The 57,671-nt window shown below is 70.7% G+C and carries 46 protein-coding genes, 1 tRNA gene, 1 pseudogene and 1 CRISPR repeat array (1 of these 49 running past the window's edge); of the genes and pseudogenes, 25 read left to right on the plus strand and 23 right to left on the minus strand.

All coding sequences use genetic code 11. The features are described 5' to 3' along the window. Window positions 1–480 precede the first annotated feature (480 nt). From AB0E67_RS18600 to AB0E67_RS18655, 12 genes are all read right to left on the minus strand, one after another. Window positions 481–1,014, minus strand: a complete 534-nt coding sequence (locus AB0E67_RS18600) for a phage tail protein (protein WP_362027720.1) — start codon at window positions 1,012–1,014, stop codon at window positions 481–483. 5 nt (window positions 1,015–1,019) lie between these two features. Further along, the gene (locus AB0E67_RS18605; protein ID WP_362027723.1) at window positions 1,020–2,978 is read right to left on the minus strand and encodes a putative baseplate assembly protein; all 1,959 of its coding nucleotides are present in this window, start codon (window positions 2,976–2,978) and stop codon (window positions 1,020–1,022) included. 37 nt (window positions 2,979–3,015) lie between these two features. Then, window positions 3,016–3,429 carry a GPW/gp25 family protein gene (locus AB0E67_RS18610; RefSeq protein WP_073786585.1) on the minus strand — a complete coding sequence of 138 codons (414 nt, stop codon included), beginning with the start codon at window positions 3,427–3,429 and terminating at the stop codon, window positions 3,016–3,018. Window positions 3,430–3,435: 6 nt separating this feature from the next. Beyond that, entirely contained in the window at window positions 3,436–3,729 is a 294-nt protein-coding gene (locus tag AB0E67_RS18615; RefSeq protein WP_362027725.1) for a PAAR domain-containing protein, read from the minus strand. A 195-nt stretch (window positions 3,730–3,924) separates the two neighbouring features. Beyond that, on the minus strand, window positions 3,925–5,958 hold the full coding sequence (locus tag AB0E67_RS18620; protein ID WP_362027727.1) for a VgrG-related protein: 2,034 nt from the start codon (window positions 5,956–5,958) through the stop codon (window positions 3,925–3,927). Beyond that, entirely contained in the window at window positions 5,958–6,755 is a 798-nt protein-coding gene (locus tag AB0E67_RS18625) for a peptidase M23 (protein ID WP_362027957.1), read from the minus strand. Before AB0E67_RS18625 ends, AB0E67_RS18620 begins: the two co-directional genes overlap by 1 nt. A 23-nt stretch (window positions 6,756–6,778) precedes the next feature. Further along, complete coding sequence (locus AB0E67_RS18630; RefSeq protein ID WP_073786578.1) at window positions 6,779–7,216, minus strand: phage tail protein; 438 nt, start codon at window positions 7,214–7,216, stop codon at window positions 6,779–6,781. Between the two features lie 139 nt (window positions 7,217–7,355). Further along, window positions 7,356–9,344: a hypothetical protein gene (locus AB0E67_RS18635; RefSeq protein WP_362027730.1), complete on the minus strand. Its 1,989-nt coding sequence runs from the start codon at window positions 9,342–9,344 to the stop codon at window positions 7,356–7,358. A 51-nt stretch (window positions 9,345–9,395) separates the two neighbouring features. Next, window positions 9,396–9,539, minus strand: coding sequence for a DUF6760 family protein (locus AB0E67_RS18640; RefSeq protein WP_093549683.1), 144 nt, complete (start codon window positions 9,537–9,539; stop codon window positions 9,396–9,398). Then, window positions 9,536–10,039 (minus strand): hypothetical protein, encoded by a 504-nt coding sequence (locus tag AB0E67_RS18645; RefSeq protein ID WP_362027732.1) that lies wholly within the window; start codon window positions 10,037–10,039, stop codon window positions 9,536–9,538. Before AB0E67_RS18645 ends, AB0E67_RS18640 begins: the two co-directional genes overlap by 4 nt. Next, complete coding sequence (locus tag AB0E67_RS18650; RefSeq protein ID WP_351517909.1) at window positions 10,039–10,482, minus strand: phage tail protein; 444 nt, start codon at window positions 10,480–10,482, stop codon at window positions 10,039–10,041. The genes AB0E67_RS18645 and AB0E67_RS18650 overlap by 1 nt, the downstream gene beginning before the upstream one ends. A 92-nt stretch (window positions 10,483–10,574) precedes the next feature. Beyond that, window positions 10,575–12,128, minus strand: a complete 1,554-nt coding sequence (locus AB0E67_RS18655) for a phage tail sheath family protein (protein WP_362027735.1) — start codon at window positions 12,126–12,128, stop codon at window positions 10,575–10,577. A 262-nt stretch (window positions 12,129–12,390) separates the two neighbouring features. Between AB0E67_RS18655 and AB0E67_RS18660 the strand changes: the two genes are divergently transcribed. Both AB0E67_RS18660 and AB0E67_RS18665 read left to right on the plus strand, forming a co-directional pair. Further along, on the plus strand, window positions 12,391–16,368 hold the full coding sequence (locus AB0E67_RS18660) for a hypothetical protein (RefSeq protein ID WP_362027738.1): 3,978 nt from the start codon (window positions 12,391–12,393) through the stop codon (window positions 16,366–16,368). After that, window positions 16,365–16,925, plus strand: coding sequence for a hypothetical protein (locus AB0E67_RS18665; RefSeq protein ID WP_362027740.1), 561 nt, complete (start codon window positions 16,365–16,367; stop codon window positions 16,923–16,925). Before AB0E67_RS18660 ends, AB0E67_RS18665 begins: the two co-directional genes overlap by 4 nt. A 9-nt stretch (window positions 16,926–16,934) precedes the next feature. Here the strand turns inward: AB0E67_RS18665 and AB0E67_RS18670 are convergent, their stop codons facing one another. The 6 genes and pseudogenes from AB0E67_RS18670 to AB0E67_RS18695 form a co-directional block, all read right to left on the minus strand. Next, window positions 16,935–18,317 carry a cytochrome P450 gene (locus AB0E67_RS18670; RefSeq protein WP_362027743.1) on the minus strand — a complete coding sequence of 461 codons (1,383 nt, stop codon included), beginning with the start codon at window positions 18,315–18,317 and terminating at the stop codon, window positions 16,935–16,937. Next, complete coding sequence (locus AB0E67_RS18675) at window positions 18,314–19,132, minus strand: alpha/beta hydrolase (protein WP_362027745.1); 819 nt, start codon at window positions 19,130–19,132, stop codon at window positions 18,314–18,316. Before AB0E67_RS18675 ends, AB0E67_RS18670 begins: the two co-directional genes overlap by 4 nt. Before the next feature lie 156 nt (window positions 19,133–19,288). Beyond that, the gene (locus AB0E67_RS18680; RefSeq protein WP_362027748.1) at window positions 19,289–21,388 is read right to left on the minus strand and encodes an ATP-binding protein; all 2,100 of its coding nucleotides are present in this window, start codon (window positions 21,386–21,388) and stop codon (window positions 19,289–19,291) included. 395 nt (window positions 21,389–21,783) lie between these two features. Continuing rightward, window positions 21,784–22,443 (minus strand): annotated as a pseudogene (locus AB0E67_RS18685) (DUF4255 domain-containing protein); the annotation flags it as partial. Between the two features lie 228 nt (window positions 22,444–22,671). Then, on the minus strand, window positions 22,672–24,666 hold the full coding sequence (locus AB0E67_RS18690) for a VWA domain-containing protein (protein WP_362027751.1): 1,995 nt from the start codon (window positions 24,664–24,666) through the stop codon (window positions 22,672–22,674). 474 nt (window positions 24,667–25,140) lie between these two features. Then, on the minus strand, window positions 25,141–25,767 hold the full coding sequence (locus tag AB0E67_RS18695) for a response regulator transcription factor (protein ID WP_362027754.1): 627 nt from the start codon (window positions 25,765–25,767) through the stop codon (window positions 25,141–25,143). A gap of 348 nt (window positions 25,768–26,115) precedes the next feature. On the opposite strand from AB0E67_RS18695, the gene AB0E67_RS18700 reads away from it, so the two are divergent. After that, window positions 26,116–27,471, plus strand: a complete 1,356-nt coding sequence (locus tag AB0E67_RS18700; protein WP_362027757.1) for a hypothetical protein — start codon at window positions 26,116–26,118, stop codon at window positions 27,469–27,471. A 99-nt stretch (window positions 27,472–27,570) separates the two neighbouring features. Here the strand turns inward: AB0E67_RS18700 and AB0E67_RS18705 are convergent, their stop codons facing one another. Beyond that, window positions 27,571–28,476 (minus strand): DUF4157 domain-containing protein, encoded by a 906-nt coding sequence (locus AB0E67_RS18705; RefSeq protein ID WP_362027760.1) that lies wholly within the window; start codon window positions 28,474–28,476, stop codon window positions 27,571–27,573. A 294-nt stretch (window positions 28,477–28,770) separates the two neighbouring features. Between AB0E67_RS18705 and AB0E67_RS18710 the strand changes: the two genes are divergently transcribed. The 3 genes from AB0E67_RS18710 (at window position 28,771) to AB0E67_RS18720 (ending at window position 31,043) form a co-directional block, all read left to right on the plus strand. Then, complete coding sequence (locus tag AB0E67_RS18710; protein WP_362027762.1) at window positions 28,771–29,397, plus strand: HhH-GPD-type base excision DNA repair protein; 627 nt, start codon at window positions 28,771–28,773, stop codon at window positions 29,395–29,397. 347 nt (window positions 29,398–29,744) lie between these two features. Then, window positions 29,745–30,041: a type II toxin-antitoxin system VapB family antitoxin gene (locus AB0E67_RS18715; protein ID WP_072488263.1), complete on the plus strand. Its 297-nt coding sequence runs from the start codon at window positions 29,745–29,747 to the stop codon at window positions 30,039–30,041. 408 nt (window positions 30,042–30,449) lie between these two features. Then, a complete protein-coding gene (locus AB0E67_RS18720; protein WP_362027960.1) occupies window positions 30,450–31,043 on the plus strand; it encodes a LytR C-terminal domain-containing protein in 594 nt (197 codons plus the stop codon). A gap of 220 nt (window positions 31,044–31,263) precedes the next feature. Here AB0E67_RS18720 and upp read toward each other — a convergent pair whose 3' ends face one another. After that, the gene (gene upp, locus AB0E67_RS18725) at window positions 31,264–31,899 is read right to left on the minus strand and encodes a uracil phosphoribosyltransferase (RefSeq protein ID WP_362027765.1); all 636 of its coding nucleotides are present in this window, start codon (window positions 31,897–31,899) and stop codon (window positions 31,264–31,266) included. A 481-nt stretch (window positions 31,900–32,380) separates the two neighbouring features. On the opposite strand from upp, the gene AB0E67_RS18730 reads away from it, so the two are divergent. The 16 genes from AB0E67_RS18730 to AB0E67_RS18805 all read left to right on the plus strand — a co-directional run bounded on the left by AB0E67_RS18730 (window position 32,381) and on the right by AB0E67_RS18805 (window position 50,105). Beyond that, window positions 32,381–32,656: a hypothetical protein gene (locus AB0E67_RS18730; protein ID WP_362027768.1), complete on the plus strand. Its 276-nt coding sequence runs from the start codon at window positions 32,381–32,383 to the stop codon at window positions 32,654–32,656. A 187-nt stretch (window positions 32,657–32,843) separates the two neighbouring features. Next, window positions 32,844–33,404, plus strand: coding sequence for a hypothetical protein (locus AB0E67_RS18735; RefSeq protein WP_362027963.1), 561 nt, complete (start codon window positions 32,844–32,846; stop codon window positions 33,402–33,404). A gap of 102 nt (window positions 33,405–33,506) precedes the next feature. Then, window positions 33,507–33,935, plus strand: a complete 429-nt coding sequence (tadA, locus tag AB0E67_RS18740; RefSeq protein ID WP_351517192.1) for a tRNA adenosine(34) deaminase TadA — start codon at window positions 33,507–33,509, stop codon at window positions 33,933–33,935. 45 nt (window positions 33,936–33,980) lie between these two features. Further along, window positions 33,981–34,068: transfer RNA gene (locus AB0E67_RS18745), tRNA-Ser, on the plus strand. Window positions 34,069–34,264: 196 nt separating this feature from the next. Continuing rightward, window positions 34,265–35,998: a CRISPR direct-repeat array (repeat unit 29 nt; unit sequence GTGGTCCCCGCGCACGCGGGGGTGGTCCC). A 154-nt stretch (window positions 35,999–36,152) separates the two neighbouring features. Next, window positions 36,153–40,898, plus strand: coding sequence for a type I-E CRISPR-associated protein Cse1/CasA (casA, locus tag AB0E67_RS18750; protein WP_362027771.1), 4,746 nt, complete (start codon window positions 36,153–36,155; stop codon window positions 40,896–40,898). After that, window positions 40,895–41,722 (plus strand): type I-E CRISPR-associated protein Cse2/CasB, encoded by an 828-nt coding sequence (gene casB, locus AB0E67_RS18755; RefSeq protein ID WP_362027773.1) that lies wholly within the window; start codon window positions 40,895–40,897, stop codon window positions 41,720–41,722. Before casA ends, casB begins: the two co-directional genes overlap by 4 nt. Before the next feature lie 109 nt (window positions 41,723–41,831). Further along, window positions 41,832–43,070: a type I-E CRISPR-associated protein Cas7/Cse4/CasC gene (gene cas7e, locus AB0E67_RS18760; protein ID WP_362027776.1), complete on the plus strand. Its 1,239-nt coding sequence runs from the start codon at window positions 41,832–41,834 to the stop codon at window positions 43,068–43,070. Continuing rightward, complete coding sequence (gene cas5e, locus AB0E67_RS18765; protein WP_362027779.1) at window positions 43,067–43,843, plus strand: type I-E CRISPR-associated protein Cas5/CasD; 777 nt, start codon at window positions 43,067–43,069, stop codon at window positions 43,841–43,843. Before cas7e ends, cas5e begins: the two co-directional genes overlap by 4 nt. Continuing rightward, on the plus strand, window positions 43,843–44,568 hold the full coding sequence (gene cas6e, locus AB0E67_RS18770) for a type I-E CRISPR-associated protein Cas6/Cse3/CasE (protein ID WP_362027782.1): 726 nt from the start codon (window positions 43,843–43,845) through the stop codon (window positions 44,566–44,568). Before cas5e ends, cas6e begins: the two co-directional genes overlap by 1 nt. Then, entirely contained in the window at window positions 44,565–45,524 is a 960-nt protein-coding gene (cas1e, locus tag AB0E67_RS18775) for a type I-E CRISPR-associated endonuclease Cas1e (protein WP_362027785.1), read from the plus strand. The genes cas6e and cas1e overlap by 4 nt, the downstream gene beginning before the upstream one ends. Beyond that, entirely contained in the window at window positions 45,521–45,883 is a 363-nt protein-coding gene (gene cas2e / locus AB0E67_RS18780; protein ID WP_362027788.1) for a type I-E CRISPR-associated endoribonuclease Cas2e, read from the plus strand. Before cas1e ends, cas2e begins: the two co-directional genes overlap by 4 nt. Before the next feature lie 503 nt (window positions 45,884–46,386). Then, a complete protein-coding gene (locus AB0E67_RS18785) occupies window positions 46,387–46,551 on the plus strand; it encodes a hypothetical protein (RefSeq protein WP_362027791.1) in 165 nt (54 codons plus the stop codon). Window positions 46,552–46,563: 12 nt separating this feature from the next. Continuing rightward, window positions 46,564–46,857 carry a Dabb family protein gene (locus tag AB0E67_RS18790; RefSeq protein ID WP_073786552.1) on the plus strand — a complete coding sequence of 98 codons (294 nt, stop codon included), beginning with the start codon at window positions 46,564–46,566 and terminating at the stop codon, window positions 46,855–46,857. A gap of 397 nt (window positions 46,858–47,254) precedes the next feature. Further along, on the plus strand, window positions 47,255–48,067 hold the full coding sequence (locus AB0E67_RS18795) for an RNA polymerase sigma factor SigF (protein WP_362027966.1): 813 nt from the start codon (window positions 47,255–47,257) through the stop codon (window positions 48,065–48,067). 235 nt (window positions 48,068–48,302) lie between these two features. Then, the gene (locus AB0E67_RS18800; RefSeq protein ID WP_362027794.1) at window positions 48,303–49,163 is read left to right on the plus strand and encodes an RNA polymerase sigma factor SigF; all 861 of its coding nucleotides are present in this window, start codon (window positions 48,303–48,305) and stop codon (window positions 49,161–49,163) included. Window positions 49,164–49,232: 69 nt separating this feature from the next. Beyond that, on the plus strand, window positions 49,233–50,105 hold the full coding sequence (locus AB0E67_RS18805; protein WP_362027797.1) for a hypothetical protein: 873 nt from the start codon (window positions 49,233–49,235) through the stop codon (window positions 50,103–50,105). A 140-nt stretch (window positions 50,106–50,245) separates the two neighbouring features. Here the strand turns inward: AB0E67_RS18805 and AB0E67_RS18810 are convergent, their stop codons facing one another. Beyond that, window positions 50,246–50,455 (minus strand): hypothetical protein, encoded by a 210-nt coding sequence (locus tag AB0E67_RS18810; protein WP_360106013.1) that lies wholly within the window; start codon window positions 50,453–50,455, stop codon window positions 50,246–50,248. Window positions 50,456–51,144: 689 nt separating this feature from the next. On the opposite strand from AB0E67_RS18810, the gene AB0E67_RS18815 reads away from it, so the two are divergent. The 3 genes from AB0E67_RS18815 (at window position 51,145) to AB0E67_RS18825 (ending at window position 55,391) form a co-directional block, all read left to right on the plus strand. Continuing rightward, complete coding sequence (locus AB0E67_RS18815) at window positions 51,145–51,666, plus strand: MarR family transcriptional regulator (RefSeq protein ID WP_362027800.1); 522 nt, start codon at window positions 51,145–51,147, stop codon at window positions 51,664–51,666. Window positions 51,667–51,689: 23 nt separating this feature from the next. Continuing rightward, on the plus strand, window positions 51,690–54,209 hold the full coding sequence (locus AB0E67_RS18820; protein ID WP_362027803.1) for an MFS transporter: 2,520 nt from the start codon (window positions 51,690–51,692) through the stop codon (window positions 54,207–54,209). A 366-nt stretch (window positions 54,210–54,575) separates the two neighbouring features. Then, window positions 54,576–55,391 (plus strand): YceI family protein, encoded by an 816-nt coding sequence (locus tag AB0E67_RS18825; protein ID WP_362027806.1) that lies wholly within the window; start codon window positions 54,576–54,578, stop codon window positions 55,389–55,391. 166 nt (window positions 55,392–55,557) lie between these two features. On the opposite strand, the gene AB0E67_RS18830 is transcribed toward AB0E67_RS18825, so the two are convergent. Together AB0E67_RS18830 and AB0E67_RS18835 are read right to left on the minus strand one after the other, a co-directional pair. Continuing rightward, complete coding sequence (locus AB0E67_RS18830) at window positions 55,558–56,328, minus strand: TetR/AcrR family transcriptional regulator C-terminal domain-containing protein (protein ID WP_362027809.1); 771 nt, start codon at window positions 56,326–56,328, stop codon at window positions 55,558–55,560. 140 nt (window positions 56,329–56,468) lie between these two features. Continuing rightward, window positions 56,469–57,671, minus strand: the 3' portion of a protein-coding gene (locus AB0E67_RS18835; RefSeq protein WP_362027811.1) for an MFS transporter. Its footprint extends 333 nt past the window's final position; 1,203 of the gene's 1,536 nt are visible here — the last part of the coding sequence; its start codon lies off the right edge, out of view; it ends in the stop codon at window positions 56,469–56,471.

The following is a 57,671-nucleotide window of genomic DNA, read 5'->3' on the forward strand; positions in this document are numbered from 1 at the left end:
CCGGTGAGGCCGGTGAGGCCGGTGAGGCCGGTGAGGCCGGTGAGGCCGGTGAGGCCGGTGAGGCCGGTGAGGCCGGTGAGGCCGGTGAGGCCGGTGAGGCCGGTGGCGGTGGCGGTGGTGGTGGTGTCAGAGACGACTGGGGTGCGGATTGCGACTGAGGCCGAGGACCCGGCTGCGGATTCGGCTGTGGCTGCGGATTCGGCTGCGGCTGCGGCTGCGGCTGCGAATCAGGTCGAGGCTGTGGTTGCGTTCGCGGCTGCGGCGTCGGCTGCGGCGCAGCCCCCGTTCCGGCAGCGGAAGGCCCCGCACCACCCGCACCAACGGCACCGCTCGAACCTCCCGCACCCCCGGAACCGCCTGCACGGCCCGGACCACCCGACCCACCCGTCCTCCCCGAATCCCCCTCCCACTCCAGGAACGCCTGGCACGACATGCAGAACTGCGTGCCCGGTGCGTTGTTCTGGCCGCACGTCTCGCAGATCACGACACCTCCAGGTCGAAGCCCACATGCGCCGGTATCTCCGTACGGATCGTCTCCTCCAGCCGCACCCGGTCGACCGGTTCGGGCCGCTCGGCCCGGATCCGTACCGTCACCCACGGCCGGGGCCCGCCGGGGAACCGGGTGTGCGGGGTCTGCGACCACGCCGTGCCGCCACTCTCGACGATGTCCGGTTCGATCCCGGTCTCCAGGAACACCGCCTCCGCCAGCCCGCGCCGGGTGCCGCGCCTGCTGTGGCGTTCGACCGCGCCGCGCACCGCCGCGCGGCGCCGCTCGACCGACTGGCCCTCGTGCGCGTCGACGGCCACCCACTGGGCCAGCCAGGACAGGAAGTCCTCCGGCGCGCTGCGCGGGTCGAGGTGGGCGGGCAGGTTGTCGATGGCCAGCAGGACCGGGGCGAGCACGTCGTCGAGCGCGGTGAGGAACCGTCGTAGGAAGTCCTCGTCCAGGTAGACCGCGGGGAGTTGCTCGATCAGCGGGTGCGGGGTCGGCAGGCCGGTCACGCCTGTGCGCATGGCGGTCAGCCCTCCCGTACCCGGAGCTGGTGCTCGTAGCTGAAGACCAGCGCGTGCCGGTCGAGCACGATCTTGGTGGTGGGTTCGCCGCGTTGTCCGGTCACGGGGTCGGCGGGGAAGAGGCGTACGTCCTCCACCAGGTCCACCCCCGCGACCTGCTGCAGTACGGCGAACGCCTCGCCCGACTGGATCGGCCGCCCGAACGGCCAGCCGTCGCCGCCCGGCCCGCCGCTGAGCGGGTTGAAGTAGCGGTAGAGGGCCGCCAGGGCCTCGTCCCGTACCCGTTCCGGCACCACGCCCCTGCGGGCCTGGACCGAGGCGACCACGGTGACCCCCTGGTAGTAGGGCGGTTCGACCACCAGCCGGGCGCCGATGGGCCGCCGTTCGTCCAGATGGCCCGCGATCAGGGCGAGGGTGTGCTGCGGCGGGATCAGCTCGTCGAACTGGATGCGGCCCTGCTCGTCGCTGCGCCCGGCCGGTACGACGAGCAGCCGCACCCCGCCCGCCTCCACGTCCGTGTCGCCGCCGGCCGGGACGCACTGCACCCGGGACGCGTCCGGGGCGACCTCGCGGGCCAGGAGCTCGTAGTCGTGCGGGACGACGGCCCGGTGCAGGGTCCGCAGCGTCATCGGGCCGCGCACCCGGGCGCTGTCCACCGTCTCGCCGTCGACCCCGCCGAGCGCGGGCCGCCGGTTCTCCACCCGGGCCACGTACGCGATGGCGCTGCGCAGTACCCGGAGCGTGCCGCGGGCGACGTTGCCGCGCAGGCCACCGCCGGTGCGGTACGCGCGCACGCGCACGGTGGCGCCCTTCGGCGGGACCGCCCCGTAGTAGCGGATGGAACCGTCCCGTTCCCGTACCGCCGGGCCGAACTCCACCCGGCCCGAGTTGGGGTCGAGGGTGATGTGCCGGTCGCCGGGACCGGAGTGCGCGAAGTCGTCGACACGGATCCACTCCGTGCCGTGCGGGCCGCCCGCCGGATCGGCCACCTCGACGACGAAGTCGCCGGGGACGACGGGCGGACGGCTCACCGTGAAGCTCTGCCCCGGTACGCCCTCGGCCTGGCCCAGCACCTCGTCGGTCACGGTCTCGGCGTGCACCGCCCCGACGGTGGCGCCGATCGTGAACGCGGTGACGCCGCGCACCACCGGGGGCGCCACGTAGGTGGGCTGCCCCGGCTCGGCCTCCACCAGCCGACAGCGCAGCCAGCCGCCGGTCCGGCGCACGACGACGGCCGGGGCGTGCCCCTGCGGGAGGTGCAGGATCAGCTCCCCGGACCTGTTGAAGCCGCCGGTGTCGTCCTTCTCGACCTCGCAGACCGTCCAGGCACTGCCGTCCCATGCCTCCCAGAGCAGCGGCGGGCGCAGCGGGTCGACGCCGACGCCCTCGACCGCGCAGTCCAGCCGCAGCACGACGACGCCCGACGGGACGGCCGCCGACAGACCCACGTACAGGGCGTCGCCGGGCGCGGGCGTGGTCCCGAAGCACGGGACGGTCCGGCCGAGCGCGAGCTCCTCGGTGCGGTCGACGGCGTCGCCCGATGCCGGCCAGGTCGCGAGGTGCGCGAACTCGCAGGGAACGATGGACAGTTCTTCGCCGGTCGTGAAGACGACCGCTTCCTCGGTCTCGGTACGGACGGTCGCCACCTCCGTACCGGCCCGTACCCGCACCGGTTCCGGCCGGGGCGCGGAGAGCCGGAACGTCACGTCGGTGCGGGCCGCGGTGGGCGGGTGCAGCCGGACCCCGATCAGGTCGAGGAAGGTCAGGTAGCTCTTCTCCGGCACCCGGTTCACCCGGTAGACCAGCTGGTCGACCATGGTCGCGAACGCCTCGATGAGGGTCACGCCGGGATCGGACACATTGTGGTCGGTCCACTCGGGGCAGCGTTGCTGGACGAGCCGTTTCGCCTCGTCGACCAGGCCCTGGAAGCGGCGGTCGTCCAGATGCGGACTGGGCAGCGTCACGCGCCGTCCACCTCCTCCAGATGCGGACCGGACAGCGTCACCGGCCGTCCACCTCCTCGTGCTCCGGGATCACATAGAACGGGAAGACCAGGTTCCGGGGGTCGTTGGCACCGCGCACGGTGTAGCCGATGTCGATGTACAGCACTCCTTCATCGGCCTCGTCGAAGCGCACGACGACCTCCGTGACCTCGATCCGGGGCTCCCACCGGTCCAGCGCGAGGCGCACCTCGTACGCGAGCTGCCCGGCCGTGCCCGCGTCCGCCGGGGCGAACACGTAGTCGTTGATGGCGCAGCCGAACTCCGGCCGCATGGGCCGTTCGCCCGGCGAGGTCGCCAGGATCAGCCGGATCGACTCCTCCAACTCGTGCTCTCCGCGCACCAGGGCGATGGACCCGGTGGCGTCCGTGCGCGGCGGGAACGCCCAGCCCGCGCCGATGAACTGCTGGCCCATGTCCGCTCAGCCCCCGATCAGCACGGTCGGGCAGCCGGACACGACGGGCGAGCCGCAGCCCGCCAGGTCCCCGACCCGGGCGGCGGGCTGCCCGCCGATCAGCACCGTGGTGCTGCCGGGCGGCATGATCACGGACGGCGGGTGCACGGCGGGCGGGGGCGCGGCGCACTGGTGCGGGGTGCCGACCGTGGCGGCGGGCAGCCCGCCGATGAGCACGGACGGGACACCGGGCGGTCCGACGATGCCCGGGTGTCCGGTGGGGTCGCCGACCCGTGCGGCTGCCGCCGCGCTTGCTGACATGGAACTCCGCTCCTCTCGCTCGGCTCGTTCGCCGTATCCGATTTGCTCGCCGTGTCCGCTCGTTCGCCGTACTCGCTCGTTCGCCGAGTCCTTCTGCTCGCCGTATCCGCCTGCTCGCCGTACTTGTTCGCTCGCCGTCCCTGTTCGCTCCGCCCGCGCCGCCCGCTCGGCGGGCGCGCGCCGCCCTACGGAACGTCAATTGATCTTCACCAGGGGCGCGTTGATGGCCAGGGAGCCGCCGCCCTTGATGTCGGTGCGCTGCGTTCCGTCGACGGCGACCTGCGCGCCCCGGACCTTCACCGTGCCGCCGGTGGAGAGCTCGACCTCCCCGTTGCCACCGTCCACCCGCACCCCGCCGCGGGACGTCAACGTGACGCTGTCGCCGCTGAGTTCGAGCGCTCCCTGCCCGCCGTCCAGCGCGACGCCGCGGGCCGCCCTGATGGACACCTGCTGCTTGGCCTCGATGGTCACGCTGCCGTCGCTGTTGATGACGATGGCGGTCCCCCTGCGGTCGAGGTCGATCTTCAGCTTGCCGTCGCCGGTGAGCAGGCGTACGCCCTGCGGTCCGTCCGCGCCGTCCAGGATCTCCAGCTGGTTGCCGCTCTTGGAGGCGATGGAGCGACGGTTGACCGCTCCACTGGTCGGGTCCACCAGCGGGGTGCCGCCGGAGGACCCGGATGGCCCGGAGGACCCCGCCCCGGTGCCGGACGTGTCCGGCGGGCCGGACACCGAGCCGGCCGTGCCCCCCGGCCCGCCTCCCGCACCGCCGCCGCCGACTGCGCCGCTTCCGCCGGCGCCGTCTCCCCCGCTCCCGGCTCCGCTGCCCTGCGAGGGCCGGTCCTTCCCGTTGTACAGACCCGCGAGGACGTACGGGCGGTCCAGATGCCCGTGCTCGAACCCGACCAGGACCTCGTCCCCCACCTCCGGGATGAACGCCTCGCCGCCGCTCGTCCCGCCCGACTGCGCCGTACGCGCCCAGTCGCTCGCGTACTCGTCCGACAGCCAGGGGAACCGCACCTTCACCCGGCCCGAGCCGTCCGGGTCCTGGGTGTCCGTGACCGTCCCGTTGACCAGCCCCGCACAGCGTGCCCCGCCCCCGGCCACCGCACCGGACGTGCCGGAGCCCGGACCTCCGCCGGTCAGCCCGAACAGCGAGCGCTCCTGCTGCCCGGAGACCGTGAGCCAGGTCTCGTACCCGCGCACCGGGTCGAAGACGTGCCGGGAGGTGGTGACCGTGTACCGGCCCTCGAACGGCGCGCCCACCGCGTTGAGCGCCACCGCGCTGCCCGCCCGCACCTCCGGGTTGCCCCGGATCACCGCCTCCAGCTCCGCGAACGATCCGGCGATCCGTTCCGCCAGTGCCTTCGCCGCCTGGTCCACCCGCGCCTGTGCCCCGTACGCCGTGTCCGTCACCACGAAGCGCGCCTCGCCGAACGGCGCGGTCACATCGGCGGCGCTCACCCCCAGCTCCAGCGTCGCCGACTTCCCGGCCGGTGCCCGTCCCACGAGCGGCTGCTTCGTCCTCACGTCCCAGCCGCGCACCTCGACCTCGGAGACCTGCTCGGCGGACGACACCCCGGCCCGGCAGCGCAGCAGGTTGCTGCCCATCTCCAGGACCAGCGGGTCGCGGTCGGCCCGGGCGGATCCGTCGGGCGCGCCGCTCGCCTCCACCGGGCGGGTGATGTGCAGCCGCCCGTCCAGTACGTACGCCTGGGCGCCCGCCTCCTCGGCGAGCGTGCTGACGAACTCCCAGTCGGTCACGTTGGGTTGGGCGACGTGTTCGAGTACCGGCCCGGCCACGTCCACGTTCCCCGGTTTCAGTCCGGCGCGCTGGGCGACCCGGGCGCAGATGTCGGCGAGCGTCATGTTCTGGTAGCTGGCCACCCGGCGCCCGCGGAACAGCCGGTGCGATTCGTCGAGCCCGCGTACGACGGTGAAGGTGCCGGTCTCGTCGAGTTCCACCTCCAGGGCGGTGACCACCCCCTTCAGCAGGGGCTTCGGGGTCGTGTCGCCGCCCGCGCGGGCCAGCAGCCGGGCCTCGGTGCCGATCTTCAGCCCGGCCTGTTCCAGCAGCACCCGGTCCGGGTCGCGGAAGCGCAGCAGAAACAGGTCGGGGAGCGTACGGCTGTCGTCGACGTACCCCTCGACCAGCGTGTTCACGAACTTCGGCGGCAGCGGACGGCCTCCGAACTCCACCATCAGCGCGGTCGCGACACCTGGCGGCGCCATCAGGACCGACCCCCGTCCCGGGCCCGTTCTTCCTCGTCCAGGCGCTTCAGCTCGTCCAGCGCGGGGAGCAGCAGTTGCCGCCCCGGGGCCAGCCGCATCGGGTCGTCGATCCCGTTCGCCTCCGCGATCACCCGCCAGGCGGCCGGGTCACCGTACTCGCGCTGGGCCAGCGACGGCAGCGAGTCGCCCGCGTCCAGCCGGTGGACCCGGCGGGCCGCGAGGGCGCCCGAGGTCGGGTTCTGTCCCGGCGTCTCGCCGCTGATCTCCTCCATCGTCACCTGGCAGACGGCCCGGATCGGCACGCCCGACGTGGTGAACAGGGTGTATTTCGCCTGCACCTGGCTGACGTATCCGGGGAACCCGGTCAGCCCGCCCCAGTGGAACACCACCCAGGGCGGCGACGAACGCTGCTGCTGGCGGGTCTCGTTCGTCGGCACGCAGCACGCGAACAGCTGCTCCACCGCTGTCACCACCCGGGTGTCGTGGGTGTCGCCCGCGTCGAAGAACATCTCGACCGTGAGCTTGCTGGGCTGCGAGCCCTGGTACTCGGGCGGGCCCGAACTCTTGGCGCCCTTGGCAGGGCTCCGCTTCCAGGACGCGGCCTTGGTGAGGCTCAGCTCCTTCGGGTTGAACTGGAAGTCGATCCGCCCGCAGGGCGCACCGGGGGTGAGCCCGCCTCCGGTCGGCGGCGTCCGCAGCTCCAGGTAGGCGTGTTCCAGCTTGGGCCGGGCAAAACCGCCCCCGCCGGCCTTCGCGGCGGCCGACGCCCCGGACGTACCGGCGGCGCTGAACGCGATGGGACCCGCACCGCTCACGACGATCAGCCCTCCATCACGTAGCCGTGGTGGGCGATCTCGATGGTCTCCATCGCGACCTTGGGCGACTCGGGGTTGAAGGAGGGTCCGGTCCAGCGGACCGGCACCACCTCCAGCAGCCCCCACTGGGCCACCTTCTGCCCGTCCCCGGTCCGTGCCTCGATGTGCGCGGTCTTGCGGCTGAACCCGGTCGTCATGGTGGCGAACCAGCGGGCGACCTTCTCGGTCTCCTTGGTCAGCGGTCGGGAGAGCTTCACGTTGGAGTACTTCAGGCGGGTCGGCAGCTGCCACACGTGCCCGTTGTTGCCGCCCTCCTCCCGTGTTTCGAGCACCACCTCACAGCCCAGCCCGTCGCAGGTGTTGAACGACCCGAGCTCGATGTCGTCGATCGTCACGACGAAGCAGACGCTGACGGCGGGGTCCTCGTTCGGGGCGGTGGCCATGGCACGTACCTCTCAATTCCCTGTGGTGCGGCTGCTGTTCGTCCCTGCTCATCGCTGTTCGTCGCTGTTTGTCGCTGTTCGTCGCTGCCGGGTGCTTCAGTGCCGGGTGGCTCGGGGCCGGGCCTCGGGGCCCGGCGTTTCAGTGCCTGGTGTTGATGAGGAAGCCGGCCCGTTCGCGTTCCAGGCGCAGCTCGGCCTTGAGAAGACGGCTGAGCGGCGGATACAGGGCGCGGACCAGTTCGTCGGTGACGACGGGCGGAGCCCCGACGGGGGCCGGGGGGTGGGACCCCGGCGGGGCGGGGCCCCCGGCGGTGGTGCCGACGGGCTCGGGCGCCGGTTCCGGTTCTGGTTCCGGATCCGGCGCGGGCCCCGGTTCCGGCTCCGGAGGGGGCGGTTCCTCGCTCTCCGTCTCGCGCTGGACGACCGGCGCCGAGTACGCCGGTGGGGTGTACGTCGAGGACGTGTGCGTCGAGGGCGTGTACGTCGACGCCGGTGCCCCGAACACCACGCTGCCGTCCGCCATCCGCTGGGCCACCCCCGCGGCGACGGCGACGGACCCCGCAGTCGTGAACCCGTCGGCGGACATCGAGGAGGCGGAGGTGGCACGGCTACTGGCGGTACCCGCCGAACGGGGCACCGGCGGCCCGCCGACCGGATGCCGTTGCAGACCGGGCAGTGGCCGGGAGCGGGCGCCCGGGGCGCTCCCCGGAACACTCGCCGACGGCGTGCTCCCGCGCTGCACCGGCACCGCATCCGACAAGGACGCCGTCGCCGCCCACGGGGCTCCCGGGGATCCCGTCCCCTGGGACGTCCAGCGCACCGGAACGGCATCGGGGTCGCCCCCGGCCCAGGATCCGGGCGTGGTTCCGGATCCGGTTCCGGATGCCGGTCCGTGGCCGGTGCCCGCGAGGCCGTCCACCGGGCCGAGGCGCTGTACGGCGGCAGGGGGCGCAGCACCGCCGATGGAGCTCCCGTGGACGGACGGCGGTGTCAGCGGCCGGTCGGCCAGCAGCGGTGCGACCGGCCCGGCGGCCGGGAGCGGCGACAGAGGTGCGGGAACGAGCGGGCCGGTGCGGCGCTGCACCGCCGCACCGGTCGCGGAAGCGGACTCCGCCGGGGCGGCCAGGAGAGGATCGTCGCCGAGCAGCGGCGCGGTGGGCGCCTCGGGGCCGGACGTCTCCCGGTGCACGGAGGCGTCGGGCGGTTCGGACGCCCCCGCGGTCGCACCGGAACCGTCGCCGCTCTCCGCACTCCGCGCCACGGACACGACAGGCCCGGTGGGCACCACCGGCAGAACGGTCCCGCCATCCGCGCCCGCCCCCGGCCCTGTACCCGTCCCCGGCTCCGTCCCCGTGTCGGTCGCGGCGGCCCGGCGCTGCGCGGTGGGCGGCAGGGCCTGCAGCGGCGCCCCGAGGCCGGGCGCGCGCCGGGCCCGTTCACCGGCCGGAGGCGTCGCCGCACGCTGAACGGGCGGCGGCGCCGGTACGCCGTCGGACGCGGACACGGGCGGGGCGCCGGGGCCGTCCGGCATCGCGGCGACGGCCCGTTCGCCCACCAGACGACGTACGGGCAGCTCCGCCGCGGCCGATTCCCCGGCCGACGTCATCGCCGCCGACCCGGCGCCCGTGGCCCGCTGCACGCCGACCGAGCCGGGCGTCGTGGCGCCGACGGAAGCGGACGGAGCCACCGGCAGGGACCTGCCCCGGACCGACAGCCCTCCCCGCACCTCATCCGGCGCGTGAGCCGACCTCTGCACGGAATCGCCACCGTGTTCCGCCGGGGCCGGGGCGGTGACCCCGTGCACGAGCCCCGTGGGCGCGTCCGGACTGACCAGATGACCGAGCGGCGTACCGAGCGCGACATCGCGCCGGGTGGAGAGCGTCTCCTGGAACCCGGACGGATTCGTGATCAGGCCCTGAGCGGCCACGGTCCGCTGGATCGGCGGGAGTTCGGACAGGTCGGCCCGCTCGCGCGGCGCGCCGTGCTCCGCCCGTGCGTCGTGACCGTGCTCCGCCCGTACGTCGTGGTCCGTACCCGCCCCGCCCTTCTCCGCACCCCCGGCGTCCTCCGCACGCGCGCCGCCGCGCAGCCGGGAACCGCCGTCGCGCAGCCAGGACATCAGCCCCATGAACTCCTCCGCCCTCCCCGCGCTTCCCGCGTTCCTCGCTCCTGCCCGTCGCTACTGCCCGTTGAGGCGGGCGACCTGTGCGACGAACCTCAGACGTTCCGGATGCTCCAGATCCAGCAGCTCATCGAGCGGCCAGTGGAAGTGGTAGGCGAGGTACGCGACCTCCTCGTAGAGCAGGTCGGCCGCGTACGTCACGATTCCCCCAGGCGGCCACCGGCGAGGTTCACCGCGAACTCCTCCTGGCAGGCCGGACAGGTGACGGCCGCGCGGGTGTGCCCCTCGGCGTTGATCCGCCGGTAGAAGTCCTGGAGAAAGGCCAGGTCGGAGGCGAAGAGGTCCTCGATGATGCCGGGGTGGACGTCGTCGATCGTGCCGATCCGGGTGACGACCCGGGCGATGAGCACGACCGAGAGGTACGCGGAGTTCTCGCGCACCCGGTCGTCCCGCAACGGCACGAGTTCGTCGCGCGCCGTGGCGAGCCGCATGACTCCGGTGCGGTGCACGACGCCCGCCTCGTCGACGTACCCGCGCGGCAGCTGGAAGGAGAACTCCGTGCGCAGCGTGTCCCGTTGGCCGGCCGCCCCGCCCCGTTCGGCCGGGTCGCGCCCGTCCCTCCCCCGAGGGGCTCCCTCGCCCGCGTCCGGCGCGGAGGCGTGCGGGTGGACGTGTGCGGGAGCCGGTGCCGTACGCCGCATCAGTCGACTTCCATGCTCTCGTACGTGATGGCGAGCTTCTCCGTCAGCACCGAGGTGTCACCGGCCTTGAGGGTGCCGATTTCCAGGGACTTCGGCCAGGCGTTGATGAGCTTGTAGCGCTTGATGGGGATGCCCTCGTGGTCGTAGACGATGACCGCCCCGTTCCGCCGGGCCATCGGCATCCGCCCGAACCGCGAGTCCTTGATCCAGCGCTCGAAACTGTTGTCCTCGGTGAGGCCCCGGGTCACGGTCACCTCACCGGCCTTCGGCCGGCCGGGGAGCTTCTTGATGGCGTACCGGCCGTCGGCGGTGTTCTGCTTCAGCTCGATGACGTCCTGCTCCATCTTCAGACCACTGACCTCGGTGATCTGCTTGATGACGACGCTGTCGAATTCGAGGCCGAAGGAAGCGCCGACGGTACTGTCGAGATCGGGAAGTGGCACAACAGGCTCCTTTTCCGCTCTTGCCGTTTCAACCGCTCAGTCCGCCCGTACCGCGCATGTCGTCGGCGGGGCAGGACATCCATCACGCCCCGTCACTCGTCGACGCCGCCGCTGCCCTCGCTCAGCTGGGACAGGCGGAAGACGACGAACTCGGCGGGCTTGACCGGCGCCACCCCGATCTCGCAGACGACCTGGCCCGCGTCGATGCTCTCCGGCGGGTTGGTCTCGCGGTCGCACTTGACGTAGAACGCCTCTTCCGGAGTGAGCCCGAACAGCGCCCCCTTGCGCCACTCGTTGACCAGGAACGCCGAGACCGTGCGCCGGATACGGGCCCACAGGGCGTCGTCGTTCGGCTCGAAGACGACCCACTGCGTACCGGCGAGGATCGACTCCTCCAGGTAGTTGAAGAGGCGCCGGACGTTCAGGTAGCGCCAGGCCGGATCGGAGGCCAGCGTGCGCGCGCCCCAGATGCGGATGCCACGGCCCGGGAAGGACCGGATGCAGTTCAGCCCGATGGGGTTGAGCTGGTCGTGCTCGCCCTTGGTCAGCTGCGTCTGGAGCGCGACCGCCCCGCGCACGACCTCGTTGGCGGGGGCCTTGTGCACCCCGCGCGACTCGTCGTTGCGCGCCCACACCCCGGCGATGTGACCGCTCGGCGGTACGAGTCGCGCACGCCCCGAGGAGGCGTCGGCGACCCGGATCCACGGGTAGTAGAGCGTGGCGTACTTGGAGTCGAAGTTGGCCCGGTCGGCGCGCCAGGCGCGGATCTGCTGCGGGGAGAGCCCGGGCGGCGGGTCGAGGATGGCGACGCGGTCGCCCATCAGCTCGCAGTGGGTGATGATCCCCTGCTGTACGGCGATGACGGACTCCAGGTCCAGCAGTCCGCGCTCGTACGCGCTCATCAGGTCCGGCACGGCGACCGTGGTGATCTCTTCGACCGCCTCCAGGCCCCCCAGGCCGGTGCGGCGGTCGGGATCACCGACGTACACCTCGGGGGTCAGCGCCCCGGCGTCGGCCGGCGCGGGCGCGGCGGGGGCCAGGACGACGGACTGCGGTTCGGGCCGGGCGGGGGCGGCACCGCGCCCCGACTCCCGTATCTCGATCAGTTCCGAGGCGGCGTTGACCCGGGTGGCGACGTTCTCCTTGCTGCGTTTGGTCGTGACGTCGGAGTACGTCTCGACCACCTGCCCGTCCCGCTTCACGACGAGCCGGAACACGTCGGAGGGCGGATCGTCCCCCTCCGCCGCGGCCACCTCCACGGTGATCTCACCGACCGCGCCGGGCCGGGGCTTCACCGCGTACGGCCCGAGCCGCGTCTCCGACCCCGGTGGCAGCTTCCCGGCGGCCGACCCGTCGTCCACGTCCTCCGCCGGAGGTTCGGTGCCGTCGCCGACGCGCACCACGTAGCAGACGCCGCCGCCGTTGGAGAAGAACCCGTGGACGGCGGAGGCGAGATACGTACCGTCGACGAAGTCGCCGAACGTGGCCACGAACTGGCTCCAGTTCGTGATCAGCGTCGGCTCGTCGAACGGACCCTTGCGCGCGAAGCCGACGAAGGCGGCGACCGAGGTGCCCACCCCTTCGATCGGCCGGGACCCGGACTCGATCTCCTCGACGTAGACGCCCGGGGACAGGTACGACGGCATATGAGCTTCTCCTTGGCCGGGGAACGCCCGCAATTCTCGTAACAGCCGCGATCACCGGGAACGGACGCACGGCCGCCCGCCCGTGCACGGGCCGCTGCCCGATCAGGCAACGTCCCCGCCCGGTCGCGCCACCGCGCCCTGCCCGGTGACCGGCCCCCGTGGCCTCCGTACGCATATTCACGCCCCCGCACCCTGGGGCGGCGGCAGGGGCCCGTGCCCGTGGAGTGCCGACTGTCCGGGAAGCGGTGGGCCGGGAGGACGGATGAAGGCGGTTCCGGAGAGGGACCCCGGCGCTGCCCGCGCCCAGCCCGTTCCCGCGCGTACGGCGGTGTCCCGTACGACGGCTCCCCCGCCGCAGCGCCCGCCGGGCGACCGTCCGTCCCCGTCCCCGTCCACCGCGGCTCCCACCTCAGTTGTCGGTGTCGGCACCGGTGCCGGTTCTGGTTCCGGTGCCGCGCGCAGTCTGCAACGCCTCCAGCGGACGGCCGGGAACGCCGCCGTCTCGCATCTGGTGGCCCAGCGCTACACGGCCCCGGTCAAGCCGTCTCCGGCGCAGGCGCCTGGTTTCCGCCGGGTGCGGTCGGATGTCGCGGCGAAGAAGACCCGTCTGGCCGGCCACGCCCCGGCCGCCGCGGAGTCGAAGTCCGCGCAGGACGCGGCCGTCGCGCCCCCGGACGACAAGGAGGCCCAGGGCAAGGCGGCGAACACGGAGAAGATGAACGCCGCGAAGCCGGGCGAGTTCAACAAGCAGGCGTTCGTCGACGCGGTGAACAAGGCGATCGACGCCCAGGCACCCAAGAACCTCGACGAGGCGGACAAGTTCTCCGAGTCGGGCAAGGCCGACAAGATCAAGTCGGAGGTCGACGGAAAGGTCTCGGACGGCAAGGAGTCCTCCGCCAAGGACATCGAAACGGCGACCAAGGCCCCGCCGGACACCGCGGCGGCCAAGGACAAACCGGTCACCCCGATGACCCCGGACCAGCCGCCCGCCAACCCCGGCGCACCCTCCGCCGCGGACGCCACCCCCGACAGACAGCCCGCGGCCGTGACGGACTTCTCCCAGGGCCCCGCCGCCAACGACAAGGCCCTCGCGGACGCCGACGTCACCGAGGAACAGCTGGCCAAGGGCAACGAGCCGGCGTTCGACGAGGCCCTGTCGGCGAAGAAGACGGCCGAGGCGGACTCCGCGAAGGCCCCCTCCCGGGCCCGCGGCGCCGAGAACCAGCAGCTGTCCACGGCCAAGGCGGGCGCGGCGGCGGCCGGGACACAGGCCATGACCACTCTGACCGCGACCCGGAGCGCCGCCGGGAAGCAGGTCGACGGCGGCAAGGGCGAGACGAAGACGCGGGACGAGAAGCGGCGCGCCGAGGTCACCGCGAAGCTCCAGAAGGTCTACGACACCACGAAGAAGGACGTCGAGGAGACCCTGTCCGGTCTGGACAAGAAGGTCGACACGGCGTTCACGGCCGGGGAGAAGGCCGCCCGGGACGCGTTCACCGCCGACCACAAGCGCCGTATGAAGGCGTACAAGGACAAGCGCTACTCGGGCCTGACGGGCAAGGCCCGCTGGGTCAAGGACAAGTTCGCGGGTCTGCCGAAGGAGGCCAACAACCTCTACCAGGAGGCCCGCAAGCTCTACGTCACGAAGATGCAGGCGGTCATCTCGTCGGTCGCCGACCTCATCGGCACCGAACTCGGCCGCGCGAAGACCCGCATCGCCAAGGGCCGCGCCGAACTCAAGGCCGAGGTCGACAAACTCCCCGCCGATCTCCGCCAGTTCGGCCAGGACGCGGCCAAGGACTTCGCGGACAAGTTCGACGATCTCGAATCAACCGTCAACGAGAAGTCCCAACAGCTCGTCCAGGATCTCGCGAACAAGTACACCGCCGCCCTGAACAAGATCGACGAGGAGATCAAGAAACTCCAGGAAGCCAACAAGGGCCTGATCGACAAGGCGAAGGACGCGATCGTCGGCGTCCTCAAGACGATCAATGAGCTGAAGAACCTCCTCCTCGGCATCCTGGCCAAGGCCGCCTCCGCGATCATGAAGATCATCAAGGACCCCATCGGGTTCCTCGGCAATCTCGTACGCGCGGTCGGCGCCGGTCTTCAGCTCTTCATCACCAACATCGCCGACCACCTCAAGACCGGCCTCGTCTCCTGGCTCCTGGGCACCGCGGTCAAGGCCGGCCTCGAACTCCCCGCCCGTTTCGACCTCAAGGGCATCATCCAGCTCATCGGCTCGCTCCTGGGCCTGACCTGGGCCAACATCCGCGCCCGCATCACCCGCAAGGGCGTCCCCGACCAGGCCCTCAGCACCGTCGAGTCCTCCGTCCCCGTCGCGAAGAAACTCGCCGCCGAGGGCCCGGCAGGCGCCGTCAAGGAAATCCAGGCCGAGGCCGGCGACCTCAAGGCCACCATCCTCCAGAAACTCACCAGCTATCTGATCCCCACCGTCCTCATCGCCGGGATCACCTGGATCATCTCCCTCCTCAACCCCGCCTCAGCCTTCGTCCGCGCGGTCAAGGGAATCATCGACATCGTCACGTTCGTCGTGAACCAGGGCTCCCAGATCGTCGAATTCGTCAACGCCGTCCTCGATGCCGTCATCGCCATAGCCAACGGCGGGTCGGCAGGCGTCCCCAAGATGGTCGAGGCCGCGCTGGCGGCCAGCGTCCCCCTCCTCATCGGCTTCCTCGCCTCCCTCCTCGGCATCGGCAGCCTCGCCAACAAGGTGAAGAGCGTCTTCCACGCGGTCTCCCGACCCGTCAACCGCGCCATCGACAAGATTGTCGGATTCATCGTAAGAGCAGCGAAAAAACTCTGGAACAAATTCAAGGGAAAGAGAAAGAAAGACCCGGAGGCCGAAAAGAAGAATCAAGAGAAGAAACATAAGGAGCTACCCGAGGCGCTCCGTCGGGCAAAAGGCATCATATCCGAGCACAACGAGAAGGACTCACCGATAGAAGCCGTGAGCAAAGAATTGCTCACGTTGCGGAAACAATTCACATGGATAAAAGGCTTCGCCGCGACCAAGAAGGGGGATGGATTCTCGCTCTCCATGAAGGCGAGCGATCACCCACTGGGACAGTACACCGAGATTGAAGCCATAAAGGCACAACTGAACAAGTTTTCCCCTGCCTTCAAGGAGAAGGTCCACAACCACTGGTGGGAACACCAGATCAAGCGACCGAAGACCGAGTCCGGCCAGCTATGGGAAAGAGGGGTCCTCGATCAAACAGAGGCCAAGGCGATGGAGTACATCCAGCAGGATGACACCGCCCATGAAGTGAAAAAGACGTTCTACGAAGGGAACAATCGCGAAATAAATGCGGCAGCATTCGAGGGGTACGTGTTCGGAGTGAAGAGCCCCATACGGGGGAAATTTGTCAGACTGCTCGGAAGCGAGGCCCTGAAGGAGCTGAAGAAACAGGGCCGGCAAGCCGCACGCGAGGTTCCTGAGACCCTCAACACTCTCAGGTCCATGAAATTCCTGGCCAAGCGGGAGATCTATGGCCTCTACGAACCGTTCCCGCCTTCCCCGGATGACCGTGAGCATACGAATTTCTTCCCCGTCTCCATCGTCCTGGACGAGGCGAGAAGCACCCCGGAAAAAAGGGTTACCACAGTGCGAACGGCTGCCGGAAAGACGTTCACGGTCACTGAGGACATAAGAAACGGAATGGAACTCCAGGTGAGGGGGGTAAATCTTCGACTTAAGGAGCCGGGCGACCCACGAGGTGTCACGCAGGACTCTCCAGGATTCATTCCGAATCAGAACCTGAACCGATCCCATGTGATTGCGGACTGGTTCGGCGGGTCGGGGTACCGCGATGCGCTCAATCTGGTGACGGCCAGCGACCACTACAACAAAAAGGTCATGGGAGAGGCAGAGTCAGATATAGCCCACAAAATACTGGCATTCGCCGAGAGGCACGACCTGGCGCGCGGCCAGGTTTCCATGGACCTGAAGGTGAGCGTAACGTTCGGGGAACTTTTAAAAGACGTTTTCATGAGAAATATTAAGAATCAGGATTGGTACACGGCGGGTGATCCCGACTCTGAAGCTCAACTGAAAAAACTGACAAACATTCTCTTGACCCCACCCGTGCGACGCGTCATGGGCGTAGCTTATGAGTTCACCCTGACCTCTACGGTATCCGACGTACAACCAGAGAGCGACATACGCAACATCCAGTCTGATGACCACCTCTTCATAAAAAGGAGTGCAAGTCAGTGACCACCCTGGAAGACGCAGTAGACTTCTTCAATTCGTACCTGGACGTCGACTACGCCGGAAACAAGGCCGTCTTTTTGGAGGGCGATGAAGCAGTGAATACCCTCAGGGAAAACAGCATGAAGTTCTGGCATTCAGAACATGGAGTACCGCTGTCGCCCAGCTTTGGAAGGACGATGGGAATGACACCCGAGCAATTGAATGAAATGGCAGCCAAGGTAAATCTGGCACGACGCGAGATTTTCCTGGCCGCCGAATATAGCGACCCTATTTGGCGTACGCTCTACGCTGCATATGTCGGAGGAGACAGGGTAACAACAGCCCGGTCCTACAGTGAACTTCTTTACGCAGCCGAGATCCAGGATGAAATCAAGATCATTGCTTCCTACCGGGAAGACATCAACAAAGTCTCTCCACCTGTGCACTGGCGTCACTCACAGGGAGCGGAGATCTCCCTGTCCGGCCCTCCGCTGGCCGTAATCCCTCTCCAGGAACCCACGGGCAGGAAAGCACATCAGCAGGATTGGGAAATGAACAAAAACGCCGTCAGAAATCGCTGACCTCTGTGGTCAGGAGTCGACCACCCACGCCGGAAGCGACTTCATCCCATTGATGAAGTTCGACACCAGGCGGCTCGGCGGGCCGGCGAGTCGGAGGGGGCCGGGCGGCAGGGCGCGGCATGCCTCCTCGTACAGGGCCCGCAGTTGCAGCCGGGCGAAGTGGGCGCCGAGGCAGACGTGGGGGCCGTCGCCGAAGGAGACGTGGGGGTTGGGCGTCCGGGCGAGGTCGAGGGTGAACGGGTCGGGGAAGACACGTTCGTCGTGGTTGGCCGAGGCGTGGAGGACGACCACCTTGTCGCCTCGCCGGATACGGGTGCCGGCCAGGTCCGTGTCACGGGTGGCGGTCCGACGGAAGGACAGGACCGGCGGGTGGCGGCGCAGCAGTTCGTCGACCGCGGTGGTGAGTTGCACGTCTCCCGCACGCAACCGTGCGTACGCGTCAGGGTGTCGGGCCAGGAGATGCAGGCCGCCCGGGGCCGCGCTGCGTACGGTGTCGTTGCCCGCCACCACCAGCAGGAAGAAGAACATCTCCAGTTCGGGGACCGTGAGTTCGGGGTCGGTGGCCAGGGACGTCATGGCGTCGTCGGCGGGGTTCCGGCGCTTGTGGGCGGCGAGCGCCTGCGCATAGTCGAACATGTCGCCCAGTGCCGCCGGGGAACGGGGGTTGAGGGGTTTGCCGTCCGGGTCCGGTGAGGAGGGTCCGGCCTCGTCGGGGTCCTGGTAGCCGATGACGCGCCGGGTCCAGTGCAGGAGGAGGTCCCGGTCGCTGTCCGGCACGCCGAGCAGATCGGTGAGATTGAGAAGGGCGTAGTCGTCGGTGACCCGGGCGACCAGGTCACAGGTCCCGTCGGTGGCGCGAGCCTCGGCGACCGCCGCGGTGAACAGGGAGCGCGCACGCTCGCGGACGGTCGTCCCGAAGCGGTCCACGCGCCGGGGCGTGAAGGCGCGGCTGATGAGTGTACGCAGCCGACGGTGGTGCGGCGGGTCCTGGTTGAGCATCATCCGGCGGATGAACGGCAGGTCGTCGGGGTCCGGATCGCGGATCTGGGTGGCGCCGAGGTAGGAGGAGTACGTCGACGCGTCCTTGAGGACCCGGACGACGTCCTCGTGCCGGGTAACGGCCCAGAATCCGGGGCCCGCAGGCCAGCCGAGGACCTCCGGTTCCTCCTGCCACGCCACCGGGTGGTGGTCGCGCAGCTGGCGATAGCGGTCGTGCGGGATGCCTCGCGCGTACAACCGAGGGTCGAAAACGTCCGGTACGGACGGTTTCGGCGTGTACGCGATGGGCGTGGGCCCGTCCGCCACAGCCTGGTCCGGTACGGGCCCCTCCGGCACGGGCTCCTCCGGCACGGGCCCCTCCGGCACGGGCCCCTCCGGTGCGGCGCCGTTCATGCCGACGCCCCGCCGTCCCGCTCGCCATCCCCTTCGCCGTCCCGCTCGTCGTCCCGCAGGAAGTCCTCCACCACACGGATCAGGTCGAGCGGGGCCTCGTCCATCGCGTAGTGCCCGCACGAGGGCAGCTCCACCAGCTCGGCGTGCGGGTACCACCGCATCCAGGTGGCGCGCTGCACCTCGGCCGACAGCGCCGGGTCCAGCGCGCCGACGACGGACAGGGCCGGTACGGACGAACCCTCGATCCGCTCGTGGAAGTCCTCGCGCGCCCAGGAGTCCAGCCACGTCCGGAACGCCTTCTCGTCGCTGCGTTCGAGCGAACGGCGCACCATGCGGTCCAACCAGGCTGCCGGTCGGCGGCCCCCTGTGGTGATGTCGAGGATGGTGCGACGGTTCTCCGGGGCACGCGCCGCACCGGAGAAGAGTTCCCACTGATCGGGCGGGAACGGTACGCCGGACGCGGGGACGGGCGAGACCCCGACGAGCCGTCGCACCCGGTGCGGTGCTGCGGCCAGCGCCCGCTGGGCGACCGATCCGCCCATCGAGTGGCCGATCAGCGAGAACCGTTCCCAGCCGAGCCGGTCGGCCAGCGCGAGCACGTCCGCGGCTCCCTCGGCCGTGGTGTACGCACCGTCCACGTCCCTGGCGCCGCCGTATCCGCGCAGGTCCACCACCGCGTACTGGAACGACCCGAGGTCGAGGTCCGGCAGCACCGGGGCGTAGGCGGAGCGGTCGGCGAGCCAGCCGTGCACGGCGATCACCTTGTGCGGACCGTCGCCGTGCAGTTCGTGGGGCAGGTCAAACGTTGCGGTCACGCGGACTCCCGTCACCGTACGGAGCCGGCTGGTCGATCACCGGTCGGCTCGACCACGGTGGCGGCAGGCCTCGTCGTGCGCAAGAGGGCACGTACGGCCGCACCGCACCACCGCACCATCACGCCGCCATGACACCGTCTCGCCGCGGTCGTTCGCTCACCCCAGCAGCTTCAGGTACGGCCCGAATTCCGATGCCAGCGTCAGTCGGCCCAGTTTCTGGTACTCGCGTTGGATCGCGTGGATGAGTGTCGGCATGGTCACGGGTTCGCCCGTGTCCGCCGCCAGGTAGGCGGCTGTCACGGCGATGGAGCGGATGTTGCCGCCCGCCAGCTCGAAGCTCTCGGCACAGAAGGCGAGATCGAGGTCGCTGCCGCGTGGGAGTGCGGGTCCCAGGCAGCGTTCCCAGAGAACGAGGCGCTGCCCGGGGTCCGGGACCGGGAAGTCGACGACCAGGTCGAGGCGGCGGGTGAAGGCGTCGTCGAGGTTGGCCCGGAGGTTGGTGGCGAGGATGGCCAGACCGTCGAAGGACTCCATGCGCTGGAGCAGATACGCGCTCTCGACGTTCGCGTAGCGGTCGTGGGCGTCCTTCACATCCGAGCGTTTGCCGAAGATCGCGTCGGCCTCGTCGAAGAGAAGAACCCCGTTCACGCCCGCGGCCTCGGAGAAGATCCGTTCCAGGTTCTTCTCCGTCTCGCCCACGTATTTGTCGATCACCGTGGCCAGGTCGACGGTGTACAGGTCGAGCCCCAGATCGGCGGCGATCACCTCCGCCGACATCGTCTTCCCGGTGCCCGAGTCGCCCGCGAAAAGGGCGGACACGCCCCGGCCCCTGCCGCCGCCGGGGCGCATGCCCCACTCCCCCAGCACCCGGTCGCGATGGCGGGCGCGGGCGGTGAGTTCACGGAGCTGGGCGTGGGTGTCCGGGGGGAGAACGAGGTCGTCCCAGGTGACGGAGGGTTCGATGCGGCGGGCCAGCCGGTCCAGGCCGGCCGCGTTCTGGGCGCGGGCGCCATGACGGACGTGGTCGGGAGTGAGGGTGCCGCCTTCCAGGTGGGTGGCCTGGGCCGCGCTCCGGGCGGCGCGGGTGATCTGCTCCGGGGTGAGGAGAAACGGCGAGAGCAGCCGGTCGACATCGACCATGCCGGGGACCGGGGCAGCGGCAGGGACCGAGGCAGCGCCGGAGACCGGGACAGTGCCGGAGACCGGAGCCCCGTACGCGTCGTCGTACGCGTCGGCCCAGAGGGCGGCCCGGGTCGAGGGATCGACACGGGGAGCGTGCAACAGGAGCGGTGGCGCGGCGGACCAGGCCGCGTCCCAGGGGGCCCGGCCCACCAGGACCGTGGGGACCGGCGTGCCGGTGAGCAGCCGGAGAAGCCCGGGATGGTCGCGGGAGACCGCGTCGAGCGGGGCACAGACCAGCCCGGCGCCGGTCAGCCGGGCCTCCCGCACCAGGGAACGGACCGCATCCGCGGGGGCCGGATCCTCGGCCAGCCTCGCCAGGTCGAGACCCAGCACCCCGCGGCCCGCCCGGGTCAGGGCGGAGGCGGCGAAGGCGGTGCCCGCGCCACCCTGGTCCTCACGAAGGTGGACCAGCGCGATGCCGTGGGCGAAGGCCCGGGCCAGTGGGGCCGGATCGCCGACGCCCGGTACGGCGTGCCACGGGGCGAGGAGATCCGCCAGCCGGGGATCGGGGGTGTCGTCGCCGAGGAGGTGCGTGGCGACCCGGTCGGGTACGCGGAGCGCACGGTTCAGGAACGGCCGGTCCATGTCCTCGACCAGCAACAGGCGCCCTTCCCGGAGGGGCGCACAGGCCGAGAGCCGACCGCGCGCCGCCTGGTCGGCGGGGGACAGCCCGCACAGGCCCAGGGCCAGACCGATCGACGGGCGGCGGCGGGTGACGTCGTCGTTGAGGTAGCCGTAGAACGCCTCGAAGCGGTCGTCCAGATCGGGGACGAGGGTGATGAGGAGGATCTCCACGTCGAGAGCGGTCAGCCCGAACTCGTCCGCCAGGGCCGTGAGCCGGGTCGGCTCGGCCGGAGCCTCTTCGTCGTACGGAACGGGGGACGGGAAGGCGCGCGCCTCCTTCGAATCCAGCAGACGCGTGACGGTGTCGTCCGTGAGGTAGAGGCCGCGGAAGGCGTCGTCCGGGTCCGGGTCGGTGGCCTGCCTGGCCTCCACCGCTCGTCGGACGCGCTGCTCCACCGCTGTCGCGCGGGCAAGGAGATGGCGCAGGTTCGCGTCATCCTCGGTCGTCATGAAGCGCCGTCCTCCGCTTCCTTCTCCATCGCGTCCCCCGCGCCCTGCTCCACTCCGTCCGCCGCTTCCTTCCGCACGCCGTTCTCCGGGTCGGCCGCCGGGCCGGCCGCACCGCCCGTCGCGCCGGTTCCCCGGTTCTCGGTGATGCGGAGCGAAAGGCCACGCCGACGCTCCGTACCGGAGTTCCGCCGCCCGTCCGACCGGCCCGGGGTGCCGTCCGACCGGCCCGGGGTGCCGTCCGACCGGCCCGGGGTGCCGTCCGACCGGCCCGGAGTGCCGTCCGACCGGCCCGGAGTGCCGTCCGACCTGGTCGGGGTGCCGTCCGACCGGCCCGGAGCACCGTCCGACCGGGTCCCGTCGGAGTCCGATCCGGCCCGCCCGTCGTCCGGTACCGGTCGTACGGGCCTGCCCGGGCGGCCCCCGTACACCGGGATCCGGCCACGCCCCGGCATCGGTTCCGAGGGCGGCTCGTCCCGTTCCGGCATGTCCCCGAACCTGGCCTGCACCCCCTCGTCGCCCACCGGCGGACCGGCCGCATAGCTCGGCGACGCCGTCACCGGCACGCTGACCACCAGGTCCAACGAGGGCTTCAACTCGCCGCCCAGCGCGCTCCACACATCGGCGAACGAGCGGTCCTCGGGAGGCGGCAGGGCGATCGACATCGGTACGGCGGCCCCGATCTCGGCCAGCGTGCCCGCCAGCCGTTCCGGGGGCAGCGCCTCGTAACGGAGCAGACAGCCCAGCAGGGAGGCGAGCAGCCGGTGTTCGTCCTCGGGGCGCTTTGTCCATGCCGTGATCAGGTACGACAGCTTGAAGAAGCGAGGCGGTCGGCGGCGCGCGATGATCGTGCCGCGCTCGTCGTACTCGTTGTGCAGCCCGCGCTCGCGTCTGCGCATGTCCTCGCGGATGTCGTAGAGGTAGAGGTTGACCATCGGCGCGTTGACCTTCGCCGCCCACTCCCGGGTCGGGGCGTCGAAGACCACCGCGATCTGGCCGCCTTCGAGCACCTCCGCCCTGATCAGGGACCGCAGTACGTCGTCGACCTCGTGGATCACCCGATCGCCTCCGTGCCGTCGACCCTGCTCATTCGGTCGCCTCCGCGCCGATCGACCCTGCTCACTCGGGCGGCTCCGCGCCGGTCGGCTCTGCTCACTCGGTCGCCTCCGCGCCGATCCGCCCTGCTCACTCGTCGGTCGCCCGCGTACCCTCGTCCCTGCTCATCCGGAGCCCTCAAGCCGTTTTCGCCCCGACTCACCCGATCGCCCCCGCACGCTCGTCCACGCTCACGCACGCCCCGCGAAGTCCGGTGGTTGGAGATTCCGTTGGACCACGAGGACCGGTTTCTGCAGCCAGCCGATGTCGTGGGTGTCCACACGCAGCTTGCGCGGACCCAACTTGTCCTTGCGCAGCACCGGGATCTGGACCTCGAAGGTGCCGTCGCGGCGCACGGTCACGGCGGACATCTCCGCGTTGATCCCGATGTTCCACGTGAAACGTACGGTCTGCCCCGGCGGATAGTCCTTGCCCCGCGCCAGCACCACCTGGCCCGGCTTGGCGACCTGCGGAGTGACGGTCAGCGAGGGCTTCAGGACGCGCAGCCGGTCGGTGGCCTGGTTGTCGGTCTTCCGACGGTCGGGCAGCGTGCCACGCACAGTGGCCCGTACGTCACCGGTGACCGGCGCACGGTACGTCGCGGTCTGCGTCACCTCGATGCGGCCCCCGGCCGGGATGGTGCACGGCTTGGCGGCAGTGCAGCGGGACAAGGCGGGCAGACTGCGGTCCTTCGCCTTGGACGGCTCCGGCCAGGACGAGCCGAGCACCACCCCGGTCGCCGCCTCCGGACCGGCGTTGGTGACGGTGAAGCGGGCTCGTGCGGGGCGTCCGGTGTACGTGCGGTCGGGGCTGACGTCGACCTTCACCGCCACATCCGCCGAAGGCGGCACGGGGGCCTCCAGAACCTCGATCCGCGCCGTGTCCGTCCCGGTGTTGCCTGCGGAGTCGGTGGCCGAACAGGTCACCGTCGTGACACCGACCGGGAAGAGCGAGCCCGAGGGCGGGTCGCAGGTCACCGGCAGCGGGCCGTCGGTGACGTCCTGGGCGGTGGCCCTGTACGTGACCCTCGCCCCTTCTTTCTCCTTGGCCCGGACGATCAGATCGTCCACGGTGACGACGGGGGCGTCGACATCGTTCACATCGATGTTGATCTGCTCCGTGAAGTCCGGGTCCGCCGCCGCGGCCGGGCCGATCGTTTCCGTTCCGGGCACCTGGGTCCCCATCAGGAACTGGACGGTGCAGGTCAGTCGGGAGCCCTGGGGCGCGTCGGCGGAGACATCGATGTTCTCCTCGAAGTGCGCGGTCTCTCCGCTGGTGAGCCTCTGGGTGGGTGGTTCGAGGCTGACGGAGAGATGCGGGTCGCAGTCGTCCAGGCGATAGCTGACGTTGGTGGGGAGGTTGTTGAACCCCTCGATGATGGCGTCGGTGACGCCGTCGCCGGGAATTCCGCTCAGCATGCGGCCGTTGGTGGCTTCTGCGATCCGCTTGGCCTGGTCGGGCTCGTGGTACGGGTCCTGGTAGGTGGGGCTCTTGTATCCGTCGCCGTTGAGTCCGTCGCCGTTCTCGGTCGTCACATCGACGGTGATGACGCGAACGCCCTTGTCCTGGAGCGCGAACACCGCGTCGTCATAAGAGATGTCGTTGCTGGGATTGTGGCTCGACGCATCGCCCACCAGGACCACGACCGGGCTGGCGCCCTCGCGGAAGACCGTACCGCCGTCCGCGCCGTTGGCCACCTTCCACAGCGCGTAGATCCAGTCCTCGGACGGGCCGTTGCTCCGGTAGCCACGTGAGGTGTCCAGCCTGTCGACGCCCTGCTTCTGGACGTCGTCGAGGTTGGTCGTCAGACCTTGGAGGACTGCGAACTCCGCTGTCGGATCGTCCTTCTCGTCGCCATAGGTGGCCACTGCGAAGCGGGAGTCCGGCTGCTGTTCACGGACCTTCGTCGTGATGGACTTCAGGCCCGTCTGCACATCACTGATGGGGGCCTCCATGCTCCCCGTACCGTCCACCAGCAGGATCACATCGGGGCGTGGCGGGATCGCGGGCGTACGCACCTGTTTGGCCACGCCCGTGGAGCCGCCGGGATCGACCGCGTCGGTGAACTCGGCGGGGGTGACCCAGGGCTCGGGCACCGCCGCAGTCGGCGCCTCCGAGGTCACGGCCGAACCGGGCGTCATGCCGGCCGCCACGAGGAGCAGGGCCAACGCCGGAAGGCGCAGCACGGCCAGAGCCCTGCGCGAAGCGGAAGACCGGGGCAGGGGCCGGGCCGGCCGGTCCGTCCGCGACCACGGCCATGACCACGACCACGTCGCCCTCCGCGGCGGCTGGAACCAGCGCACGAAAGCCCTCCCCCACCGTCCGGCCGATCGGCGTCCGGACGCCACGGTCCCGTACGGGCACCCGGCCCGCAGCGGTACGCCGACCACATCTGCGGGAAGCCCCCGCTGCCCTTTCGGGCAGCCACCGGCCCCGGCCCCGCCCAAGGAACCCGACCCGCCCCCGGCCCCAACCCCGAACCCGGCCTCGTGCCTGGAATCCGGGCCCGTACCCGAAAGCCGACCCGCACCCGGCCGCTCCCAAAGACCATCCCCGCACCCGAATGCCGAGCCCCGTACCCGAAAGCCGAGCACCGTACCCACGCGCCCAGCCCCGTGGGCCCGGCCCGGGGACCGACCCCGGGATCCTTACCGGACGGCTCAGATCAGCCCTTGTCGCATCGCGTACGCGACCGCGTGGGACCGGTTACGCAGCTGCAGCCGGGTCATCACCGAATGCAGCACGTTCTTGATCGTGCGCTCGGAATAGGCCAGCTTCGTCGCGATGTCCGCGGTGTCGTACCCCTCCGCGACCAGTCGCAGCACGTCCACCTCCCGGGCCGCGAGACCGGTGAAGTGCAGGCCGCGCGGTCCGAGCACCTGCCCCTGGAGGCGACCGACCTCCTCAAGAAGGCGTCCCAGCAGGTCGGAAGGGAGATGGCCCTCGCCACGCGCCACCGTTCCGATGACCTGCACCAGGTGTTCCGGGGTCGCCTCGGCCCGCCGGACGACACCGGCGACGCCGCATTCGGCCGCGCTCACCAGCTTCTGCTCGTCGATGTCCGTGGTGACGAGGACGGCCCGCGCGGTGCTGGTGCGCTGGATGTGCCGCAACATCGTGAGCACCTCGTCGTCGACCGCGTCCACGACGACGACCACGATCTGGGGCGAGGTGTCTCCCTCCGCCCACTCCGTCACGCTGACCTCGGGGCGGGCCCGTAACTGACTCGCCACGCCCGCCTGCGAGATCGGGTCCTGGGCACTTAACGCGACAGTGGTTCGCTCCATGGCAATGCTCCCCCCTGAGCAACAGCCGGTGGCACCACGGCGAACACAACCAACACGGCTGTTTCGTATGACTTGCTGGACTCGCTGGACTCGCTGGACTCGTTTGAACCGCTCAACTCGCTCGTATCACTCGAATCGCTGAACTCGCTCGAACCGCAGAATCGCCGAGTGCCGAATCGCTGAGTGCTGAATCGCTTGCACGCCTGACTCGCTCGTCTTGAAGCTGTCAGACGATTCCCCCGTTTGCGTACGGGGAAACAAAAGGGCCGTCCGCGGGCACGGAATCTGCCCGGAAGTGTTCCTCAACGGCCGGTGCCCGTGTCCGGGGCCGCTCCTACCGTTCGCCCTATGAGTCTCACGGCAAGCCTCGACGATTCGTCCGTCACTGCCGCACCGGGCGAGGAAACGGCCGTCCCTCTGCGGATCCTCAACTCCGGCAGCACCGTCGAGGAGTACCGCTTCGAGGTGGTCGGTGCGTGTGCCGCCTGGTCGACGGTGGAACCTGCTGCCCTGTCCCTGTACCCGGGCGACTCTCGAACGGTCTCGCTGGTGCTCCGCCCGCCGCGGGACTCCACCGTACTCGCCGGGGAGACGCACTTCGGGATCCGGGTGGTGCCCACCAGCGAGCAGGGCCGGACGGTGGTGCCCGAGGGGCGGGTGACGGTACTGCCCTTCACCGAGACGACCGCCGAGCTGGTGCCACGCGGTTCGAACGGCGCATGGCGCGGCAGGCACCAACTCGCCGTCGACAACCGGGGGAATGCCCCGGCCACGGTACGGCTGGAGACACGGTCCGGGACGGAGCGGGCCCGGGTCTCCTTCGGGTCGGACACCCTGCGCATCGAACCCGGCCGGGCCGAGTTCGGGAAGGTACGGGTACGGCCCGCGAAGCGCATGTGGCGGGGTGCGCCGATCACGCACCCCTTCCAGGTCGTCGCCACCCCGGAGGCGGCGGAGGGACAGGACCCGGCCGCACCGGTGGTCCTGGACGGCTCGTACCAGCAGGATCCGATTCTTCCGCGCTGGCTGCCACGGGCGCTGATCACCGCGGCCGTGCTGCTGATCGCACTGGTCGGCCTCTGGTACGCGCTGCTGCGTCCCGCGGTGAAGTCGGCGGCCCGGGAGGCGATCACGCCGGAGGCGGTCCGGTCCGCCGCCGCGGCCGACAAGAGCCGGACACAGGAGCCGGGCCAGGGCGCCTCGGCCGGAACGGGACCGGGCGCGGACGGCTCCTCCGCGGGTACGAGCAGCGGTGCGAGCGGAGGCGCGGCGAAGCCGAGTCCCTCACCGGGCGACGGTACGTCCGCAGGTTCGTCGGACGGCGCGGGCGCCGCGGCCCCGACCAGTGCGCAGGTGCAGGTCAGGGACTCGGTGGGCGGCGGCTCCACTACATCGACGGCCCTTCAGGTGCCCGCCGGGCACACCTTCCAGCTCACGGACATCGTCGTCCAGAACCCGCAGGGCGACGCGGGAACGCTCGTGATCTCCTCCGGCCGGGACACTCCCGTGCTCCGGCTCGCACTGGAGAACTTCCGCGACTCCGACTACCACTTCGTCACGCCGATCCTGGTGCCCGCGCGCGGCAAGGTCACCATGACCGTCGACTGCCGGAAGGTGGGGAAGCCGGTGAACGCGCCGACCCCCTCGCGGTGCGCGGAATCGCTGTTCCTCGGCGGCACGATGCGCACGAACACCACCGGCTGACGTCCGGACGGACGAGGCCGGCCGGACGAACGGCCGCGGCGGCCACGACCGACCACAACTACGGCCGTGGCCACGGTGAGCACGAAGCCGGGGAACCGGTCAGGAGGACGACGCCTCCTCGTCCTCCTCCTTCTCCTTCTCGCTCCCTTCCTCCGTCGCCCGCTGGACGAAGGAGCCCTGTACGTCGGCGGGTTCCTCGTCCTCGTCCTCCGTCGCCGCCCGCTGCACGGCGGGCGGCGAGGCCGACGCCGGTGCCGCTACCGGTGCCGGCGTCGAAGCCATGTCCGTGACCGGCGCCGATTCCGGAGCCGGAGCCGGCGCCGGGTCCGCCAGCACTCGGTCGGCATTCGCGACGGCCTCCCGCTCGAACCGGTCGGACGGATCACTCACCCGGATGCCTCCCGGCGCCTCCGTGCCCTCCACCGGGCCGTTGCGCTGCTGGATGACGTGGGTGAGCTCATGGGCCAGCGTGGTCCGGCCCTGCGGCGAGGACGGATCGTACGCGTCCCGCTGGAACACCACGTCGCTGCCGACGGTGTACGCGTGAGCCCCCACGCCCTTCGCCGACTCGTGGGCGGCGGAGTCGGTGTGAACGCGTACGTCGGAGAAGTCCGCGCCCATACGCCGTTCCATGTCCGTGCGGGTGTCGGTGTCCAGGGGCTGCCCGCCGCCGGACGAGATCACGTCGTGCACGGGGGAACGTTCTGTCTCCTCCTGGCGCTGAAGCTCCTCGCCCCGGGACTCCTGCCGCTGGAGTACCTGGCGCCGAAGCACTGCCCCCACGGCGCTGTTGCCGACCGCCCGCTGGAGCGCGCCCATGCCACGGGTCCCGACCACATCGGCCCGTCCGGTCGCCGCCGCGTGGAAGACACGCGAGGCGTCGGCCGTGTCCGCCCCCTCGGGCACCCTCGCCGCGGGCGCGGCCTCGTCGTGGTCCTGCCGGAGCGCGTGTCCTTCGCGCTCGGGGGCGTGCTCCCGGTCCCATTCCTGTGCGTGCATCGTCATCTCCCCTGCGCCGCGTCTCTTCTACGCCGCGTCACTCCTGCGCCGCGTCTCGGCTGCGCCGCACCCGGGCCGCGGGCACGTCGTGATGGCCCCACCTCTCCACCTTCACGACGTGTCATCGCCTCGTCCAGACCGGGCCCCGCCGACGAAGGGCACCCGCCCCTGCCCCTTCGGGCAGCCATGACGCTCGTACCTCCCCGGCCGACAGCGCGCATTACGCGAATCCGTGCCGAACGGCCGCATCGGCGGTCGGTGGAGTGGCCGGGGCAGGCCGCCGTCGGGATGATCGGAGACATGACCAAGAGCAAGAAGGACCGGGCCGCCGGGACCGTCACGGTGCGGATCGCCCAGGACCCCGAGGCCGACGGTCTTCTCGCGCGCAGTCCGCTCGCCATCCTGGTCGGCATGCTGCTGGACCAGCAGGTGCCGATGGAATGGGCCTTCACCGGTCCGTACACCCTGGCCGTGCGGATGGGCGGTGACGACCTGGACGCCCATGAGATCGCCGCGTACGCCCCGGAGGCGTTCGTCGAACTCTTCACCGCCAAGCCGGCCCTGCACCGCTACCCGGGTTCCATGGCCAAGCGGGTCCAGCAGTTGTGCCAGTACCTGGTGGACGAGTACGAGGGCGACGCGAGCGCGGTGTGGAGTGATGCCGCCACCGGGACAGAACTGCTGAAACGGCTGAACGCGCTGCCTGGTTTCGGCGTCCAGAAGGCCCAGATCTTCCTGGCGCTGCTCGGCAAGCGGTTCGGGGTCCGGCCGCCGGGCTGGCGGGAGGCGGCCGGGCCGTACGGCGAGACGGGTTCGCACCGGTCGGTCGCCGATATCACCGGCCCCGAATCCCTCGCCGAGGTCCGGGCGTTCAAGCAGCAGGCGAAACAGGCGGCCAGGTCCGCGAAACGCGCGGCCGGGAAGTGACTCCCCGAGAAACGGCCCCGGAGAGCTGGCCGGGAAGCATCCACTGCGAGGCGGCCCTTCGTCATGGATGTTCAGACCGAACGGCCACTCAGTTCGCCCGGCTCCCCGCCCTGTTCCGACGCCTCGTTCTCCCCGGCGTCAAGTCCGCGCCCGCTCCACCACCCGTTCCCGGTTGGACACCCGCGTTCCGACCGCCTCGGGCGCCCGAACCCGCGTCCTGGCCCGTACTGTCGCTGTCGTCCATCACAGCCCCAATTCCAGAATGCCCGCATTTGTGATGCCCTCGTAAGCATCGCAGTCCGGCCCCGTGGCTGCGCCCGGAGGCTCTTGCCCGGTAGGCTTTCCGTGTGATCTTCAAGCGCATCGGAAATGGGCGGCCATATCCCGACCACGGCCGGGAAAGCACCCGGCAGTGGGCGGACGTCGCGCCGCGCCCGGTCCGCCTCGATCAGTTGGTGACCACCAAGGGCAACCTGGACCTCGAAACCCTCCTCGCCGAGGACTCGACGTTCTACGGCGACCTGTTCGCGCACGTCGTGAAGTGGCAGGGCGACCTCTATCTGGAGGACGGACTGCACCGCGCAGTCCGCGCCGCGCTGCAACAGCGCCAGGTGCTGCACGCCCGGGTGCTCGAACTCGGCTGAGAACGAGGCGCACGCCCCTCGCCCACGGTCGCGAGCCCCGCGGGTCGGTCCGTCACGGGCTCCGCGGACCCGCTCGGCGAGCTCGCCCGCGACGGCACCCCACGGCCTGCGCGACCGTCATGGCGCCATGACGTGACGTGACGTCGCAATGGCACCACCCCCGCAATGGCGTCATGTCACGGCGGCATCGCCCGCGCGACGGGCTCACCGCCCGGCCCGTCGGCCGCTTCCGGGTACATGCCGACCATGCGCGGGAACGCGCCCACAACCTCCGAATGCGTTCGGACGCATGTCCGCGCTCGTTCGGGTGCATTCGCACACGGACGGATGCGATCGGTTGATCATTTAGTAGGCATCACCATCGGGCCGCACTACGCTGCGCCCATGAGCATGCTCACTCCCCCCGGCATGGGCGGAAAGTACCGCATCACGGGCGACAAGTACCCGCGTATGCGCCGCCCCCGGCGTCGCGGCAAATTGATCCTCGCTGCCACCGCCTCCGTGGTCGCCCTCGGGCTGGCCGGATGGGGCACGATGCAGCTCATCGACGTCTTCACGGGCGGCAGCAAGACCGCCGACGCCGCCGACCACAAGAAGGACTGCCCGTCGGCCGCGCCGTCCGCACCCGCGAAGGCGCTGCCCGCACCCGCGAAGATCACGGTCAACGTCTACAACGCGACACCACGCAGCGGCCTCGCCAAACAGGCGGCCGACGAACTGAAGAAGCGTGGGTTCGCCATCGGCAAGGTGGGAAACGCCTCGCCTGAGTACGACAAGAAGGTCGCGGGACCGGGAGTGCTGCTGGGTGCCCCGTCGGCGACGAACGGCCCGCTCCAGGTGCTCGGCACCCAGTTGAACGGGGCCGTTTCGAAGACCGACGCCCGCAGGACCGCGGACGTCGATCTGATTCTCGGTACGAAGTTCACGGCGTTCAACACGCCCAACTCGGCCGCTGCGGCACTCGCCGCCCTGACGAAGCCGTCCCCCGCGCCTTCCTGCTGACGGCGGTCGGGGCCGCCCGGAGCGCCGGAACCCGGCGCCCCGCACCGGCGACCCCGGCGTCCCGCGCCCTTCGGCCCGAGTCCGGGGCCGCGCGCGGGAGCCGGAGTCCGGGAACCGGGTCCCTGCCTCGGGCCCCGGAACCGCGTGCCGTGGAACCGGGACCGCGTGTCGGAGCCGGAACCGGAACCGAACCCGGTCGGGACGACCGCTGCGGTCGGTCCTAGTCGACCGTGCCGTACATCCGGTCGCCCGCGTCGCCGAGGCCCGGGACGATGTAGCCGTTCTCGTTGAGCTGCTCGTCGACCGAGGCCGTGACGACCCTCACCGGCGTACCGGCCAGCTCGCGCTCCATCACCTCGACGCCTTCCGGCGCAGCGAGCAGCACGACCGCGGTGACATCGTCCGCCCCGCGCTCGATCAGTTCCTTGATGGCCGCGACGAGCGTGCCGCCCGTCGCCAGCATCGGGTCGAGCACGTACACCTGGCGGCCCGAGAGGTCCTCCGGCATGCGCGTCGCGTACGTGGACGCCTGGAGCGTCTCCTCGTTACGGATCATGCCCAGGAAGCCCACCTCGGCGGTCGGCAGCAGGCGCACCATGCCATCGAGCATGCCGAGGCCGGCCCGCAGGATCGGCACGACCAGCGGCCGCGGGTGCGACAGCTTTACGCCGGTCGTCCGCGTGACCGGGGTCTCGATGTCGACCTGCTCGGTGCGCACGTCCCGGGTGGCCTCGTAGGCGAGCAGGGTGACCAGCTCGTCGGCGAGGCGCCGGAAGGTCGGGGAATCGGTGCGCTTGTCGCGCAGGGTGGTGAGCTTGTGCGCGACCAGTGGATGGTCGACGACGTGGATCCGCATGGCCTCAACAGTAACCGGGCCCGCAGCACGCCTGCGCTGGCATCAACCACACGTTCGGGGGGAAGGTGGTTGCACACGGACCCAGCCTTGGGGTGATGAGCCGATGCCGGACGCGGAACAGCGCAAACGGGACCAGCCGAATCCGGGCCGCCCGGACACACAGCGCACACCGAATGCGCCGAACGTACCGAACGCGCCGGGCGCGTCTTCCCGCCGGAACGCCGGGGCCGCACAAGCACCGCAGAAGCCACAGGGGTCGCGGCGACCACAGACATCGGGCTCACGAAGTTCGGGATCGGAGGACTCGGAGAAGCCGGAATCACAGAGGCCGGGATCACAGAGGCCCGGATCGCAAAGGTCGCAGAGGTCACAAGAACCACCACACAGGTCACAAGCACCTCAGCCCCCTTCGGCCCCAGGGACCCCTCCAGCCCTTTCGGCCTCAGTGCCCCCAGTGCCCCCAGCAGGATCAGTGGCCCCCATGGCCCCGGCGGACCGTGTAGACCCAACGGAACCCACGCCCCCCTTGGGCCGCAAGGGGACCTCTGGCTTCCCGGGCCCCCTGGACACCCCAGATCCCTCGGATACCGCAGCCTCGCCGGATCCCGAGGAGGCCGAGTCCGCCCGTCGCAGGCGACGCGCCCAGTTCCTGCGCGAGCTCCATGAGGCCAAGGCGCTCCGCGACCGGGTGCAGCCACGCCGGGCCCGGGCCGCCCGGATGCGCCAGGCCATGAGGATGCGGACCTTCCGCTGGTAGGTCGTACGGCGGTCCCGCGTCCCCCTGCTGGCCCCGTCCTGGAGAACTGATGGCCGACGCAACGGCCGAACTCCTCTCGCGAAGCACTTGTTTCTGCCACGATTCCGATGGGCGGGACGCAGGACAGCCGGGCCACCGACTGCCCTCCCGCCGGACCGACACCCCTATGACCAGTGGGAGAGTCACGGTGTATTTCGCCGCACTGCTCGCGCGCACCGAAGACGGGTGGGAAGCGAGCGATACGGAACTCGACGATGTGGAGACCCTGTCCGACCTGACGGATCTGGCCCGTGAGGCCTCGGCGGACGAGGACACGGTGCTCGTCTTCATCGAACAGGAGGACGCCTGGTTCGGCGTCGTCCGGGTGGACGGTGAGGACGACCCCCGTATCTTCGTCTCGGACGCCACCGCCGCCGCCCGGTCCTCGTACGGAGAGATCCTGCTCACCGACGAACTGCTCGGCCGCGAACCCGGGGCCGACGACACCATTGCCGCCCTCGAAGAACTCGTCGGCCTCGACGGTACGGAGGACGGCGAACCGGACACCACCCCCGACAACGACCACGACGACAACGACGATGACGACGCACTCGATGCCGACGCCGTACCGGCGGGGCCGCTCGGGGACACCGCCATCCTGGCCGACCTCGGTCTCCCCGAGGCCGAACTGCTGATGCTGCGCACGGACGCGCTGGGCGAGATCGCGGACGCGCTGGGTGCGGCCGAGGTCCTGGAGACCGTCCGCTAGGGTCCGCGGGTGACCGAACCACCCCGCCCGCAGGGCCCACCGGAACCGCACCACCCGGTGGAAGCACCGCACGATCCCGTACGAGACCCATGGCGTGCGCACATGCGCCACGCCCTGGCCGAGGCCGAGCTGGCGGCGGCGGCTGGCGACGTGCCGGTCGGCGCCGTCGTTCTCGGCCCCGACGGCGCGCTGCTGGCCGTCGGCCACAACGAACGCGAGGCGACGGGCGACCCGACCGCCCACGCCGAGATCCTCGCCCTCCGCCGCGCGGCCGCCGCGCTCGGCGAGTGGCGCCTGTCCGGCTGCACCCTGGTGGTCACCCTGGAGCCGTGCACGATGTGCGCGGGCGCACTGGTGCAGTCCCGCGTGGACCGGGTCGTCTACGGGGCGCGCGACGAGAAGGCGGGCGCCGCCGGTTCCCTCTGGGACGTCGTCCGCGACCGCCGCCTCAACCACCGCCCGGAGGTCATCCAAGGCGTCCTGGAGCCGGAGTGCGCGGAGCGGTTGACGGCCTTCTTCCGCACCCCCTGAGAAACGATTTCTTTCCACGGCCCGGCATGGTCTAAGCTCTCTCTCGGTAGCGTGTCCGAGCGGCCGAAGGAGCTCGCCTCGAAAGCGAGTGTGGGGAAACTCACCGAGGGTTCAAATCCCTCCGCTACCGCCATCGACGCCCTCCCGACCTGTGGAAACACAGGTCGGGAGGGCGTTCGCGTTACCGAAACCACACCGCCAGAACAGCGGCAGGCCCATGCCTCTGCATATGCACTGACGCCGCACCACATGAGGAGGGCAATATGTCCGAATCTCAAGAAGCAAGTAAAAACAGGCTCTGTCCCACATAAACCAGCAGGTCAGGAACTGTGGTCCCCGCGCACGCGGGGGTGGTCCCTTGGTTATGGCCTCGGGAAGTTCGGTCAGAGAGTGGTCCCCGCGCACGCGGGGGTGGTCCCACCATGGGCCCGGCATTCCAGAAGCTGCTGCGGTGGTCCCCGCGCACGCGGGGGTGGTCCCACCTTGCGGCCTGGCGGGCTGCCGGGAGATTCGTGGTCCCCGCGCACGCGGGGGTGGTCCCACAAAGATCCTCTTCGCGGAGACGATCGCCGAGTGGTCCCCGCGCACGCGGGGGTGGTCCCTTGGGCACTCAAAGAATGGCACGACTTGGGCAGTGGTCCCCGCGCACGCGGGGGTGGTCCCTCGCCATCTACCGCGTGTGGCTGAAGCACCGCGTGGTCCCCGCGCACGCGGGGGTGGTCCCGTACTGGCGCGGGTGCGGGTCCAGCGGCCGTGTGGTCCCCGCGCACGCGGGGGTGGTCCCTCATCGACACCGCCGTCAGCCTCGGCCGTACCGTGGTCCCCGCGCACGCGGGGGTGGTCCCTGCTTCGACTACGCGATGCGCTGGCGCACCCGGTGGTCCCCGCGCACGCGGGGGTGGTCCCTCCGGGGGCGCATTCGGGCCGTCTCAGACAAGGTGGTCCCCGCGCACGCGGGGGTGGTCCCTACCGCACCGTCCCCGCGACTCGGATTTCGGGGTGGTCCCCGCGCACGCGGGGTGGTCCCGTCCCGGACTCGGAACGGCTCTGGAACGCCCTGTGGTCCCCGCGCACGCGGGGGTGGTCCCTGGCAACCAGAGTGCAACCGGTGGGAGCAACCGTGGTCCCCGCGCACGCGGGGGTGGTCCCTCCCGTATGGGCGACAGCGCCCGTACGGCGCTGTGGTCCCCGCGCACGCGGGGGTGGTCCCGTGAAGGCCGTACGTGTCGAGCCCACGCGCCTGTGGTCCCCGCGCACGCGGGGGTGGTCCCGAGCACCAGGAGCACGAGCAACCGCCGCCCTCGTGGTCCCCGCGCACGCGGGGGTGGTCTGACCCACCGACCCCGATGAATTCCGGCCGCCGAGTGGTCCCCGCGCACGCGGGGGTGGTCCCCAGCGCATCCAGAGTGCCGAGACCCGGATCACGTGGTCCCCGCGCACGCGGGGGTGGTCCCCTGGCGTTGTCGACAGACCCGGCCGCGCGCCTGTGGCCCCCGCGCACGCGGGGGTGGTCCCCGACCGTGGGCGACGGCATCCCATCGCAGATCGTGGTCCCCGCGCACGCGGGGGTGGTCCCAGGGGGATGTTGATCACCGCCGCCATGCCGCTGTGGTCCCCGCGCACGCGGGGGTGGTCCCACGCCGACCGCCAACCCTGAGAGGACACACGTGTGGTCCCCGCGCACGCGGGGGTGGTCCCTGAGACTCCAGCGCACCCCATGATGAGGTCGCGTGGTCCCCGCGCACGCGGGGGTGGTCCCCTTGGCCGCGGACAGCTCGGCGACGCCGCGGAGCCACCCCCGCGCACGCGGGGGTGGTCCCGGGGCGGGGGGCCTGCCTTGGCCACGGCCTCGTGGTCCCCGCGCACGCGGGGGTGGTCCCTGCTGGCCTGGCTCGACGCCGTCAAGGCCGAGGTGGTCCCCGCGCACGCGGGGGTGGTCCCCTGGAGCTGACCGGCTCGACCCGGGCCGGTGGGTGGTCCCCGCGCACGCGGGGGTGGTCCCCGGTCAAAGCGCGAGTACCTCGGGGTCCTGAAGTGGTCCCCGCGCACGCGGGGTGGTCCCTGGCGCCTCCAAGGCCCTGCACGCCCTCTACATCACACCGTGCACCTGTGGCAGGTGCATCGAGCTAACCAGTCGCCGTTGGATCAAAATCTCTCATTTTAGAGCTACTTCGAAATCCAACACCTGATCGCCCCGTACTCATGTCAAATACCCCTATGCACCGAGATCACTCCGAACTCCTCTCGGCCTACGCCAAGTTGTCGCCCGCAGCCCGGACGGCCTGGGGCAAGCACGAGCGGGCGACCGACGAGTGGCTCCCGTTGTGGCGGCATATGGCGGACAGTGCCGCCGTCGCCGGGCGGCTGTGGGACGAGTGGATCCCCGAGAACGTGAAAGAGCTCATCGCGGCCCCACTCCCTCAACGCGCGGCGGACGCCCGCCACCTCGCCGTTTTCCTCGCCTGCGCGCATGACATCGGCAAGGCAACTCCCGCATTCGCCTGCCAAGTGGAGGGGCTCGCCCACCGGATGCGGAGGGCCGGGCTCGACATGCCGGACCAGAAGCAGTTCGGCGTGGACCGTCGCATGGCTCCGCACGGGCTGGCCGGGCAGTTCCTCATCCAGGAATGGCTGACCGAACGCTACGGATGGAGCAGCCGGGCGTCCGGACAGTTCGCCATCGTGGCTGGTGGCCATCACGGCACGCCGCCCGATCACCAGCAGATCCACGACCTCCGGTCCCACCCGCGACTGCTGCGTACGCGCGGGCAGAGCGAGGCCGTCTGGCGCTCGGTGCAGTATGAGTTGCTGGACGCGTGCGCGCGGCGGGCAGGGGTGGAGGGGCGGTTGGAGGAGTGGCAGTCGGTCCGACTGTCACAGCCGGTCCAAGTGGTTCTGACGGCGATCGTCATCGTCTCCGACTGGATCGCCAGTTCCTCCGAGCTCTTCCCTTACGATCCCTCGTCCTGGGCATCGTCAGGCACCACGAAAACGGGGCGGGCGGAAGAGGGGGACGGAGGTGAGGAACGGCGCCTTCGCGCCGCCTGGGCCGGGCTGGACCTGCCGGGACCATGGCGGCCCGAGGAGCCGGAGCAGGACGCGGCCGATCTGTTCCGGGACCGCTTCGATCTGCCGGATGGCGCGGTCATCAGACCCGTACAGGAAGAAACCGTACGGATGGCCCGTGCCATGCCCGCCGCCGGCATGCTGATCATCGAGGCGCCGATGGGCGAGGGGAAGACGGAGGCGGCGTTCGCGGCGGCGGAGATCCTGGCGGCCCGCACCGGTGCAGGGGGCTGCCTGATCGCGCTGCCGACCCGGGCCACCGGCGACGCCATGTTTCCCCGGCTCCTGAGCTGGCTAAAGCGTCTTCCTTCGGACGGCACCCGTTCAGTCGTCCTCGCCCACGCCAAGGCCGCGCTCAACGAGGTCTGGTCCGGGATGACGAAGGCCGGAACCCGGACCATCGCCGCCGTCGAACTGGACGGCGACGAGACGTTGTCCGCGCCCGGAGAAGCCAACTCGGCTCGACCCTCCGGGCTGCACGCGCATCAGTGGCTCCGTGGCCGGAAGAAGTCGCTGCTCGCCTCCTTCGCCGTGGGCACCATTGACCAAGTGCTCTTCGCCGGGCTCAAGAGCCGACACCTGGCTCTGCGACATCTGGCCGTCGCGGGCAAGGTCGTCGTGATCGACGAAGTCCACGCGTACGACGCGTACATGAACACCTACCTCGACCGGGTCCTGGGGTGGCTGGCCGCCTACCGCGTACCCGTGGTGATGCTCTCCGCGACCCTGCCGGTCCAGCGACGAAGGGAGTTGGCCGCCGCGTATGCCGGGGAGGAGACGCCGGAGGTGGCGGAGGCGCTGCATCTCCCCGATGACGCCTATCCGTTGATCACCGCTGTCTCTCCCGGCGGTGTCGTGCGGGCCGCGCGTCCTGCGGCTGCATCGGGCCGTCGTACCGAAGTGACGGTGGAACGGCTCGACGACGAGCTGTCCGTACTGACGGACCGGCTCGGTCGCGAACTGCGGGACGGTGGGTGTGCACTGGTCGTACGCAACACCGTCGACCGCGTGCTGGAGGCCGCCGCACACCTGCGGGAGCGTTTCGGCACGGAGGCGGTGACCGTCACCCACTCCCGGTTCCTCGCCGCCGACCGGGCGCGAAAGGACACCGACCTGCGGGAACGGTTCGGGCCCGGCAGCGACCGGCGGCCGACCGGGCCGCACATCGTCGTGGCCAGTCAGGTCGTCGAGCAGTCGCTCGACATCGACTTCGATCTGTTGGTGACCGATCTGGCCCCCGTGGACTTGATGCTCCAGCGCGTGGGACGGCTGCACCGCCACCCGCGGACGCGCCCGCCGCGCCTGGTCGCGGCGCGGTGCCTGGTGACCGGTGTCGAGGACTGGGCCGCCGATCCGCCCGAGCCGGTGAAGGGCTCGGTGGCCGTCTATCAGGGGCGGCACACCCTGCTCAGGGCGCTCGCCGTACTCGGTCCGCACCTCGACGGCGCCCCGCTCGTGGTGCCCGACCACATCAGCCCGCTGGTGCAGGCCGCGTACGACGACCGGGCGGTCGGTCCCGAGCACTGGGCTCCCGCACTGGCCGAGGCCCGGCACGAATACGTGAAACGGCTCACGGACAAACGGGAGCGCGCGAACACCTTCCGGCTCGATCCGGTGCGGCGGGCGGGGCGGCCGATCATCGGCTGGCTGGACGGCAACGCCGGGGACGCCGACGACAGTCGCGCCGGGCGAGCCCAGGTGCGGGACAGCGACGAGTCCCTGGAGGTCCTCGTCGTGCAGCGCCGGGAGGACGGCCGGCTGACCACGGTGGACTGGCTCGACGGGGGACGCGGCGGACTGGACCTCCCGGAGCATGCGCCTCCGGTGCGCCGGGCCGCCGAGGCCGTGGCCGCGAGCGCGCTGACGCTGCCCCGGTCCCTGACGCACCCGGGCGTGATCGACCGGACCATCGCGGAACTGGAGCGATTCGTCGTTCCGGCCTGGCAGGTGAAGGAATGCCCCTGGCTGGCGGGCGAGTTGCTGCTCGTGCTCGACGAGCGTTGTCAGACCCGTCTGTCAGACTTGGAAATCCACTACAGCGCCGATGACGGACTCCGAGTGGGTTCCGTCGGCGCGCCCGGAACAAAGGGGCCGAAACGAATGACGCCCTCCTTCGACCTGGTCTCACGGCCATGGCTGCCCGTACAGCGCGACGACGGTACGACGGACGAGCTTTCGCTCTCCGAGGTCTTCCAGCAGGCCGGCAGTCTGCGGCGGCTGGTGGGCGACCTGCCCACCCAGGAGTTCGCCCTGCTGCGGCTGCTGCTGGCGATCCTCTACGACGCGCTCGCGGACGCGGAGGGCGGAAGACCCGGTGCCCCGGCGGAGCTGGAGGATTGGGAGGAGCTGTGGCAGGACGAGAAGTCCCTCGCCGTCGCCGTGGACTACCTCGGCCGTCATCGGGAGTCCTTCGATCTGCTCCACCCCGAGCGCCCGTTCTTCCAGGTCGCCGGGCTGCACACGGCGAAGCGCGAGGTCGCCTCGCTGAACCGGATCGTGGCCGACGTGCCGAACGGTGAGGCGTTCTTCTCCATGCGCAGGCCGGAGGTGGACAGGCTGAGCCTTGCCGAGGCGGCCCGCTGGCTGGTCCACACCCACGCCTACGACTCGTCCGGTATCAAGTCCGGGATGGTCGGCGACGACCGGGCCGGCAACGGAAAGGTCTATCCCCAAGGCGTGGGATGGATGGGGACGCTCGGCGGTGTGCATGCCGAGGGGCGCACGCTGCGCGAGACGCTGCTGCTGAACCTGGTTCCGACGAAGGAGGGCATCCTCGACACGACGGCGGACCCGAAGGACGATCTGCCGGTATGGCGCCGTGAGACGCCGCCCGGACCCGGCGTACTGGAGGAAGAGCCGTCCGTACCTCGTCCCGCGGGCCCACGGGACCTCTATACCTGGCAGTCCCGCCGACTGCTCCTGCACACCGACGGCGAGGACGTCACCGGCGTCGTTCTCGGCTACGGCGATCCGCTCGCACCCGTCAACCGGTGGAAGTCCGAACCCATGACGGGCTGGCGGCGCAGCCGGACGCAGGAGAAGAAGCTGGGTCTTCCGCTGGTCTATCTGCCGCGTCAGCACGACCCGAGCCGGGCCGCCTGGCGCGGTCTGGCGAGCCTGCTGTACGCGCAGCGGTCGGACGACGGCTCGACGGGCCGGGGCACGGATGAGAGCAAGCCGTCCGGGGTGGTGCGGTGGCTGACGCTGCTCGCCAACGAGGATGTTCTGCCGGAGAGATCGCTGATCCGTACCCGGCTCGTCGGCGCGGTGTATGGAACACAGCAGTCCGTGGTGGACGAGGTCGTCGACGACGACGTCGTCCTGCCGCCGGTTGTCCTGCTCCATGAGAAGAGTCCGCTGCACGGCGTCGTGGCGGTGGACGCGGTCGCAGACGCCGAGCGGGCCGTGTCGGCGCTGGGGCATCTGGCCGGAAATCTCGCCCGCGCGACGGGCTCACCGCCCGGTCCGGGCACGAACACGGCTCGCGACCTGGGTTTCGGGGCGCTCGACGGGCCGTACCGACGATGGCTGGTGGATCTCGCGGAGGCGGCGGATCCGGACGGCGCGCGCGCCGAATGGCAAGCCGAGGTCCGGCGGATCGTCCTCGCCCTCGGCCGTGAACTCCTCGACGGCGCGGGCCGGGCGGCGGCGGAGGGACGGGTGGTCGAGCTGCCTGGGGTCGGCACGCGCTGGGTGGACAGTTCACAGGCGGACCTGTGGTTCCGGACGCGTATCAACAAGGTGCTGCCGAAGCCGTCTGAATCGGCGGAACAGGACGGCGGGCGGAGCAGAGCGGACGGGCCGGCGGGACTGGCACCAGCCGCACCACCGAATCGTCCGGAGCCCTCCACCGCCTCTCCTCACACCGACGACAACCCTTCAGGGGGAACCGCATGACCACCTCGACGGCATCCCGCGGCGACGGCCACGTCAGCGGCCCCACCCAGCAGCCCACGTCTACGGACGGTCCGGACGCCGCGTCTGCCTCTCGCTCGCAGGATCCCCCGATCCGCGCCCTGGTCGAACAGGCGACGCGTTCGTACATCATCAACCTCCAGCCTCGTTACCTCAGGGACGAGTCATCGGCCGTGGCGGAGCTCGCTCGGCTGCGGCGCGGCGCGGGGAAGCGGGCGCACGCGGTCAAGGACCTGTGGGGGATGGACTCGCTGGACAACCTCGTCGTGCTGTTGGCAGAGCTCGCCGATCCCCCTCGCCAGAAGGAAGCCGAGAAGGCCGAGGAAGCGGTCTTCCTCGCCTCGACGCTCTGGGCACTGCACCAGCAGTCCCGACGCGAGAAGGGCATGCACGCGGACCGGCACAACCTCGGCGGTGCGGTGCGGGCACTGATCCGGCAGCGAGCCATGGGGGGCACGGACGAGGAGGAGTCAGCGCTGCTCAAACGCCTCGTCCGGGTCGGTACGGCCGAATCGTTCGATTCGGCCGCCGTGCGGCTCCGGGAGATCGTGCTGCTCCTGCGTTCCGCGCCGGATCCGCTGCCTCTCGACTACGCGCGCCTGGCCGGTCAGCTCTACCGCTGGCAGCACCGACCTGATCGCCCCGGTGTGCAACGCGAATGGGGACGCGAGTTCCACCTGGCCGCCGTGCCGCGCGGCAAGAACCGGAAGACCACAGCCGATGGCGCTGAGGCGGGGGACGACGTGATCGACCGGACCCTGTCCGCGGACGAGGAGACGTACGGCGGTTATGCCGCCGGGGAGTGACACTCCGCCGCATCCGATGCGCACAACCTGCCTTCACGCTCACCCGACGATTCCCTCCCGGCTCCATCCACTTCATGAATCTCCTTCCACACAGAGGACTTGAGCACGCGTGACCAGGACGATCCTTGACATCCATATCCTCCAGACCGTCCCGCCCAGCAACCTGAACCGAGACGACACGGGCACGCCGAAGTCTGCGACGTACGGAGGCGTACGGCGTTCCCGGGTGTCCAGCCAGGCGTGGAAGCGAGCCACGCGGAAGGCGTTCGACGAACTGCTCGACAAGTCCGAACTGGGCATCCGTACCAAGAAGGTCGCGGAGGAGCTCGCGGGGCGCATCCAGATGCTCGACTCGTCGCTGCCGCGCGCCGTGGCACTGGAACTGGCGGTGGCGGTGATCGAGACGGCCACCGGTTCGAAGATCGCCGTGCCCAGGCGCAAGAGCAAGGAGGAGAGCGAGGATGCCGCCGGCGAGTCCTCGTACCTGATGTTTCTCAGCGACCGGCAGTTCGGCGCTCTCGCCGCGCTCGCGGTGGAAGGCGGAAAGGACGGCGACGTCAAGGCCCTCAAGGAGTTCCTCAAGGTCAAGGAGAACAAGCAGCGGGCCAAGCATGCCGCCGACACCGAGCACTCCATCGACATCGCGCTGTTCGGCCGCATGGTCGCGGACTCGGCCGACCTGAACGTGGACGCGTCGGTGCAGGTCGCCCACGCGCTGAGCGTGCACCCGGTGGAGATCGAGTCGGACTACTACACGGCGGTCGACGACAAGAACTCGGACGCCGAGCCGGGCGCCGGCATGATCGGCACCGTCGACTTCAACTCCGCCACTCTCTACCGGTACGCGGCACTCGACGTGAACCGGCTCCACGAGAACCTGGGGACCGGCGGGAACGACGAGGAGCGACCGGTGGACGCCACTCGACGAGCGGTCACCGCGTTCCTCGAAGGTTTCATCGCCTCGCTCCCGACCGGGAAGATCAACTCCTTCGGCAACCAGACACTGCCGTCCGTCGTGATCGTCAAGCTCCGCTCCCGGCGCCCGATCAGTTACGTCGGCGCCTTTGAACGGCCCGTCCCGGTGGGCGAGGACGGTGGCTTCCTCCGAGGCGCCTGCGAGCAGCTCGCCACGTTCGTGCCGGACCTGGAGGACCGGTACGGGCTCGCCGGGAACGATCAGGGCTGGGTGCTGCGGGTGGGCCCCGAGACGAGCGGACTCAGCGGACTGGGTGACGAGGTGAACCTGTCCGGACTGCTGGCCGCCGTGGGGGAGGTCGTGGTCGACCGGCTGGAGCCGAAGAAGGCCGCTGCCGACGACGAGAAAAGCGCTGCGGAGACGCGGGCATGAGCGTGCTGCTGATGCGGCTGGCGGGTCCCCTGCAGTCCTGGGGGTCCGCGGCCCGCTTCGTACGCCGCACCACCGAGAACGCGCCCACGAAGAGCGGAGTACTCGGACTGCTCGCCGCGGCGCAGGGGCGCAGACGGGATGCCGATCTCTCCGACCTGGCTGAACTGGAGTTCGGCGTCCGCGTCGATCAGCCCGGCACCCGGCTGCGGGACTTCCAGACGGCGCACCACGGCGACACGCGGAAGGCCATGCCGCTGTCGGAGCGCTTCTATCTGGCGGACGCCGTCTTCGTGGCGGGAGTGCGGGGCGAGCCCGCTCTCGTGCAGCGCCTGTACGAGGCGCTGCTGGAACCCGTCTTCCTGCCGTACCTGGGACGTCGCTCCTGCCCGCCCTCGGAGCCGATCACGATCGGGGAGCCGCTGGACGAGGCGGGGGGTCTGGAGCGGGCCCTGCGGGAAGCCGAATGGGAGGCGTCCGAGCGGTACCGGGCACGCTGCAAGGCGTCCTACCGGCGCGCGGGGCGTCCGTTCTCCGACATGCGCCTGGACCTGCTGTTGGACAGCGCGCAGCCGGGTGACAACTCTGAGGGGGCGCACATGACACTGCGCGATCTGCCGGTGAGCTTCGATCCGCGCCACCGACGGTACGGGCTGCGCGGTGTCCGGACCCTGCGGATCCCGGTCCCCGGCGCGGCCGGATCACCGTCACCGGACGCACCGCCGCACCACGAACCCACCGCCCTGCTCACACCCGTCACACCGAGGACCGACTGATGTACCTCACCCGCTTCCGTGTGAACACCGGACGATCCGACGCCCGGCGGTTGCTCGGCTCGCCGCACCGCATGCACGGCGCGGTGAACGGGTCCTTCCCCACGCCGCCCGTCCGCGACGGATCGGGCCCCCGGGTGCTGTGGCGGGTGGACCGCAACACCCCGTCCGAGACGTTGCTGTACGTCGTGAGCCCCACCCGCCCCGACCTGACCCGCCTGGTCGAGCAGGCGGGCTGGCCGGCCTCGGACGAACCGGGCTGGACGACGTTCGCGTACGAGGGCTTCCTCACCGCGCTCCGCCCGGGTGACACCTGGGGATTCAGACTCACCGCCAACCCCGTGCACAACATTCGCCACGAGCACCTCAAGGAGGGGGACCCGACGAAGCGCGCCGCGCACAAGACCCCCCGCCACCAGATGGCCTGGCTGCTGAAGCGGCAGGAGCAGGCCGGGTTCGAGATCGTCCAGAAGCCGGCGGAGCGCCGGCTGCCGCCCGAGGGCGACGCGTACGAGTTGATCGTCCGCGACCAGGTGCCACTGCGGTTCCACCGTCCCCCGGCGAAGACGGGCAGGGACGATGTGCAGATCACGAGGGTCACCTTCGACGGCCGCCTGCGCGTCACGGACGCGGCCCTGTTCCGCCGCACGCTCACCCATGGCCTGGGCAAGGCGAAGGCGTACGGCTGCGGCCTGATGACCCTGGCCCCGGTGCGGGAGGCGGCATGAGCACCGTCAGCCGCAGAGGGGCCTCCTCACCGCACGAGCTCACCCGGATCGGGGAGCGCCTCTCCTTCGTCTACCTGGAGCGCTGCACCATCCACCGGGACTCCCATGCGATCACGGCGGAGGACGCGGACGGCGTGACGCACATCCCGTCCGCCACCATCGGCACACTGCTGCTGGGACCAGGTACGCGCGTCACCCATCAGGCCATGGCCCTTCTCGGCGAATCCGGTGCCGGGGTCGTCTGGGTCGGCGAGCACGGCGTGCGGTACTACGCGGGCGGGCGGGCCCTGACGCGTTCCTCGGGCCTGGTAGAGGCCCAGGCGACCGCCTGGGCGAACCGGCGCACCCGGTTGGACGTGGCGCGCGCCATGTACCGCCTGCGCTTCCCGGGTGAGGACACCGCGGGCCGTACCAGGCAGGACCTCCTCGGCATGGAGGGGCGACGCGTGAGGGACTGCTACAAGCGGGAGTCGCGGCGCACGGGCGTGCCGTGGCACCGACGCGAGTTCAACCGTGCCGACTTCTCCGCGGGAGACGCTCCCAATCAGGCCATCACGGCCGCCGCCCAGTGCATGTACGGGGTCTCCCACTCCGTGGTCGCGGCCCTCGGCTGTTCCCCGGGGCTGGGCTTCGTGCATTCCGGGCACGAGCGGTCGTTCGTCATGGACGTGGCGGACTTCTACCGGACTGAGATCGCCATTCCGGTCGCGTTCGACGCGGCGGCCGAGGGCGAGGAGGACGTGGCGACGCGGACCCGCCGGTTGCTCAGGGACCGCATCAACCGGATCGGGCTGCTCGACCGCTGCGTCCGGGACATCAAGGACCTCCTCGGCCACGACGGCACTCGCGACACGTCGGAACCGAACGGAGTGTCGCGGGACCGGGTCACTCTTCTGTCCGACGGCGACCGCCATGTCGAGAGCGGTCACAACTACGGGGACGAGATCATCTGGTGACGGTCATCGTGCTCACCAACTGTCCCGTCGGTCTGCGTGGCTTTCTCACCCGCTGGCTGCTGGAGATCTCACCGGGTGTCTTCCTCGGCGCCCCGTCGGCACGGATTCGCACGGTCCTGTGGAACGAGGTCCGTCAGTACGCGGGGCAGGGCCGAGCCCTGCTCGCCTACCAGACCGACAACGAGCAGGGCTACACCTTCGAGACCCACGACCACGCCTGGCACCCCACCGATCACAAGGGCCTCACGTTGATCCACCGCCCGAACGCCAACGCGCCACGCGCCGCACAGAAGCCCGCAGACGTCCCACGCCAGGGCTGGAGCAAGGCGTCCAGGCGAAGAAGGTTCGGCAGCCGCTGAGCGGCCCCATGCCGGACCGGACCGCCTGGACGCGCGTATGAGCCGTGACACGTCGCAGTGGTCCCGCCCGCGGGGCGATGGCCCCGTCTCGGCGGAGGTCGGGGGAAGCGGCATCGGGGGGACAAGCCGCTTCCCCCGGTGAGAACGGCACCTCAGGTCCGGGCGCCGCGGTCTGGGGGAAGCGCGGCGCGGACCCCACAGTGGGGGCCTGTTCCTCGCCCCTCGGGTTCCTGACCGTCCCCCGGGGGCTACAGCACCCATCCTGCGTCGCGGGAGTGGTTCCGCGGGCCGCCGAAGGGCCTCGATCGACGGGTCCTCGGTCCCCCAAAGGCCACTCGAAGGCCACCCGAAGATCGCTCGAAGGCCGGCCGAGGGCCGGTCGAGGACCCGCTGCGGGCCGGCTGGAGGCCGCGTGGGGCGAGGCAGGGATTCAGACGGATGCGACCATTCGTGCGGATACAATCGCCCGACTGCACAGGGGACCGAAGGGGAGGCAGGGGCTGATGGTGCAAGCGAAGAAGATAGCTCTCTACGTGATAGTCGTCTTCGTGCTGTACACGATCATCACGTCCCCGGCCCGGGCGGCGGATCTCGTGCAGATAGGGTTCGAGGGCGTTTCGAGTGCCGCGCAGGGCGTCGGCGACTTCATGTCCGAGCTCGTGAACTAGGAGTACCACGCCATGATCCGCCATCTGGTCCTGTTCAAGCTGAACGACGGCGTCGAGCGGGACGACCCACGGGTCGTCGCCGGGGCGAAGGCGTTCCAGGACCTGGACGGGCAGGTTCCGGAGCTGGAGTTCTGGGAGTGCGCCTGGAACATCACCGACCGGCCGATCGCGTACGACTTCGCCATCAACTCCGCCGTCGCCGACGAGGCCGCCCTGAAGCGCTACATCGAGCATCCGGCCCATCAGGCCGCCGCCGGTCAGTGGCGGGAGTTCGCCACGTGGGTGATCGCCGACTACCCGTTCTGATTCGTTCGTTCCAGCCGATCCATACGGTCATCCGGGCCCCTCGCCACTGCGGCGAGGGGCCTTTTCGGTGTTTAAACCAAGTTGAACCCAACACGACGTTATACGGTGCTTGCACACAGTGGGCATGTCTTGTGATGCTATGACCGCTTTTGACGGATGAGTTGACCGCAGTTGACCGCAAAGGGGTGGCCCCACCGTGCCAGCCAGTACAGCGCCTCAAGTGCCTCCCCAGACCGTCCAGACCGGCCAGGCCATCCAGACCGGACGGGGCGCCCAGAGCGGACGACCCTCCCAGGCCGCCACCGGGACCGCACAGGGCACCCCGAACGCCCGCAGCGCCCCGAGCCCCCCGAGCGGCCGGTCCGCGCAGGGTGCGGCGCCGGCGGCCGTCGGGGCCGTGCGGCCGGACGGGGAACCCGACGGTTCGGCGACGGCGCCCGCCAGGAGCAGGGGCGCGGACACCAGGGCGCTCACCCAGGTGCTCTTCGGAGAGCTCAAGGAGCTGGAACCGGGCACACCGGAACACAGCCGGGTGCGGGCGGCACTGATCGAGGCGAACCTCCCCCTGGTCCGGTACGCGGCGGCACGCTTCCGCAGCCGCAACGAGCCGATGGAGGACGTCGTCCAGGTCGGCACGATCGGGCTGATCAACGCCATCGACCGGTTCGACCCCGAGCGCGGGGTGCAGTTCCCGACCTTCGCGATGCCGACCGTCGTCGGCGAGATCAAACGATACTTCCGCGACAACGTGCGCACCGTCCACGTCCCCCGTCGGCTGCACGAGCTGTGGGTGCAGGTCACCGGCGCCACCGAGGACCTGACGACCGCTCACGGCAGGTCGCCGACCACCGCGGAGATCGCCGAACGACTGAGGATCTCCGAGGACGAGGTACTGGCCTGCATCGAGGCGGGCCGCTCCTACCACGCGACCTCCCTGGAGGCCGCCCAGGAGGGCGACGGACTGCCCGGCCTGCTGGACCGGCTCGGGTACGAGGACCCGGCCCTCGCGGGGGTCGAACACCGCGATCTGGTCCGCCATCTGCTCGTGCAGCTGCCCGAGCGCGAGCAGCGCATCCTGTTGCTGCGCTACTACAACAACCTGACGCAGTCACAGATCAGCGCCGAGCTGGGTGTCTCCCAGATGCATGTGTCAAGGCTTCTGGCCCGTAGCTTCGCCCGTCTCCGATCCGCAAACAGGATCGATGCCTAACCGGATCGGGTAAAGCACTCGAAGTCCGGTCCGGACGGCCCGACTTGCCGAGCACCCCCGCTAACTGGGCAGACGTCACAAAGACTTGTCGACATGTCGCTACAGCGCGTTGCCGACATGTGACATTCTGCGGAAACCGCGTTTGCCGCGGCCTCGCCTCCGGTATTCAGGTGGGAGCTGCGTTCCTCCGATGGTCGCGGCTCGACGCGACCGTCCGCGACCTCAAGGGGGTGGCATGTCCGAAGAACAGGGCAGCTCGAAGGTGCTCACGCTCACCAAGGGCGTACCCGCACCTGTTGCGCCCGTCAGCTCGCCGGAAGCCATCGACACCCGCACGCTGTCCCGCTCCCTGTTCCTGCGGCTCGCCGCCCTGGCTCCCGGTCCCGACGGAACGGACAGCCCGGAGCGCGCCTACGTACGGGACACTCTGATCGAGCTCAACCTCCCGCTGGTGCGGTACGCCGCCGCGCGGTTCCGCAGTCGCAACGAGCCGATGGAGGACATCGTCCAGGTCGGCACGATCGGGCTGATCAAGGCGATCGACCGGTTCGACTGCGAACGGGGCGTGGAATTCCCGACGTTCGCGATGCCGACCGTCGTCGGCGAGATCAAGCGGTTCTTCCGCGACACCTCGTGGTCGGTGCGGGTGCCGCGCCGCCTCCAGGAGCTGCGGCTCGCGCTGACCAAGGCCAGCGACGAACTCGCCCAGAAGCTGGACCGTTCGCCGACCGTGCCGGAGCTGGCCAAGGCGCTCGGGGTCTCGGAGGAGGACGTGGTCGACGGCCTGGCCGTCGGCAACGCGTACACCGCGTCCTCGCTGGACTCGCCCTCGCCCGAGGACGACGGCGGCGAGGGCTCCCTCGCGGACCGGCTCGGGTACGAGGACTCGGCGCTGGAGGGCGTCGAGTACCGCGAGTCGCTCAAGCCGCTGCTGGCCAAACTCCCGCCGCGCGAACGGCAGATCATCATGCTGCGGTTCTTCGCCAACATGACCCAGTCGCAGATCGGCGAGGAGGTCGGCATCTCGCAGATGCACGTCTCGCGCCTGCTGACCCGTACGCTCGCCCAGCTCAGGGAAGGGCTCATCGCCGACTGACCGCCATGGACCGCCGCACCGCGCGGCACAGGGGTTCCGATTTGACGGACCGTCAGCCACACTGGCGCGATGCGACGTCAGATGCTCCACTCGACCGGCCGCCGGGGCAGCGTGATCGCCGCCTCGGCGGCCGTGCTGTGTCTGGGCGGTGCGCTGGCCGCCTGCGGTGGCGGTGCGGCGGCCGACGGTTACGTGGCGGTGGGCGCGGCGGGGCCCGGGGGCGAGCGGACACCGTCCGGGGCGGTGGCTCCGTCGGGGAAGGTGACGCTGGTGCCGCTGGACGGGGCCGGTGGCGCCGACGGGGCCTCGCCGGGCGGATCCGGCCGCGGGCACGAGTTCGGGAACGGGAGTTCGAGGAAGGACGGGGACGACTCGCGAGGCCCCGGGGAAGCCGAAGGGTCCGGAAGCGCCGGGGGGACGGGGGTCACAGGCGGCGGGACGCCGGGCGATGCCTCCCGTCCGGATGGTCCGGGCGGTTCGGACGGCCCGGGTGGGCCCGCTGGTACGGGCGGTTCCGGTGGGTCGAACGGCCCGGACGACCCCGGTGACGGTACGGGCGGATCCGGCGGCGGCACGGGCGGTGGGTCCACGGACCCGTCGGTGCCGACGGACCCCGGACCCTCGACACCGGGCGGCCCGGCCGTGCTGGTGGTCGGCGCCCCCGAGCGGGCGGCCGCCGAGGAGCGCTGGTGCGAGAAGGTGACCGTGGAGTTCCGCAACACCGGCGGATCGCCTGCCCGCGCGGGAACCGTCACCTTCGCCACACACATCATCGGCGGCCTGGGCGTCGACTGGGCGACCGTCGAGTCGTCCGCGCCGCTTCCGGCGCCGATCGACGCGGGAGCGGCGCGGACGAGGACGTACACCGTCTGCGTGGACGCCTGGCGGGTGCCGCTGGGAATGCATGTGGAGACCCGCGACGTCACCGCCGTACTGAGGTGACGCCACCGCCGCGCCGGGGCGACGTCACCGCCACGTACCGGAAGGGACGCCCCCGCAGTACCGGAGCCGTGCCGGGTGAAGGGGTGGGAGCCGGAGGTACGAGGTTCGAGGTACGAGGTACGAGGGAACCGTCGAGCCGGTCAGCCGAGCGCGAGCCAGGCGACCGCCGCGAGGACGACGACCACCGCGACGACGGTGACGATCATCCCGGTCTTCGGTCCGGACGGGGCGGCAGCCTGCTGTCGGCGCTGCGGCTCGCCCTCGTCGACGAAGGCGCGGAACATCTGGGTGCTGCCGGCCGGGTCGTGGTTGCCCTCGGGGCCCTGAGGGGCGTGGGGGTTGTGTGCCATGGGGAAGGACCCTAGCGAACTCGCCGTTACGGCCCAACCCCCGGGGCACCGAAGCGAGCTGACGGTCGGCGGTGTCGTCCCGGACGGAGCGCCGGGCGTCCCGCCGTCACCACGGAACACACCGCACAACCCGCCCCGGAACGGACATCCGCCGGGGCCGGCGATCACGGAAGACGATCGCGGCCCGAGTACGGAACGGGCACGACCTGCTCAGGCCGGGCACGGCCCGGCTCAGGACGGGCGGGACCCGGCGCAGGACGGGCGGGACCCCGGCTCAGGACGGGCGAGACCCCGGCTCAGGACGGGCGGGACCCCGGCTCAGGACGGGCGAGACCCCGGCTCAGGACGGGCGGGACCCGGCGCAGGACGGGCGGGACCCCGGCTCGGCACGCTCGCGCACCGGTGGAAAGCGTTCGCGACCCCGACGGAAGACGGGGACACCCCCGACGGAAGACGTTCACGGGGCCGTGGAAACCGGTCGCGATCCCGGCCGGGCATCGCCCCGGCTGTGGTGGGAGACACACCAGTCCCGGGCCACACCCCACACGCTGGCACTTTGACCGGGACCCTACGCAGCCTTTTGCGTTCCTTTACTTCTGCAAGTGCATTTTCGTTTGCCTGCAGCAACCAACGGCTTCTATGGTTGCCCTAAGCAACAAGATGCACCGGTGGAATCGTCTGGGGGGCTCATGGCCGCACGGAGTCAGTACGAAGAGCTGGCCCGGCATCTCAGCGCGGTCGGAGCCGTCAAGCGAGGTGTCGCACGCGTCCTCCCCGCCGAATGCCCGTCCGGTTCCGCCGCCGTCCTCGCGCTGCTCAGGCAGCACGGCGAGATGCGCATCAGCAGACTGGCCGAGCTGCTGGACGTCGACATGTCTGTTACGAGCAGACATGTCGCCCATGTGGCGGAGCACGGCTGGATCGAACGGTCCTCGGACCCGACCGACAAGCGGTCCCGCATCCTGCGGCTGACCCCGGCCGGACGCGACCTGCTCGGTGACATGAACCGTCGTGTCACCGAGATGTTCGCCCACAATCTCTCCGACTGGTCGGACGACGAGGTCGGCCAGCTCAACCGGCTCCTGGCCCGGCTGCGCGACAGTTTCGCCTGCCGCGGTTTCGGCGATTGCGTCCCCGGAACGCACAGCGGCGAGTGCCGCTCGCGGCCTTCCGACATCGGCGCCGACGCGCACACCCGTACACCCGTGTAACAGAAGCAAAGACAAGGAACTCTATGGCTACGACCACACCGACCGGTGTGCGGGGCGGCCACGCCAAGCACGGGGGGTCGCCCGATCCCTCGTCCGGCGCGCCGATGACACACCGGCAGATCATGGAAGCACTGGCCGGGCTGATGCTCGGCATGTTTGTCGCGATCCTGTCGTCGACGGTCGTCTCCAACGCCCTTCCGCAGATCATCTCCGACCTCGGCGGCGGCCAGAGCGCCTACACCTGGGTCGTCACGGCCTCGCTGCTGTCGATGACCGCCACCACTCCCCTGTGGGGCAAGCTCGCGGACCTGTTCAGCAAGAAGCTGCTGGTCCAGATAGCCCTGGTCATCTACGTCGCGGCCTCGGTCGTGGCCGGTCTCTCGACCAGCAGCGGCATGCTCATCGCCTGCCGTGTCGTCCAGGGCATAGGCGTCGGCGGTCTCTCCGCCCTCGCGCAGATCGTGATGGCGGCGATGATCGCCCCCCGTGAGCGCGGTCGCTACAGCGGATACATCGGTGCGGTGTTCGCCGTCGCCACCGTCGGTGGTCCGCTGCTCGGCGGTGTCATCACCGACACCAGCTGGATGGGCTGGCGCTGGTGCTTCTACGTCGGTGTGCCGTTCGCCGTCATCGCGCTGATCGTGCTCCAGAAGACGCTGAAGCTCCCGGTCGTAAAGCGTGAGGTCAAGGTCGACTGGTGGGGCGCGTTCTTCATCAGCGCCGCCGTGTCGCTGCTGCTCATCTGGGTGACCTTCGCGGGCGACAAGTACGACTGGCTGTCCTGGCAGACCGCGGTGATGGTCATCGGCTCCGTGCTGCTCGGCGCGATCTTCGTCGCCGTCGAGTCCAGGGCCAGCGAGCCGATCATCCCGCTGCGCCTCTTCCGCAACCGCACCATCGCGCTGGCCTCGCTGGCCTCGCTGTTCGTCGGTATCGCGATGTTCGCGGGCACCGTCTTCTTCAGCCAGTACTTCCAGCTGGCGCGCGGCAAGTCGCCGACGATGTCCGGCGTCATGACGATCCCGATGATCGGTGGCCTGTTCATCTCCTCGACGGTCTCCGGCTGGGTCATCACGAAGACCGGCCGCTGGAAGGCCTGGCTGGTCAGCGGTGGCTTCCTGGTGACCGCCGGGCTCGGGCTGCTCGGCACCATCCGGTACGACACGGCCTACGGGTACATCGCCGTCTACATGGCCGTGATGGGTCTCGGCATCGGCATGATGATGCAGAACCTGGTGCTCGCCACGCAGAACCAGGTCGCCCCGTCCGACCTCGGCTCGGCCAGCTCCGTCGTCACCTTCTTCCGTTCCCTCGGTGGTGCGATCGGCGTCTCGGCGCTGGGCGCCGTCATGGCGAACCGCGTCACCCACTACGTCAAGGACGGTCTCGCCGCCCTCGGCCCCGAGGGCGCGGCCATGGGTCACGGCGGCACCGGCGGCGGGGGCATCCCCGACCTGGACAAGCTGCCCGCGCCGTTCCGCACGGTCGTGGAGAGCGCCTACGGGCACGGCGTCGGCGACGTCTTCCTGTACGCCGCGCCGGCCGCGCTGATCGCCTTCCTGATCACGGTCTTCATCAAGGAGGTCGCGCTGAAGTCGAACGCCGCCGAGGCCGCACCGGTCACGGACGGGACCCCGGCCGTCGAGCGGGCCGAGGCGCCGGTGCCGGTCCCAGCCGCCGTCGCGGCCACGCCCGCGGACGCGGCGCAGACCGCTCCGGCCCCGGCCGCGGCCGCAGCCGCGGCCGCCGCTCCGGAGCCCCTGCTCGCCTCCGTTCAGGGCACGGCCGTGCACGGTGTGGTGCGTGGCGTGGAGGGTGCGCCCGTCCCCCGGGCCGCCGTCACGCTGATCTCGCTGGCCGGCCGCCAGCTGGGGCGCTCCGTCGCCCAGGCCGACGGTAGCTACGCGCTGGACGCCCCGGGAACCGGCAGCTACGTGCTGATCGCGTCCGCCGACGGTTTCCAGCCGCAGGCGTCGACCGTGGTCGTCGGTGAGCAGCCGCTGTCTTACGACATCCTGCTCTCCGGTACGAGCGGCCTCACCGGAACCGTCCGGGCCGCCGAGACCGCGGCTCCGGTCGAGGGTGCCATGGTCGTCGTGACCGATGTGCGCGGCGACGTGCTGGCGACCGGCAGTTCCGGGGAGGCCGGCGAGTTCACCTTCGGCGAGCTGGTCCCCGGTCCGGTGACCGTCGCGGTGAACGCCGCCGGGTTCCGCCCGCTGGCCCTGCCGGTGGAGATCGGCGGCCAGGGCGTCACCCGCGTCGAGGCCGCGCTGCAGTCCGGCGCGCTGGTGCGCGGTGTCGTACGGGCCGGCTCCGCCCGGCGTCCGCTGGCCGACGCCCGGGTCACCCTGGTCGACGCGGCGGGCAACGTGGTCGCCACCTCGACGACCGGGGAGGACGGGGCGTATGCCTTCACCGACCTGGACGCGGGCGAGTACACGGTCATCGCGACCGGCTACCCGCCGGTGGCCGGCGCGCTGACCGTGACCGGTCCCGGCGTCGACGGCCACGACGTCGAACTCGCCCACCCCGGCGAGTGAGGAGGCCCGGCGGCGGCCCGCGACAGCGGGGCCTGCCGCCGGACCTCTCACCACAGACCCCTGGCGGGTCGGCGTCCCGAGCGGAGACGCTGTACCGGCCGGTGGAAATGGGCCCCGGCGGCGGGGACGGCAGGCAGGGGACGGCCGGCCGGCCCCGCCCCGGGGCCCGACTCATTGAGCGACTCGAACTCACCGAGTCACCGGGGTCACTGCTTCGGAGTCACCGGCTCCGGTCCACGGGTCACCGGGTCCCCGGTTCCGAGCACTGGTCCGAGCCACCGGGTCCGGGCAACCGGGCCCGGGCCACCGGGTCCCAGCCACTGGGTCACTGATTCACTGAGTCCTTGAGCAAGGAGAGAGAACGGGATGGGACTTCGCGCACAGGTACGGACGCGGGACGGCTGGGCGGTCCAGCACGCGGTCGTGACGGTCACCGACATGACCGGCGCGCAGGTGCTGCGGGCCACCGCCGACGAGGACGGGACGGTGCGGACGGACACCCCCCTGCCGGCCGGCGCGTACACGGTGATCGTCACCGCGGTCGGGTACGCCCCGGCCGCATCCACCGCGCTCGTCACGGCGAGCGGGCGCGTAGAGGCCGGCACCGTGGTGCTGGCCCGGCAGGGCGGGGTCGAGCTGCCGCCGCCGGGCGCCTGGTCGCTGGACCCGGCGCACTCCTCGGTCGCCGCGGTCGCGCAGCACCTGGGCATCTCCAGCGTGCGGGGCCGGTTCACCGAGTTCAGCGGCCGGATCGAGATCGCGGACGAGGTCCACCGGTCCCGGGTCGACGCCGTCATCACCGCGGCCAGCATCGACACCGGCAACGGCATGCGGGACAAGCACCTGCGCTCGCCCGACTTCCTGGACACCGACCAATTCCCGGAGATCACCTACCACTCCGACGGACTGACCCCGACCGGCCCCGACCGCTGGACCGTCCACGGCGTGCTGTCCATGCGCGGCGTCGACCGACCGGTCGATCTGGACCTGAGCTACCTCGGTACGGGCCCCGACCCGTGGGGCGGGGTGCGCGCGGCGTTCAGCGCCACGGCGGAGCTGCGGCGCGACGACTTCGCCATGAACTACAACCAGGTGCTGCAGGCGGGCATCTCGGCGATCGGTACGACGCTGCGGGTGGAACTCGACATCCAGGCCGTACAGGGCGAGTCGCTGCCGTCGTAACCACCGGGCGGGACGGGGGCCGACGGGAGGAAACAGGGACAGGGACAGGGCGGGTGGGCGGGGCAGGGGCCGAGGCTCGGGACGGGGCCGATGAACGAGGCGATCCCTCGTGTCCCCGTCCGTCTCTCCCGTCCCCCGTCCCTCGTATCCGTCCCTCGGCCCGCCGCTACCGCTCGCGGGCCTGTTCCCGGATCGCTTCGATGCCGGCGATCAGCAGGTCCAGGGCGTAGGTGAAGTCCCGGTCGCGCATCTCCTCGACCGTGTCGCCGCCGCGGGCATCCCTCAGCTTCTCCGAGGATTCGAGCATCTGGTCGAAACTCGGTTGGCCGCGGACCTCGCTCATGGACTGCTGGTAGTACTCCTCCTGGGTCATCCCGGCGTTCGCGCTGCGTTGCGCGTAGTGGCCCTCGATGGTGCCGAATCCGTACACGAACTGGAAGACCGCGGCGAGCGCCCCGGCCTGGCGTTCCAGCGGCAGGCCGGTCGCCCGGATCACGGCCATGACCGCGTTCGACATCGCCCTCGCATGCGGACCGATGTTGAGGAAGTGCCCGGCGAGGTGCGCGGCCCAGACATGACGGACGATCAGCGCCCGGTACTGCGTGGCGAGTTCGCGCAACCGGTCGTGCCAGTGCGCGTCCTCGTGCGGGGGGCGGATCTCGCTGTGGACGGAGTCCAGGGCCAGTTCCAGCAGATCGTCCTTGGTGTCCACGTACCAGTAGAGGGACATGGCGGTGACACCCAGCTCGGCGGCGAGGCGGCGCATGGAGAACTTGTCGAGACCCTCGGCGTCCAGCAACCGTACCGAGGCCGCGACGATCCTCTCCCGGTCGAGACCGGCCGGCTGGTCCGTTCTGCGGGTGCGCGACGGTGCGGGCTGGGCCAGCCACACGCTGGTCCTGGCGGGGTTCTTCACACGGTCGGCCGCGGACACCATGGCGCACTCTCCTCGTCTTGCCGGCGGGGCGAACCGTCCCGTACGCGCACACCCGCACCTGCGCGTACGTGTGCGTGTACGCGCGAGGCGGATGCGTACGCGAGGTGGATGCGTACGGTCCGATACGCCCCGCCCCGATGCTATGCCGCGGCCTCGGCCCCGGCCTCGACGGACTCCGCGCGGAGGGACTCGGCGCGCTCCGCACGGCGCAGGAGCGCCGCGGCCAGCAGGCCACCGGCCAGCACCGCCACCGCTCCGGCCAGCTGACTGGTCTCCAGGCCCGAGGCGAAGGCGTCGCTGATCCGCGCCCGTTCGCCGTCGTCGACGGCCGCGGCGAGCGCGACGGGCAGCGAGGCGGCGCCCACCGCCGCGGGCACGAGCGACGCGAAGCGCGCGTTGAGCACCGCGCCGAGGACGGCCACGCCCAGGCCATTGCCGAATTCGGCGAGCGTGCCGTTGACCCCGGCGCCCACGCCCGCCTTCTCCGGCGGGATGGCGCTCATGATCGCGTTGGCCATGGCGGGCGTGGCGAGCGCGATGCCCGCGCCCATCACCACCAGGCCGAGCAGCATGCCGCCGTAACCGTCGCCGCCGAGCAGCGCGACCGCGGCGAGCCCCGCGGCCAGCAGGGTCATCCCGGCCGCGATGGTGAGCGGCGTGCCCAGCTTCGGCACCAGCCTGGCGCCCAGTCCGAAGAGGTTGAGCACGACGACGCTCAGCGCCAGCGGTGCGGTACGCAGACCGGCCTCCAGCGGACCGTAGCCGAGCACGAACTGGAGCTGCTGGGTGAGCAGGAAGAGCGAGCCCCCCATCCCGAAGGCGACCAGGATCGAGCCGCCGACGGCCCCGACGAACTTCTGGTTCCGGAAGAAGTGCATGTCCAGCATGGGGTACGGAATGCGCAGCTCCCACAGCACGAACCCGGCGAGGACGACGACCCCGACGACGGCCGTCAGCAGGACCTGCCCCGACGTCCAGCCGCGCTCCGGGCCAGAGATGATCGCGTACACGAGAGATGCCATACCGATCGTGGAGAGCAGCGCGCCGAGCAGGTCGGGGCGGCCGTCGCCGGCGTTCCCGGACTCCGGGACCAGCCAGGCCACGGCGATCAGACCGAGAACGGCGACGGGGATGTTGATCAGGAAGATCGCGCCCCACCAGAAGTGGTCGAGCATCACCCCGCCGATCAGCGGACCGACGGCGACGCCGAGCGAGCCGACGGTCGCCCAGATGCCGATCGCCCTGACCCGCTCGGTCTCGTCGAAGATCTGGACGACGACGGCGAGGGTCGTGGTCAGCAGCAGCGCACCGCCGATGCCCATGCCCGCCCGCGCGGCGATCAG

This window comes from Streptomyces sp. NPDC032161 (genome assembly GCF_040636995.1).
In the GTDB taxonomy this organism is placed as follows: Bacteria; Actinomycetota; Actinomycetes; order Streptomycetales; family Streptomycetaceae; genus Streptomyces.

What these genes read in the sequence shown, in the direction of transcription:
- AB0E67_RS18600 (WP_362027720.1), bottom strand. Translation starts at nt 1,014, where the DNA reads ATGCGCACAGGCGTGACCGGCCTGCCGACCCCGCACCCGCTGATCGAG.
- AB0E67_RS18610 (WP_073786585.1), bottom strand. Translation starts at nt 3,429, where the DNA reads ATGGGCCAGCAGTTCATCGGCGCGGGCTGGGCGTTCCCGCCGCGCACG.
- AB0E67_RS18615 (WP_362027725.1), bottom strand. Translation starts at nt 3,729, where the DNA reads ATGTCAGCAAGCGCGGCGGCAGCCGCACGGGTCGGCGACCCCACCGGA.
- AB0E67_RS18620 (WP_362027727.1), bottom strand. Translation starts at nt 5,958, where the DNA reads ATGGCGCCGCCAGGTGTCGCGACCGCGCTGATGGTGGAGTTCGGAGGC.
- AB0E67_RS18630 (WP_073786578.1), bottom strand. Translation starts at nt 7,216, where the DNA reads ATGGCCACCGCCCCGAACGAGGACCCCGCCGTCAGCGTCTGCTTCGTC.
- AB0E67_RS18635 (WP_362027730.1), bottom strand. Translation starts at nt 9,344, where the DNA reads ATGGGGCTGATGTCCTGGCTGCGCGACGGCGGTTCCCGGCTGCGCGGC.
- AB0E67_RS18645 (WP_362027732.1), bottom strand. Translation starts at nt 10,039, where the DNA reads ATGCGGCGTACGGCACCGGCTCCCGCACACGTCCACCCGCACGCCTCC.
- AB0E67_RS18655 (WP_362027735.1), bottom strand. Translation starts at nt 12,128, where the DNA reads ATGCCGTCGTACCTGTCCCCGGGCGTCTACGTCGAGGAGATCGAGTCC.
- AB0E67_RS18660 (WP_362027738.1), top strand. Translation starts at nt 12,391, where the DNA reads ATGAAGGCGGTTCCGGAGAGGGACCCCGGCGCTGCCCGCGCCCAGCCC.
- AB0E67_RS18670 (WP_362027743.1), bottom strand. Translation starts at nt 18,317, where the DNA reads ATGAACGGCGCCGCACCGGAGGGGCCCGTGCCGGAGGGGCCCGTGCCG.
- AB0E67_RS18680 (WP_362027748.1), bottom strand. Translation starts at nt 21,388, where the DNA reads ATGACGACCGAGGATGACGCGAACCTGCGCCATCTCCTTGCCCGCGCG.
- AB0E67_RS18695 (WP_362027754.1), bottom strand. Translation starts at nt 25,767, where the DNA reads ATGGAGCGAACCACTGTCGCGTTAAGTGCCCAGGACCCGATCTCGCAG.
- AB0E67_RS18700 (WP_362027757.1), top strand. Translation starts at nt 26,116, where the DNA reads ATGAGTCTCACGGCAAGCCTCGACGATTCGTCCGTCACTGCCGCACCG.
- AB0E67_RS18705 (WP_362027760.1), bottom strand. Translation starts at nt 28,476, where the DNA reads ATGACGATGCACGCACAGGAATGGGACCGGGAGCACGCCCCCGAGCGC.
- AB0E67_RS18710 (WP_362027762.1), top strand. Translation starts at nt 28,771, where the DNA reads ATGACCAAGAGCAAGAAGGACCGGGCCGCCGGGACCGTCACGGTGCGG.
- AB0E67_RS18720 (WP_362027960.1), top strand. Translation starts at nt 30,450, where the DNA reads ATGGGCGGAAAGTACCGCATCACGGGCGACAAGTACCCGCGTATGCGC.
- upp (WP_362027765.1), bottom strand. Translation starts at nt 31,899, where the DNA reads ATGCGGATCCACGTCGTCGACCATCCACTGGTCGCGCACAAGCTCACC.
- AB0E67_RS18730 (WP_362027768.1), top strand. Translation starts at nt 32,381, where the DNA reads ATGGCCCCGGCGGACCGTGTAGACCCAACGGAACCCACGCCCCCCTTG.
- tadA (WP_351517192.1), top strand. Translation starts at nt 33,507, where the DNA reads ATGCGCCACGCCCTGGCCGAGGCCGAGCTGGCGGCGGCGGCTGGCGAC.
- casA (WP_362027771.1), top strand. Translation starts at nt 36,153, where the DNA reads ATGCACCGAGATCACTCCGAACTCCTCTCGGCCTACGCCAAGTTGTCG.
- casB (WP_362027773.1), top strand. Translation starts at nt 40,895, where the DNA reads ATGACCACCTCGACGGCATCCCGCGGCGACGGCCACGTCAGCGGCCCC.
- cas5e (WP_362027779.1), top strand. Translation starts at nt 43,067, where the DNA reads ATGAGCGTGCTGCTGATGCGGCTGGCGGGTCCCCTGCAGTCCTGGGGG.
- cas6e (WP_362027782.1), top strand. Translation starts at nt 43,843, where the DNA reads ATGTACCTCACCCGCTTCCGTGTGAACACCGGACGATCCGACGCCCGG.
- cas1e (WP_362027785.1), top strand. Translation starts at nt 44,565, where the DNA reads ATGAGCACCGTCAGCCGCAGAGGGGCCTCCTCACCGCACGAGCTCACC.
- AB0E67_RS18785 (WP_362027791.1), top strand. Translation starts at nt 46,387, where the DNA reads ATGGTGCAAGCGAAGAAGATAGCTCTCTACGTGATAGTCGTCTTCGTG.
- AB0E67_RS18790 (WP_073786552.1), top strand. Translation starts at nt 46,564, where the DNA reads ATGATCCGCCATCTGGTCCTGTTCAAGCTGAACGACGGCGTCGAGCGG.
- AB0E67_RS18800 (WP_362027794.1), top strand. Translation starts at nt 48,303, where the DNA reads ATGTCCGAAGAACAGGGCAGCTCGAAGGTGCTCACGCTCACCAAGGGC.
- AB0E67_RS18805 (WP_362027797.1), top strand. Translation starts at nt 49,233, where the DNA reads ATGCGACGTCAGATGCTCCACTCGACCGGCCGCCGGGGCAGCGTGATC.
- AB0E67_RS18810 (WP_360106013.1), bottom strand. Translation starts at nt 50,455, where the DNA reads ATGGCACACAACCCCCACGCCCCTCAGGGCCCCGAGGGCAACCACGAC.
- AB0E67_RS18815 (WP_362027800.1), top strand. Translation starts at nt 51,145, where the DNA reads ATGGCCGCACGGAGTCAGTACGAAGAGCTGGCCCGGCATCTCAGCGCG.
- AB0E67_RS18820 (WP_362027803.1), top strand. Translation starts at nt 51,690, where the DNA reads ATGGCTACGACCACACCGACCGGTGTGCGGGGCGGCCACGCCAAGCAC.
- AB0E67_RS18825 (WP_362027806.1), top strand. Translation starts at nt 54,576, where the DNA reads ATGGGACTTCGCGCACAGGTACGGACGCGGGACGGCTGGGCGGTCCAG.
- AB0E67_RS18830 (WP_362027809.1), bottom strand. Translation starts at nt 56,328, where the DNA reads ATGGTGTCCGCGGCCGACCGTGTGAAGAACCCCGCCAGGACCAGCGTG.